Annotated in this window: 51 protein-coding genes (2 of these 51 cut by a window edge); 16 read left to right on the top strand and 35 right to left on the bottom strand. The window is 61.0% G+C overall.

Annotated features, from left to right (window positions below; genetic code table 11):
• The 5 genes from C4K39_RS09680 to cobA all read left to right on the top strand — a co-directional run.
• Positions 1–831, top strand: partial view of a bifunctional protein-serine/threonine kinase/phosphatase gene (locus tag C4K39_RS09680; protein WP_124346229.1) — the 3' portion only. Its footprint begins 840 nt before the window's first position; 831 of the gene's 1671 nt are visible here — the last part of the coding sequence; its start codon lies off the left edge, out of view; the stop codon is at positions 829–831.
• Between the two features lie 382 nt (positions 832–1213).
• The gene (gene nirB / locus C4K39_RS09675) at positions 1214–3667 is read left to right on the top strand and encodes a nitrite reductase large subunit NirB (protein WP_068577263.1); all 2454 of its coding nucleotides are present in this window, start codon (positions 1214–1216) and stop codon (positions 3665–3667) included.
• A complete protein-coding gene (gene nirD / locus C4K39_RS09670) occupies positions 3664–3981 on the top strand; it encodes a nitrite reductase small subunit NirD (protein WP_068577265.1) in 318 nt (105 codons plus the stop codon). The genes nirB and nirD overlap by 4 nt, the downstream gene beginning before the upstream one ends.
• Entirely contained in the window at positions 3981–6698 is a 2718-nt protein-coding gene (locus C4K39_RS09665; protein ID WP_124346228.1) for a nitrate reductase, read from the top strand. The genes nirD and C4K39_RS09665 overlap by 1 nt, the downstream gene beginning before the upstream one ends.
• Positions 6699–6709: 11 nt before the next feature.
• Positions 6710–7450, top strand: a complete 741-nt coding sequence (gene cobA / locus C4K39_RS09660) for a uroporphyrinogen-III C-methyltransferase (RefSeq protein ID WP_124346227.1) — start codon at positions 6710–6712, stop codon at positions 7448–7450.
• Positions 7451–7521: 71 nt separating this feature from the next.
• Here cobA and C4K39_RS09655 read toward each other — a convergent pair whose 3' ends face one another.
• From C4K39_RS09655 to ppsA, 8 genes are all read right to left on the bottom strand, one after another.
• The gene (locus C4K39_RS09655; protein WP_068577270.1) at positions 7522–8499 is read right to left on the bottom strand and encodes an OmpA family protein; all 978 of its coding nucleotides are present in this window, start codon (positions 8497–8499) and stop codon (positions 7522–7524) included.
• A gap of 107 nt (positions 8500–8606) precedes the next feature.
• Positions 8607–9197 carry an RNA polymerase sigma factor SigX gene (sigX, locus tag C4K39_RS09650; protein WP_068577272.1) on the bottom strand — a complete coding sequence of 197 codons (591 nt, stop codon included), beginning with the start codon at positions 9195–9197 and terminating at the stop codon, positions 8607–8609.
• Positions 9198–9284: 87 nt separating this feature from the next.
• Positions 9285–10109, bottom strand: coding sequence for a mechanosensitive ion channel family protein (locus C4K39_RS09645; RefSeq protein WP_068577274.1), 825 nt, complete (start codon positions 10107–10109; stop codon positions 9285–9287).
• 2 nt (positions 10110–10111) lie between these two features.
• Positions 10112–10357, bottom strand: a complete 246-nt coding sequence (locus C4K39_RS09640) for a CrfX protein (RefSeq protein WP_068577275.1) — start codon at positions 10355–10357, stop codon at positions 10112–10114.
• 63 nt (positions 10358–10420) lie between these two features.
• On the bottom strand, positions 10421–11416 hold the full coding sequence (gene cmaX, locus C4K39_RS09635) for a divalent cation transporter CmaX (protein ID WP_068577277.1): 996 nt from the start codon (positions 11414–11416) through the stop codon (positions 10421–10423).
• A gap of 25 nt (positions 11417–11441) precedes the next feature.
• Complete coding sequence (rraA, locus tag C4K39_RS09630) at positions 11442–11933, bottom strand: ribonuclease E activity regulator RraA (protein ID WP_068577280.1); 492 nt, start codon at positions 11931–11933, stop codon at positions 11442–11444.
• 255 nt (positions 11934–12188) lie between these two features.
• Positions 12189–13178 (bottom strand): alpha/beta fold hydrolase, encoded by a 990-nt coding sequence (locus tag C4K39_RS09625; RefSeq protein WP_124346226.1) that lies wholly within the window; start codon positions 13176–13178, stop codon positions 12189–12191.
• Between the two features lie 101 nt (positions 13179–13279).
• The gene (gene ppsA, locus C4K39_RS09620; RefSeq protein ID WP_068577286.1) at positions 13280–15655 is read right to left on the bottom strand and encodes a phosphoenolpyruvate synthase; all 2376 of its coding nucleotides are present in this window, start codon (positions 15653–15655) and stop codon (positions 13280–13282) included.
• Between the two features lie 174 nt (positions 15656–15829).
• On the opposite strand from ppsA, the gene ppsR reads away from it, so the two are divergent.
• Positions 15830–16648, top strand: coding sequence for a posphoenolpyruvate synthetase regulatory kinase/phosphorylase PpsR (gene ppsR, locus C4K39_RS09615; RefSeq protein ID WP_068577288.1), 819 nt, complete (start codon positions 15830–15832; stop codon positions 16646–16648).
• Positions 16649–16746: 98 nt separating this feature from the next.
• Here the strand turns inward: ppsR and prpD are convergent, their stop codons facing one another.
• From prpD to C4K39_RS09585, 6 genes are all read right to left on the bottom strand, one after another.
• Positions 16747–18231, bottom strand: coding sequence for a 2-methylcitrate dehydratase (gene prpD / locus C4K39_RS09610; protein WP_124346225.1), 1485 nt, complete (start codon positions 18229–18231; stop codon positions 16747–16749).
• Between the two features lie 151 nt (positions 18232–18382).
• On the bottom strand, positions 18383–19573 hold the full coding sequence (gene prpF, locus C4K39_RS09605; protein WP_124346224.1) for a 2-methylaconitate cis-trans isomerase PrpF: 1191 nt from the start codon (positions 19571–19573) through the stop codon (positions 18383–18385).
• Positions 19574–19634: 61 nt separating this feature from the next.
• Positions 19635–22247, bottom strand: a complete 2613-nt coding sequence (acnD, locus tag C4K39_RS09600; RefSeq protein ID WP_124346223.1) for a Fe/S-dependent 2-methylisocitrate dehydratase AcnD — start codon at positions 22245–22247, stop codon at positions 19635–19637.
• Between the two features lie 2 nt (positions 22248–22249).
• The gene (prpC, locus tag C4K39_RS09595; RefSeq protein ID WP_068577296.1) at positions 22250–23407 is read right to left on the bottom strand and encodes a bifunctional 2-methylcitrate synthase/citrate synthase; all 1158 of its coding nucleotides are present in this window, start codon (positions 23405–23407) and stop codon (positions 22250–22252) included.
• An 82-nt stretch (positions 23408–23489) separates the two neighbouring features.
• Positions 23490–24374, bottom strand: coding sequence for a methylisocitrate lyase (gene prpB / locus C4K39_RS09590; protein ID WP_124346222.1), 885 nt, complete (start codon positions 24372–24374; stop codon positions 23490–23492).
• Positions 24371–25093 (bottom strand): GntR family transcriptional regulator, encoded by a 723-nt coding sequence (locus C4K39_RS09585; RefSeq protein WP_068577300.1) that lies wholly within the window; start codon positions 25091–25093, stop codon positions 24371–24373. The genes prpB and C4K39_RS09585 overlap by 4 nt, the downstream gene beginning before the upstream one ends.
• A 267-nt stretch (positions 25094–25360) precedes the next feature.
• Here C4K39_RS09585 and rloA point away from each other — a divergent pair, with 267 nt between their 5' ends.
• The 4 genes from rloA to pabB all read left to right on the top strand — a co-directional run bounded on the left by rloA (position 25361) and on the right by pabB (position 29920).
• Positions 25361–25897, top strand: a complete 537-nt coding sequence (gene rloA, locus C4K39_RS09580) for a retropepsin-like aspartic peptidase RloA (RefSeq protein WP_124346221.1) — start codon at positions 25361–25363, stop codon at positions 25895–25897.
• A gap of 5 nt (positions 25898–25902) precedes the next feature.
• The gene (gene rloB / locus C4K39_RS09575; protein ID WP_068577304.1) at positions 25903–27435 is read left to right on the top strand and encodes an osmotic stress tolerance membrane protein RloB; all 1533 of its coding nucleotides are present in this window, start codon (positions 25903–25905) and stop codon (positions 27433–27435) included.
• Complete coding sequence (locus C4K39_RS09570) at positions 27435–28421, top strand: alpha-L-glutamate ligase-like protein (protein ID WP_022643231.1); 987 nt, start codon at positions 27435–27437, stop codon at positions 28419–28421. Before rloB ends, C4K39_RS09570 begins: the two co-directional genes overlap by 1 nt.
• A 155-nt stretch (positions 28422–28576) precedes the next feature.
• Positions 28577–29920: an aminodeoxychorismate synthase component I gene (pabB, locus tag C4K39_RS09565; RefSeq protein ID WP_124346220.1), complete on the top strand. Its 1344-nt coding sequence runs from the start codon at positions 28577–28579 to the stop codon at positions 29918–29920.
• A 133-nt stretch (positions 29921–30053) separates the two neighbouring features.
• Here the strand turns inward: pabB and thrH are convergent, their stop codons facing one another.
• The gene (thrH, locus tag C4K39_RS09560) at positions 30054–30671 is read right to left on the bottom strand and encodes a bifunctional phosphoserine phosphatase/homoserine phosphotransferase ThrH (protein WP_022643230.1); all 618 of its coding nucleotides are present in this window, start codon (positions 30669–30671) and stop codon (positions 30054–30056) included.
• Between the two features lie 441 nt (positions 30672–31112).
• On the opposite strand from thrH, the gene C4K39_RS09550 reads away from it, so the two are divergent.
• The 3 genes from C4K39_RS09550 to C4K39_RS09540 all read left to right on the top strand — a co-directional run bounded on the left by C4K39_RS09550 (position 31113) and on the right by C4K39_RS09540 (position 34633).
• Positions 31113–31847, top strand: coding sequence for a phosphoadenylyl-sulfate reductase (locus C4K39_RS09550; RefSeq protein ID WP_068577308.1), 735 nt, complete (start codon positions 31113–31115; stop codon positions 31845–31847).
• Between the two features lie 451 nt (positions 31848–32298).
• A complete protein-coding gene (locus C4K39_RS09545) occupies positions 32299–33846 on the top strand; it encodes an NCS1 family nucleobase:cation symporter-1 (protein WP_124346218.1) in 1548 nt (515 codons plus the stop codon).
• A gap of 58 nt (positions 33847–33904) precedes the next feature.
• Positions 33905–34633 (top strand): aspartate/glutamate racemase family protein, encoded by a 729-nt coding sequence (locus C4K39_RS09540; RefSeq protein ID WP_124346217.1) that lies wholly within the window; start codon positions 33905–33907, stop codon positions 34631–34633.
• A 12-nt stretch (positions 34634–34645) separates the two neighbouring features.
• Here C4K39_RS09540 and C4K39_RS09535 read toward each other — a convergent pair whose 3' ends face one another.
• Entirely contained in the window at positions 34646–35569 is a 924-nt protein-coding gene (locus C4K39_RS09535) for a LysR family transcriptional regulator (protein WP_053135872.1), read from the bottom strand.
• A gap of 122 nt (positions 35570–35691) precedes the next feature.
• On the opposite strand from C4K39_RS09535, the gene C4K39_RS09530 reads away from it, so the two are divergent.
• Positions 35692–36438 carry a 3-oxoacyl-ACP reductase family protein gene (locus C4K39_RS09530; protein ID WP_124346216.1) on the top strand — a complete coding sequence of 249 codons (747 nt, stop codon included), beginning with the start codon at positions 35692–35694 and terminating at the stop codon, positions 36436–36438.
• Positions 36439–36510: 72 nt separating this feature from the next.
• Here C4K39_RS09530 and leuS read toward each other — a convergent pair whose 3' ends face one another.
• The 13 genes from leuS to C4K39_RS09465 all read right to left on the bottom strand — a co-directional run bounded on the left by leuS (position 36511) and on the right by C4K39_RS09465 (position 52617).
• A complete protein-coding gene (gene leuS / locus C4K39_RS09525; RefSeq protein WP_124346215.1) occupies positions 36511–39300 on the bottom strand; it encodes a leucine--tRNA ligase in 2790 nt (929 codons plus the stop codon).
• Between the two features lie 91 nt (positions 39301–39391).
• Positions 39392–40756, bottom strand: coding sequence for a glutamate-cysteine ligase family protein (locus tag C4K39_RS09520; protein ID WP_124346214.1), 1365 nt, complete (start codon positions 40754–40756; stop codon positions 39392–39394).
• Positions 40757–40771: 15 nt separating this feature from the next.
• Positions 40772–41983, bottom strand: coding sequence for an aminotransferase class V-fold PLP-dependent enzyme (locus C4K39_RS09515; RefSeq protein WP_124346213.1), 1212 nt, complete (start codon positions 41981–41983; stop codon positions 40772–40774).
• Positions 41984–42028: 45 nt separating this feature from the next.
• Positions 42029–43237 (bottom strand): phenylacetate--CoA ligase family protein, encoded by a 1209-nt coding sequence (locus C4K39_RS09510; RefSeq protein ID WP_124346212.1) that lies wholly within the window; start codon positions 43235–43237, stop codon positions 42029–42031.
• Positions 43227–44015 (bottom strand): gamma-glutamyl-gamma-aminobutyrate hydrolase family protein, encoded by a 789-nt coding sequence (locus C4K39_RS09505; protein WP_164487273.1) that lies wholly within the window; start codon positions 44013–44015, stop codon positions 43227–43229. Before C4K39_RS09505 ends, C4K39_RS09510 begins: the two co-directional genes overlap by 11 nt.
• A 54-nt stretch (positions 44016–44069) precedes the next feature.
• Positions 44070–45041 (bottom strand): ATP-grasp domain-containing protein, encoded by a 972-nt coding sequence (locus C4K39_RS09500; protein WP_124346210.1) that lies wholly within the window; start codon positions 45039–45041, stop codon positions 44070–44072.
• 70 nt (positions 45042–45111) lie between these two features.
• Positions 45112–45756, bottom strand: a complete 645-nt coding sequence (locus tag C4K39_RS09495) for a glutathione S-transferase family protein (protein WP_124346209.1) — start codon at positions 45754–45756, stop codon at positions 45112–45114.
• On the bottom strand, positions 45753–46631 hold the full coding sequence (locus tag C4K39_RS09490; RefSeq protein ID WP_124346208.1) for a nuclear transport factor 2 family protein: 879 nt from the start codon (positions 46629–46631) through the stop codon (positions 45753–45755). Before C4K39_RS09490 ends, C4K39_RS09495 begins: the two co-directional genes overlap by 4 nt.
• A gap of 5 nt (positions 46632–46636) precedes the next feature.
• Entirely contained in the window at positions 46637–47005 is a 369-nt protein-coding gene (locus C4K39_RS09485) for a DUF6176 family protein (protein WP_124346207.1), read from the bottom strand.
• Positions 47006–47013: 8 nt separating this feature from the next.
• Positions 47014–48285, bottom strand: coding sequence for a cytochrome P450 (locus C4K39_RS09480; RefSeq protein WP_164487272.1), 1272 nt, complete (start codon positions 48283–48285; stop codon positions 47014–47016).
• A gap of 128 nt (positions 48286–48413) precedes the next feature.
• Positions 48414–49604 carry a cupin-like domain-containing protein gene (locus tag C4K39_RS09475; protein ID WP_124346205.1) on the bottom strand — a complete coding sequence of 397 codons (1191 nt, stop codon included), beginning with the start codon at positions 49602–49604 and terminating at the stop codon, positions 48414–48416.
• On the bottom strand, positions 49594–51549 hold the full coding sequence (locus tag C4K39_RS09470) for a radical SAM protein (protein WP_124346204.1): 1956 nt from the start codon (positions 51547–51549) through the stop codon (positions 49594–49596). The genes C4K39_RS09475 and C4K39_RS09470 overlap by 11 nt, the downstream gene beginning before the upstream one ends.
• Positions 51550–51585: 36 nt before the next feature.
• Positions 51586–52617, bottom strand: coding sequence for a radical SAM protein (locus C4K39_RS09465; protein WP_124346203.1), 1032 nt, complete (start codon positions 52615–52617; stop codon positions 51586–51588).
• Between the two features lie 241 nt (positions 52618–52858).
• On the opposite strand from C4K39_RS09465, the gene C4K39_RS09460 reads away from it, so the two are divergent.
• Positions 52859–53566, top strand: coding sequence for an autoinducer binding domain-containing protein (locus C4K39_RS09460; protein ID WP_124346202.1), 708 nt, complete (start codon positions 52859–52861; stop codon positions 53564–53566).
• A 266-nt stretch (positions 53567–53832) separates the two neighbouring features.
• Entirely contained in the window at positions 53833–54399 is a 567-nt protein-coding gene (locus C4K39_RS09455) for an acyl-homoserine-lactone synthase (protein ID WP_124346201.1), read from the top strand.
• A 61-nt stretch (positions 54400–54460) separates the two neighbouring features.
• Here C4K39_RS09455 and C4K39_RS09450 read toward each other — a convergent pair whose 3' ends face one another.
• The 6 genes from C4K39_RS09450 to C4K39_RS09430 form a co-directional block, all read right to left on the bottom strand.
• Positions 54461–55159 (bottom strand): HAD-IA family hydrolase, encoded by a 699-nt coding sequence (locus C4K39_RS09450; RefSeq protein WP_124346200.1) that lies wholly within the window; start codon positions 55157–55159, stop codon positions 54461–54463.
• Between the two features lie 150 nt (positions 55160–55309).
• The gene (locus C4K39_RS31495; RefSeq protein WP_164485015.1) at positions 55310–55471 is read right to left on the bottom strand and encodes a hypothetical protein; all 162 of its coding nucleotides are present in this window, start codon (positions 55469–55471) and stop codon (positions 55310–55312) included.
• Positions 55472–55579: 108 nt separating this feature from the next.
• Positions 55580–55945: a glycine zipper domain-containing protein gene (locus tag C4K39_RS09445; RefSeq protein ID WP_031321282.1), complete on the bottom strand. Its 366-nt coding sequence runs from the start codon at positions 55943–55945 to the stop codon at positions 55580–55582.
• 380 nt (positions 55946–56325) lie between these two features.
• The gene (locus tag C4K39_RS09440) at positions 56326–56520 is read right to left on the bottom strand and encodes a hypothetical protein (RefSeq protein WP_124346199.1); all 195 of its coding nucleotides are present in this window, start codon (positions 56518–56520) and stop codon (positions 56326–56328) included.
• A gap of 184 nt (positions 56521–56704) precedes the next feature.
• Entirely contained in the window at positions 56705–57037 is a 333-nt protein-coding gene (locus C4K39_RS09435; RefSeq protein ID WP_124346198.1) for a DUF2388 domain-containing protein, read from the bottom strand.
• A 66-nt stretch (positions 57038–57103) separates the two neighbouring features.
• On the bottom strand, positions 57104–57671 hold the 3' portion of the coding sequence (locus C4K39_RS09430; RefSeq protein WP_164487271.1) for a TetR/AcrR family transcriptional regulator. Its footprint extends 71 nt past the window's final position; 568 of the gene's 639 nt are visible here — the last part of the coding sequence; the start codon falls outside the window, past its right edge — the gene reads right to left on this strand; its stop codon occupies positions 57104–57106.

The raw sequence follows: 57671 nt of genomic DNA, 5'->3' as shown, positions 1-57671 counted from the left end.
GAGCAAGATCAGGCCTGGCTGCTAAAGACCCTGCCCGGCGCCCTGCACGATGACCTGCCGGCCTGCCAGGCACTGCTGGCCGAGGAATGGTTGCTGCGCCGGGTCGCCGGCCGGCACTTTCCCCAAGTGCATGGCGGCAGCTCGCGCCAGCACCTGTACTACCTGATGCGCGAATACCCGGGACGGACCCTGGCGCAGTTGTTCCAACAGCACGGCCCCCTGCCCCTGGACCAGTGGCAGGCCCTGGCCGAACGCCTGCTGCGGGCGGTGGGCCTGCTGCATCGGCGGCAGATCGTGCACCGCGACCTCAAGCCAGAGAACCTGCTGCTGGGCGAGGATGGCGAACTGCGCATCCTGGATTTCGGCCTGGCCTACTGCCCCGGATTGACGGTGGACCCGCAACACCTGCTGCCCGGCACCCCGAGTTTCATCGCCCCGGAAGCCTTCGCTGGCGAACCTCCCGGCCCCGGGCAGGACCTGTACGCCGTCGGCGTGTGCCTGTACTTCCTGCTGACCGGGCACTATCCCCACGGCGAGGTCGAAGCCTTCCAGCGTCCGCGCTTCGGCCTGCCGACCAGCCCCGGACGCTACCGCCCGGACCTGCCGCAATGGCTGGAGGAGAGCCTGGAGCGCGGAGTCTGCGCCCAACCGCAGCAGCGCTACGAAACCGCCGAGCAGTGGTTGCTGGTGCTGGAACAGGGCGAACGCCGCAGCCTGCACAGCCGGCCCCGACCGCTGCTGGAGCGCGAGCCGCTGAAGGTCTGGCGCGGACTCGCCCTGGCCGCCCTGCTGCTCAACCTGGTGCTGCTGTGGCGGGTGCTGCGCGGCTAGGCCTTGGCTGCGCATGACCGGGCGATGAAGGCCCTGCGGGCCTTGTCGCAGCCTCACAGGCTCGGCAGCGGCCACGTGGGAGTGGAAATGGCCGGTATCGAAACGGGGCAGGACGCGTCAATTCGGTGCAGAAACTGTCTCCACCATGCGTGGAACATTGCCTGGGCGCCGTGCAAGTACGCGGCCTTGGTAACTTGGCACAGGCGCTGCATTGCTCCTGGCAACAGACATAAAGCCCGGCCTTCAACGACGAAGGCAGGCTTCCCGAGAGAACGGGATCGGACAAAGGCGTCCTCGTCAGGCCACTGACGGGACGCCTTTTTTGTTTGCGCGCATTTTGTCGAGCCAGGCCCAAGCCCTGCCTGCGCTCCCGGAGGAGCCCATGAAAAAACTCAAGCTGGTGATGATCGGCAATGGCATGGCCGGGGTCCGCACCCTGGAGGAACTGCTCAAGCTGAGCGAGGAGCTGTACGACATCACCGTCTTCGGTGCCGAGCCCCACGCCAACTACAACCGTATCTTGCTGTCGCCGGTGCTGGCCGGCGAGCAGCAGTTCGAGGACATCATCCTCAACGACCTTGGCTGGTACCAGGAGCACGGCATCAAGCTGCTGCTCAACCGCAAGGTGGTGCAGATCGACCGTATCCGGCGCCGGGTGATCGCCGACGACGGCACCGAGGCCGAATACGACCGCCTGCTGATCGCCACCGGCTCCACGCCCTTCATCCTGCCGATTCCCGGCAACGACCTGCAGGGCGTGATCGGCTACCGGGACATCGCCGACACCCAGGTGATGATCGACACCGCCAGGACCCACCGCCACGCCGTGGTGATCGGTGGCGGCCTGCTGGGCCTGGAGGCCGCCAACGGCCTGAAGCTGCGCGGCATGGAAGTCACCGTGGTGCACCTGGGGGAATGGCTGCTGGAGCGCCAGCTGGACCAGACCAGCGCCCAACTGCTGCAAGGCGCCCTGGAAGGCCGCGGATTGAAGTTCCGCCTGAGCGAGCAAACCCAGGCGCTGCTCGATGCCGGCAACGGCCGGGTCGGCTCGGTACGGTTCAAGAACGGCGACATCCTGCCCGCCGACCTCGTAGTCATGGCGGCCGGCATCCGGCCCAATACCGAACTGGCGGAACAGGCCGGCCTGCCCTGCAATCGCGGGATCCTGGTCAACGACACCCTGCAGACCTACGACCCACGCATCTATGCCATCGGCGAATGCGCCAGCCATCGCGGCATCGCCTATGGCCTGGTGGCGCCGCTGTTCGAGCAGGCCAAGGTCTGCGCCAATCACCTGGCCCAGCTGGGTTTCGCCCGCTACCAGGGCTCGGTCACATCGACCAAGCTCAAGGTCACCGGGATCGATTTGTTCTCCGCCGGCGACTTCATGGGCGGCGAAGGCACCGAGACCATCACCCTCGCCGACCCCATCGGCGGGGTCTACAAGAAGCTGGTGATCAAGGACGACGTGCTGGTGGGCGCCTGCCTGTATGGCGACACCGCCGACGGCGGCTGGTACTTCCGGCAGATCCGCGAGAACCACAACGTCGGCGAGATCCGCGACCACCTGATGTTCGGCGAGAACAGCGTGGGCGATGTCGGCCACCAGGGCCAGAACAGTGCGGCGAACATGCCCGACAGCGCCGAAGTCTGCGGCTGCAATGGCGTATGCAAGGGCACCATCGTCAAGGCCATCCAGGAGAACGGCCTGTTCAGCGTCGACGAGGTGAAAAAGCACACCAAGGCCGCCAGCTCCTGCGGCTCCTGCGCCGGGCTGGTGGAGCAGATCCTGATCAGCACCGTGGGCGGCGCGGCGGACGTCAAGCCCAAGAGCGAGAAGGCCATCTGCGGCTGCAGCGACCTCACCCATGGCCAGGTGCGCCAGGCGATCCGCGAGCACCACCTGATCACCCTGGGCAGCGCCATGCGCTTCATGGACTGGCGCACCCCGGACGGCTGCGCCACCTGCCGCCCGGCCCTGAACTACTACCTGATCTCCACTTGGCCGGGCGAAGCCAAGGACGACCCGCAGTCGCGCCTGATCAACGAGCGGGCCCACGCCAACATCCAGAAGGACGGCACCTACTCGGTGGTGCCGAGGATGTGGGGCGGCGTGACCAACCCGTCCGAGCTGCGGCGCATCGCCGACGTGGCGGACAAGTACCAGGTGCCCATGGTCAAGGTCACCGGCGGCCAGCGCATCGATCTGCTGGGCATCCGCAAGGAGGACTTGCCGGGAGTGTGGAAGGACCTGGACATGCCGTCCGGCCATGCCTACGGCAAGTCCATCCGTACCGTGAAGACCTGCGTCGGCAGCGAATTCTGCCGCTTCGGCACCCAGGACTCGACCCGGCTGGGCATCGACCTGGAGCACGACCTGTTCAATATGTGGGCGCCGCACAAGGTCAAGCTGGCCGTCTCCGGCTGCCCGCGCAACTGCTCGGAAGCCGGGATCAAGGACGTGGGCATCATCGGCGTCGACTCCGGCTGGGAGATGTATATCGGCGGCAACGGCGGGATCAAGACCGAGGTGGCGCAGTTCTTCGTCAAGCTCAAGACCGCCGATGAGGTGCGCGAATACAACGGCGCCTTCCTCCAGCTCTACCGCGAGGAAGCCTTCTACCTGGAGCGCACCGTGCACTACCTGGAGCGGGTCGGCCTGGAGCACGTGAAACGCGCCGTGCTGGAAGATCCGCAGCGGCGCCAGGCGCTGAACGAACGCCTGCAGTTTTCCCTGTCCTTCGAGCAGGACCCCTGGCAGCAACGCCTGGCCGAGCCGCAGCTGAAAAAAGAGTACGAGACCATCCCCCTCAAGCAACTGGAGGTGCCGGCATGAACTGGCTGGATATCTGCGCCCTGGAAGACATCAACATCCTGGGCTCGCGCATCATCAAGGGGCCCCGGGGCGATATCGCGATTTTCCGCACCAGCGACGACCAGGTGTTCGCCCTCGACGATCGCTGCCCGCACAAGGGCGGGCCACTGTCCCAGGGCCTGATCCACGGCAAGCGGGTGGCCTGTCCGCTGCACAACTGGCAGATCGACCTGCAATCGGGCCTGGCCCAGGCGCCGGATGTCGGTTGCGCCCACCAGCACGCGGCCCGGGTCGCCAGCGGCCGGGTGCAACTGGCCCTGCGGGATGCCGGGTGATGGAACGCCAGAGCACCGCCTCGACCTGTTGCTATTGCGGGGTCGGCTGCGGCGTGCTGATCGAGCACGATGGCCGGCAGATCCTCGGGGTCAGCGGCGACCCGGCGCACCCGGCGAACTTCGGCCGGCTGTGCAGCAAGGGCGCCAGCCTGCACCTGACCGGCGACCCGACAGCCCGCGCGCTGTACCCGCAGTTGCGCCTGGGCAAGACCCTGGCCCGCAGCCGCTGCGACTGGGACAGCGCCCTGGACCACGCCGCCGAAGTCTTTGCCCGGACCATCGCCGAGCACGGCCCGGACAGCGTGGCGTTCTACCTTTCCGGGCAATTGCTGACCGAGGACTACTACGCCTTCAACAAGCTGGCCCGGGCCCTGGTCGGCACCCACAACATCGACAGCAACTCGCGGCTGTGCATGTCTTCGGCGGTGGTGGGCTACAAGCGCAGCCTGGGTGCCGATGCGCCACCGTGCAACTACGAGGACCTGGAGCAGAGCGATTGCGTGATGATCGTCGGCAGCAACATGGCCTATGCCCACCCGGTGCTGTTTCGCCGCCTGGAACAAGCCAAGAGCCAGCGCCCGGCGATGAAGGTCATCGTCATCGACCCCAGGCGCACCGACACCTGCGACCTGGCCGACCTGCACCTGGCGATCCTGCCCGGCACCGATGTCGCGCTGTTCCACGGCATCCTGCATCTGCTGTTGTGGGAGGACTGGATCGACCGGGACTTCATCCAGGCCCATACCGAAGGCCTGGCTGAACTCAAGGCCCTGGTGCGCGACTACACCCCGGCCCTGGTGGCGCAGCTGTGCGGCATCGGTATCGAGCAACTGCAACAGTGCGCCCAATGGATCGGCACCGCGCCGAGCTTCCTGTCGCTGTGGTGCATGGGCCTGAACCAGTCCAGCGCCGGCAGCGCCAAGAACAGCGCGCTGATCAACCTGCACCTGGCCACCGGGCAGATTGGTCGGCCCGGCGCCGGGCCCTTCTCCCTCACCGGCCAGCCCAATGCCATGGGTGGCCGGGAAACCGGCAGCCTGAGCAACCTGCTGCCAGGCCACCGGGAAGCCGCCAATCCCGGAGACCGCGCCGAGGTTGCCAGCTACTGGGGCGTGGAGCGCCTGCCGGAGACACCCGGGCTGAGCGCCATCGAACTGTTCGAACAATTGCACAGCGGGCGAATCAAGGCGCTGTGGATCGCCTGCACCAACCCGGCCCAATCGCTGCCCGACCAGAATCGCGTGCGCGCGGCTTTGCTCAAGTGTCCCTTCGTGGTCCTGCAAGAGGCCTTCGCCACCACGGAAACCGCAGCCTTCGCCGATCTCTTGCTGCCAGCGGCCAGCTGGGGCGAAAAGGAAGGCTCGGTGACCAACTCCGAGCGCCGGGTTTCCCATGTGCGCCAAGCGGTGCCGCCGCCTGGAGAAGCTCGTGCGGATTGGGCGATCACCCTGGATTTCGCCCAGCGCCTGGAGCGCCGCCTGCGCCCCGGACTGCCCAGCCTGTTCGCCTTCGAGAATGCCCACCAGCTGTTCGATGAATACAAGGGCCTGACCCGGGGGCGCGACCTGGATCTGTCCGGCCTTAGCTTCGAACTGCTCGACCGGCTTGGCCCGCAGCAGTGGCCATTTCCAGAAGGCGCCGACCACGGCACGCCACGTCTGTATGGCGACGGCGTATTCCCCACGCCCACGGGGCGCGCACGCTTTGTCGGCGACCCCTACGTGGCGGCCCGGGAACAACGCGAGGCGCGCTTTCCCCTGACCCTGATCACCGGCCGGCTGCGGGACCAATGGCACGGCATGAGCCGTACCGGCACCGCAGCGCAGGCGTTCGGCCATGTCGGCGAGGCGCTGCTGAGCCTGCATCCGGATGACCTGCGCCGCCAGCACCTGCAAGACGGCGACCTGGTGAGCCTCAAGAGCCGACGCGGCAGCGTGATAGTGCCCGTGACCGGCGATGACAGCGTGCGCCCGGGCCAGGCTTTCTTGCCGATGCATTGGGGCGATCGCTTCCTCAAGGGTGGGGTCAATGCCGTCACCCAACCGGCCTTCGACCCGCTGTCCAAGCAACCGGAGCTCAAGCACAGCGGCGTGCGCCTGGAGCCGGTGCACTTGCCGTGGCAACTGTTCGCGCTGGTCGAAGGCGATGTCCAGGCCCGCTTCCAGGCCCTGCGCCCGCTGTGTGAGTCCCTGGCCTATGTCAGCCTCGCCCTGACCGGTCGCGAGCGCCCGGCCTTGGTGATTCGCGCCGCCCACCTGCAGGCACCGGAATCCCAGCTGCTTGCAGCCATCGACCAGCACCTGGGGCTGGATGCCGGCCCAGTGCTGGCCTATGACGACCCACGCCGGGCCATCGGCAAGCGGGTGCGCATCGAGCAAGAGCGGATCACGGCCATCCGCCTGGCCGGGGAAACCCTTGCCCGGCATTGGTTGCAGCAGCTCTGGCTCGAAGGCCGTGCCGACGAACAACTGCGCCGCTGGCTGCTGGCCCCCCTGAGTACTCCACCGCAAGCCAGCGGCCTGGGCGAGCCTGCAGACCGCACCTTGTGCAACTGCAAGAACGTCGGCTATCGCGCCGTGCAAGCCGGCATCGCCGCCGGCCTGGATCTGGGGCAACTGCGACAACAACTGGGTTGCGGCAGCCAATGTGGCTCCTGCGTGCCGGAGATCAAGCGTCTCCTGGCCACTACAGCGCAACCTTTGGCCATCCCTGTGTGAGAGGAATTCCCATGAGTGCAAAAGTCTGGCTGGTCGGCGCAGGCCCTGGCGATCCGGAGCTGCTGACGCTCAAGGCGGTACGCGCCTTGGGCGAGGCCGATGTGGTACTGATCGATGACCTGGTCAACAGTGCCGTATTGCAGCACTGTCCCGGAGCGCGAGTGATTGCGGTGGGCAAGCGTGGCGGCTGTCGCTCCACGCCCCAGGCCTTCATCCATCGCCTGATGCTGCGCTACGCCCGACAGGGGCGTTGCGTGGTTCGCCTCAAGGGTGGCGACCCATGCATCTTCGGACGCGGTGGCGAAGAGGCCCAGTGGCTCCGGGAGCACGGTATCGAGGTGGAACTGGTGAACGGCATCACCGCCGGCCTGGCCGGTGCCACCAGTTGCGATATCTCCCTGACCTTGCGCGGCGTGGCCCGCGGCGTGACGTTACTCACCGCCCATACCCAGGATGACAGCCCACTGGACTGGCAGGCACTGGCCCAGGGCGGAACGACCCTGGTGATCTATATGGGAGTGGCGAAACTGACAGAGATCGGCGAACAGTTGCGCGCCGCTGGCATGCCGGACCGGACACCGGTGGCGATGATCGAGAATGCCTCGTTGCCGGAGCAGCGGGAATGCCGCAGCGTACTGGGGAACATGCAACAGGATGCCCTGCAATTCAGGCTCAAGAGCCCGGCGATCCTGGTAATCGGCGCAGTAGCGGCAACTGCTGGCGCCAGCGCCGCCTGCCTGCTCCAGGCCTGAACCCCTGGGGTAAAAAATCCAGGCAAAGAAAAACCCGGCCTAGGCCGGGTTTTTCCAAGCTACAGGGCTAATTACTTAGCTTGAGCTTCTACCGAGGCTTCTACGCGACGGTTTACAGCGCGGCCAGCTTCAGTTGCGTTGTCGGCAACTGGGCGGGACTCACCGTAACCAACGGATTGAACGCGGTTAGCGCCAACGCCGTACTGGTTAACCAGAACTTGCTTAACGGCGTTTGCACGACGCTCGGACAGTTTCTGGTTGTAAGCGTCAGGACCGACGGAGTCAGTGTGACCTTCAACAACGGTGGTGGTTTGTGGGTACTGCTTCATGAAGTCAGCGAGGTTCTTGATGTCAGCGTAGCTGTTAGGCTTAACAACAGACTTGTCGAAGTCGAACTTCACGTCCAGCTCAACACGAACAACTTCAGCAACCGGAGCTTCTGGAGCTGGTTCTGGAGCAGGAGCCGGAGCTACTGGAGCTGGAGCAACCTTGCCACCGCTACCGCCGAAGTTCACACCCAGGCCGATGGTCGGAGCGTAGTCCCACTTGCCGTTATCCAGCTTGTAGTCAGCTTCAACGCCAGCACGGGCGAACAGGTTGTCGGTGAAGTAGTACTTAACGCCAGCACCTGCGGTCAGGAAGGTCGACTTGTCGCGGCCGCTGTGACCGTCGGCGATCACGTTGGTCATGCTCTTGTGAGCAACACCGCCGGAAACGTATGGACGCAGAGCGTCACCCACAGTACCAAAGTGGTACTGAGCGTTCAGGCCGAAGTTGTCGCCTTCGATTTTTTGCTTACCAGTGCCGTCGTTGGAACGGGTGTGGTTAGTCTTGTCGTAGGTCAGGTTCAACGACAGGTCGTCGGTCAGAAAGTAACCGATCGATGCGCCTGGGTTGTAACCATCTTCGACGTGCTTGACGCTGTCGTTGTACTTCTTCTGGTAGAAGAGTTCACCTTCGACCGCGCCTTGGCCTTGCGCCAGAACGCCGAACGAAGTCACGGCAACAATAGAACCAATGGCAATGCCCAAGGTGTTTTTCAGTTTCATCCGTTAAATCCCCATCTGGTGATTGTAAAGCAGTCCCACATACCGGGGGACAACTCGGCGGTAAGTCTATCAGAACTCACCTAGACGTAAGAGATATTTGCGCCGAACTAAGTTTCAGCAATGCCTGCAAATTTCTCACGCAATTTATCAAGAGCACGTTTGTAACGCATTTTTGTAGCACTCAACCCCATGTGCATGATGTCCGCGATCTCCTGAAATTCCAGCTCTGCGACAAAACGTAGCACCAGAATTTCCCGATCAATCGGGTTCACATGCACCAACCAGCGGTCAAGCCCGCCCTTTTCCTCAGGTTTCGGGGCCTTCTCTTCAGAGGCCTCCTCGAGGGGGTCAAGACTTAAAGCGTCCATCAACCGACGCTTGCGCCGCTCCTTGCGATACTGCGTGATGCACTCGTTATACGTGATGCTGTACAGCCACGTTTTGAACTTCGATTTACCCTCAAAGTTCTTAAGGCCATACAGCACCTTCAACATCACTTCCTGACAGACATCATCTGCGTCCCGATCGTTCCCCAGATAACGCGCACAAACATTAAATAGGGTTCGCTGATAGCGTCGCATCAACTCTTCATAGGCGCGTGTTACGTGGAACAGCTCCGTATGTGAACGCGCAACCAACTCCTCATCAGAGAGCTCACGGGGGTCATAGCGCGTGGATAGCGGTTGGGTTTTATTCAAAACGAGTCGTGCCGACAGTCAGGTCAATGTCCGCCACAGCCCGGTGATGGGCATTTTTGCGGCGGCATACATTAGCAGGGTGCCGGGTTAGCGGCTACTTACATGCTGCTCCAGCAGGATCCGATTGGAGAGAGAGACTAGCTCACCCTCCTCGGTCAGCAATGTAGTTTTCACCGTGCCAATCTCTTCGATCTGCCCTTCGACCTCTCCAACTCGCACTTGTTGCCCAACCTGGTACAACTCACGCACATAGATTCCCGCAAGAATCTGTCCTGCAATTTCCCGACTTCCCAACCCCATCGCCAGCGCAACGGCCAGACCAACGGTAATCAAAACGATCACGATCACGTGGTTGAGCAGGTCTGTCTTGACCTCCAGCTGGCTGATCGCCACGGAAATACTGATGATGATCACCAGCCCCTGAGCGATCCGCCCCACGCCAGCGGCGTACTCCAAACCCACGCCTTCAGCCGCTCCGCGCACCAGCCCGTTGGCCAACTGCGCCAACAAGACTCCCACCAACAGCACCAGCGCAGCACCGAAAACCTTTGGCAAATACAAAGCAAGCATGTCGAGCGTAGCCGAAACTCGCTCAAGGCCAAGGGATTCAGCAGCAGAAACCAGAAAAATCAGCAAGACGAACCAATAGACGATCTTGCCGATCAGGGTCGAAATAGGTACTTGCAGGCCCGCGCGAGACAGCAACTTGGTCAAGCCGGTACCGCCCATCAAGCGATCCAGGCCCAGCTTGGCCAGCAATTTGGACAACAGGGTATCGAGCAGCTTGGCCACCACGAAACCCAGCAACAACACTACCAACGCACCGAACAGGTTCGGAATGAAGTTCGCCACCTTGGTCCACAAGGCGGTCATCGCTGTGACGAGGCTCTGCGTCCAGAGATCAAGTTCCATATTCAATCAGCCTTATCAGCAGTGCGAGCAGTAGGTTTAAGACGGGAAACCGGCGCGACATGGGCCGATCCGTTATTCAAGGCGATCATCAGCGCCGGCAGCCAACGGCCCAGCAAGCTGAACAGATCCCCTGCCCCAACCTGGCGGTTGGCGGTTTTCAATACGCGGCCCAGGCAGGCATCGTCATCGCGGCTTGATGGCGAGGCTTTGAGCATGTCACGCAACGACTGTTCAAACGGATCGTGCATACGCACCTCTGGTGATGTCTGAAAAAGACGCGATCAGATTTATTCGGGTCACATGGCGCATCGTTATACCCAGCGCAAACGTCGGAATAACCACCATTGTCCCAGCGCTACCGCTACCAACAACAGGCAGGCGATGATGAAGCCATAGGGGCTTGCGGAAAATGGAATACCGCCGACGTTGATTCCCAGAAGGCCAGTAAGAAAGCTCATGGGAAGGAAGATCCCCGTGATGATTCCGAAGCGATACATGGTGCGATTCATGCGCACGCTCAGACGCCGGTCTTCGGCCTCCAGCACAAGCCCCACGCGCTCTCTGGCCAGTTCCAGTTCTTCCAGGTAGCGGGTCAGGCTGTTGTGCAACTCGTTCCAGTAGTCCCCATCATCGGCGGCGAACCAGAGCAACTTGATGCGGCTCAGTTGAGCGAAAATATCCCGCTGCGGAGCCAGGAAGCGCTTGAGCCCGGCAGCCCGCCGACGGATCTGCAAAATGCTGCCGTGCTCGGGGGTATACCGTTCGTCGGCATCCAGTTTTTCTTCTTCATCATCGACCACTTCAGAGAGGTCGCTGACCAGATTCTGCACTTTGTCCGTCAGGTACTCGGCCATGTAGAGCAGCAGTTCAGCGGCATTTTTCGGCCCCTTGCCTTCGGCCAGCTGCACCAATAGCTCATCGGTCGCGCGCAAGGGTCGCAAACGCAAGGAGATCACCCGCTGGGCACTGGCGAAGATCCGCACCGAGACCATGTCCTCAGGCTCGGCCCCGGGATTGAGGTTGATGCCCCGTAGAAACAGCAACAGCTCCGAATCAGGCAGGGCCAAGAGGCGTGGACGGGTATTTTCCTCCAGCAGCAGGTCACAGCTGAACTCGCTCAAGCCACTGGAGCGGCGCAGCCAGGTCTGGGTCTGCGGATGACTGCGATCCCAATGCAGCCACAGGCTTTCATGGGCCTGCAGCTGCAATTCGTCGAGCTCTGTCCGGGCAATCGAGCGCGCACCGCCTTCACCATCCAGCACCAGGGCATGCACTAGCCCCCATTGCGCGTTTTCTTCCTCGAACATCCTCATCCCTTGTCAGGCCATTGGCTCATTCAGGCATTTTCAGCGGGCTGGGCGAAACGATCACGCCGTTGTTATCGGCATAGACATACTCGCCCGGGCGGAAAGTGACTCCGGCAAAAGTCACCGCGACATTGAGGTCGCCAATGCCACGCTTGTCGGTTTTCATCGGATGGCTGGCCAGGGCCTGCACCCCCAGGTCAGTCTGGGCAATGGCATCTACATCACGGATGCAGCCATAGATCACCAGGCCTTCCCAGCCGTTCTTCGCAGCCTTTTCGGCCAGCATGTCGCCCAGCAGGGCACGCCGTAGCGAACCGCCCCCATCGACCACCAGTACCTTGCCATGCCCCTTGAGATCCACCTGCTCCTTGACCAGAGAGTTGTCCTCAAAGCACTTGATGGTGACGATTTCACCACCAAAGGAGTCGCGACCACCAAAGTTGCTGAACATGGGCTCGACGACTTGCACCAGGTCCGGGTAGGCATCGCACAGGTCGGGAGTAAGGTAATGATTCATCGAGAAGCTCCTGTAACAGTAAGAACACGATCGACGGTGTCACTGATTCCTGGGACAGCCTAGGAGATACGGGCCCAGACACTACATGTCCAGCCTGCATGCCTGACCTGCCCCATCGACGCGGCCAGTATTTTCTCAGTTCTGTCGACAGAACGGAAAGTCGAGCCCATCACCGAATGTGACCAAAATAGCGCAGCGCGTCATATCTTAGCCGCAAGCAACATGCAACGAAATGCCCTTGTCAGAGCCCTGGCTTCAAACCGTAGCCAGTTGCTCGGTGACACAAGCCAGTAACGGCGACTGCTGGTCCTTGAGCCAGCGTGCGACCAATGGCCAGACTTCGGCCTGGGCCGGCTTGCTCACCAGCATCTCGACATGCCCGAAATTGCCACTGAAACCCTGCTCTCGCCCCAGGCACACAAACTGTTTGTGCTGGCTTGCCAATTGTTCGAACAACTTGCGGCACGCCCAGGTCGGGTCCTGGTGGTCTCCCGCCGCACTGACCGCCAGAGCCGGCACCGCAACCTCAGTGAGGCCGGCCCACCAATCCTTGTCGGCATCGCCAAAGCGACCAAACAATCCGTGCCAGCGCATGCTTTCCAGCGCCAGGCCAATAGGCTCGTCTTCTGGACCACGCTTGAGCCGTGAACCGGACAACTGGGCGAAACGCTTGATAAGTAGGCGTCCGCCCCACTCCACGAGAGGAATCTTCAAAGGCCAATAGATTCGGCTGACCTGGGTACCGAAAAACGCCGCGGAGGCCACGCCCGCCTCCCCCAGGTATTGTCCACCCAGCGCCGCCGCCAAAGTGGTGCCCCCCAGAGAGTGGCCGATCCAATGAGGGATCTGCCCGCTTTGCTCGCGAACGAAGGCGGCAATCGCCGGCAGATCGTAGCGCGCGTAGTCGGCCACGCGGTTCTGGCGGTACCCGGCATTACGCCGGGACAGGCCGTGGCCACGCATTTCCGGAATCCACACGTCAAAGCCGGCTCGTGCCAGATAGGCCCCCAAGCCAATACCCTTGGGTGAATACCAGAAGCGCCGGTTGGAAAAGCTGCCATGTAGCAGGATCACGGGCACGCCCCGGACTTGAGGCTCGTCGGCCATCCCCAAGCGGGTGACAGCCAACTCCACCGAAGGATCGGGGCTGTTGCCAGGTTTCAAGCGATAGACATCTTCGCTGAGATCGCCTCGACGTTCGGCACTGGTCAAGGCGACAGGAAATAGGTTGCTGCTGCTTTGCATATTCTTCTTGCACAAAAAAGGGCGGCATTCGGAAGAAGCGCGCCCTGTTTGAATCTACGAGGGTCGGCCGCCTCGCGACGGACCGACCCTGCACTCACCGATTACGCGGCGCCCTGGCCCTCGGCCAGGAAGAACCAGGTCTCCAGTACCGAGTCCGGGTTCAGCGAGACGCTCTCGATCCCCTGCTCCATCAGCCACTTGGCCAGGTCAGGATGGTCGGAAGGCCCCTGCCCGCAGATACCGATGTACTTGCCAGCCTTGTTGCAAGCGGCAATGGCATTGGCCAGCAGCTTCTTGACCGCAGGATTACGCTCGTCGAACAGGTGGGCAATGATGCCGGAGTCACGGTCCAGGCCCAGGGTCAGCTGGGTCAGGTCGTTGGAGCCGATGGAGAAACCATCGAAGTACTCCAGGAACTCCTCGGCCAGGATCGCGTTGGATGGCAGCTCGCACATCATGATCACGCGCAGGCCGTTCTCGCCGCGCTTCAGACCATTTTCTGCAAGCAGATCGACCACCTGGCTAGCTTCGCCAAGGGTACGCACGAACGGCACCATGATCTCGACGTTGGTCAGCCCCATCTCGTTGCGCACGCGCTTGAGGGCACGGCACTCGAGTTCGAAGCAATCGCGGAAGGATTCGCTGATGTAGCGCGAAGCCCCGCGAAAGCCCAGCATCGGGTTTTCTTCTTCCGGCTCGTAGAGCTTGCCGCCGATCAGGTTGGCGTACTCGTTGGACTTGAAGTCCGACAGGCGCACGATGACCTTCTTCGGGGTGAATGCCGCTGCCAGGGTGCTGATGCCCTCGACCAGCTTGTCGACGTAGAAGTCCACCGGATCGTGGTAGCCGGCGACACGCTTGTCGACGCTGTCCTTGATCTCTTGTGGCAGGCCCGCGTAGTTCAGCAGCGCCTTGGGGTGCACGCCGATCATGCGGTTGATGATGAACTCCAGGCGGGCCAGGCCCACACCGGCGTTCGGCAGCTGGGCGAAATCGAAGGCGCGGTCCGGGTTGCCGACGTTCATCATGATCTTGAACGGCAGGTCCGGCATGGCGTCCACGGAGTTCTGCTTGACGTCAAAGCCCAGCTCGCCCTCGAAGATGAAGCCGGTGTCGCCCTCGGCGCAGGACACGGTCACGCCCTGGCCATCCTTGAGCAGCTCGGTGGCGTTGCCGCACCCGACGACTGCGGGAATGCCCAGTTCACGGGCGATGATCGCCGCGTGGCAGGTACGACCACCACGGTTGGTGACGATGGCGCTGGCGCGCTTCATCACCGGTTCCCAATCCGGGTCGGTCATGTCGGAGACCAGCACGTCGCCGGCCTGGACCTTGTCCATCTCCGACACGTCCTTGATGATCCGCACCTTGCCGGCGCCGATGCGCTGGCCGATGGCACGGCCTTCCACCAGGACGGTGCCCTTTTCCTTGAGCAGGTAACGTTCCATCACGTTGGCCTGGGTGCGGCTCTTCACGGTTTCCGGACGGGCCTGCACGATGTACAGCTTGCCGTCGTCACCGTCCTTGGCCCACTCGATGTCCATCGGGCACTGGTAGTGCTTCTCGATGATCATCGCCTGCTTGGCCAGCTCGCTGACCTCGGCGTCGGTCAGGCAGAAACGTGCGCGATCGGCCTTGTCCACGTCCACGGTCTTCACCGAGCGCCCAGCCTTGGCTTCGTCGCCGTAGATCATCTTGATCGCCTTGCTGCCCAGGTTGCGACGCAGGATCGCAGGGCGGCCAGCGGCCAGGGTGTTCTTGTGGACGTAGAACTCGTCGGGGTTGACGGCGCCCTGGACCACGGTTTCGCCCAGGCCGTAGGCACCAGTGATGAACACCACGTCACGGAAACCCGATTCGGTATCGAGGGTGAACATCACCCCAGCGGTACCGGTTTCGGAGCGGACCATGCGCTGTACGCCAGCGGACAGGGCCACCAGCTTGTGGTCGAAGCCCTGGTGAACACGATAGGAAATGGCGCGGTCGTTGAACAACGAGGCGAACACTTCCTTGGCGGCACGGATCACGTTGTCCACGCCACGGATATTGAGGAAGGTTTCCTGCTGGCCGGCGAAGGAGGCATCCGGCAGGTCTTCGGCGGTAGCCGAGGAGCGCACGGCCACGGCCATGTCCGGGTTGCCGGCCGATAGCGCGGCAAAAGCCGTACGGATCTCGGTATTGAGGCGCTCGGGGAACTCGGCTTCCATGATCCACTGGCGGATCTGGGCACCGGTCTTGGCCAGGGCATTCACGTCATCGACATCCAGCGCGTCGAGCGCGGCATGGATCTGGTCGTTCAGACCGCTCAGTTCCAGGAAATCCCGATAGGCCTGGGCGGTCGTGGCGAAGCCACCCGGGACCGAGACGCCGGCACCCGCGAGGTTACTGATCATCTCGCCCAGGGATGCGTTCTTGCCCCCCACATGCTCAACATCGTGTTTGCCGAGCTTATCGAGGGAAACTACGTACTCTACCAAGGTGATCTCTCCACTAACTGTGTTGGAAAAGCTCAGAAGCCGGCTGCTCCAGGGAGCGTTTGCCCGCTATATGGCCTGGACTTGGAAAATAAGTGAGAATGCGGGCCATTCCCGGCCGACAAATCGCGCCTATCATATCCAAGAATCGTCACTAGCTTAAGGCCCAAGCCGCAAATGAAACGATCTGCTTTCTTCATCTCTGACGGTACCGGTATCACAGCGGAAACCCTCGGCCAGAGCCTTTTGGCGCAGTTCGAGAACATTACGTTCAGCAAATTCACGCGGCCGTACATCGACAGCATGGAAAAAGCGCGGGCCATGGTACAGCAAATCAATATAGCCGCCGAAAAAGACGGCTATCGACCGATCATTTTCGACACCATCGTCAACCAGGATATTCGTGAGATCCTCGCGACCTCCAACGGTTTCATGATCGACATTTTCTCCACCTTCCTCTCTCCCCTGGAGCAGGAGCTGAGCGAGCACTCGTCGTACTCCGTGGGTAAGTCCCACTCCATCGGCCACAACTCCAATTACATGGAGCGGATCGAGGCGGTGAACTTCGCCCTGGACAACGACGACGGCGCACGGACCCACTACTACGACAAGGCCGACCTGATCCTGGTAGGCGTGTCACGCTGCGGCAAGACCCCGACCTGCCTGTACATGGCCATGCAATTCGGCATCCGCGCGGCCAACTACCCGCTCACCGAAGAAGACATGGAGCGCCTGCAACTGCCCAACGCCCTGCGCGCCCACAAGCACAAGCTGTTCGGCCTGACCATCGACCCCGACCGCCTTACCGCGATCCGCAACGAGCGCAAGCCCAACAGCCGCTACTCCAGCTTCGCCCAGTGCGAATTCGAAGTGCGGGAAGTAGAAAACTTATTGCGCCGCGAGAACATCCCCCATATCAACTCCACGCATTTCTCTGTCGAGGAAATCTCGGCCAAGATCCTGGTGGAAAAAGGCGTTGAGCGCCGCTTCAAGTAAGCCTCGCTCCTACAATCTGACATTCCCTCCTGTTACCAGGGGCCTTTACGGCCCTGCGATCCCGGACAGGCAACGCTCCAGGCGCTGCCTCCCCCGCCTCAGATCACCAACCAATCGACGAAGCGATGCACCGGCATGGCCGACAACCGTACCGGGTCCCTGCACAGATCGAAGATCTGCGCCGAGCGCTGGGCGCTGAAGCGCGTGGCCAGGTTGGCCTTGAACTTGTCCTCCAGCAGCGGGATGCCCTCGGCCCGGCGGCGACGGTGACCGATGGGGTACTCCACCGCCACCTGCTCGGTGCAACTGCCATCGGCGAAGAACACCTGCACCGCGTTGGCGATCGAGCGCTTGTCGGCCTCCAGGTACTCCCGGGTATAGCGTGGGTCCTCGACGATCTGCATCTTGTCGCGCAACTGGTCGATGATCGGATGGGCCGCGTGGAAATCATCCTCGTAGTGCTCGGCCACCAGGGTGCCGAACGCCAGGGGCACGGCGGTCATGTACTGCAGGCAATGGTCGCGATCGGCGGCATTGGCCAACGGCCCGACCTTGGAAATGATGCGGATTGCCGATTCATGGGTGGTGATGACGATTCGCTCGATCTCCTGTAGCCGATCGCGCACCTGGGGATGCAGGGCCACCGCCGCCTCGCAGGCGGTTTGCGCGTGGAACTCGGCCGGAAAGCTGATCTTGAACAGGATGTTTTCCATCACATAGCTGGCGTACCCCTGGGGCAGGCTGAAGCGCCGCTGGCCCTCGGGCTTGAGCGCCAGGTCCTTGTTGGTATGGCTGAACAGCACATCGTAGAAGCCCCACTGCGGTGCGCTGAGCACCCCGGGAATGCCCATTTCGCCGCGCAGGGCCATATCCGCCAGGCGCACCCCGCGACTCGAGGCATCCCCCGCCGCCCAGGACTTGCGCGACCCGGCATTGGGCGCGTGGCGATAGGTACGCAGCGCCTGGCCATCGACGAAGGCATGGGACAGCGCGGCCAACAGCTGCTCGCGATTGGCCCCCATCAAGCGGGCGCAAACGGCCGTGGAGGCCACCTTTACCAGCAGCACATGATCGAGCCCGACGCGGTTAAAGGAGTTGTCCAGGGCCAGCACTCCCTGGATCTCATGGGCCATGACCATCGCCTGCAGCACATCGCCCATGCTCAGCGGCGCCTCGCCGTTGGCGACGCGTTTCTGCGAAAGATGATCGGCCACGGCCAGGATGCCGCCGAGGTTGTCCGACGGGTGCCCCCACTCCGCCGCCAGCCAGGTGTCGTTGTAATCGAGCCAGCGCACGATGCAGCCGATATCCCAGGCGGCCTTCACCGGGTCCAGCCGATAGCTGGTACCCGGCACGCGGGCGCCATGGGGCACCACGGTGCCTTCGACGAGCGGCCCCAGGTGCTTGGTGCATTCAGGAAAACGCAATGCCAGCAGGCCGCAGCCCAGGGTATCCATCAGGCAATGGCGGGCGGTATCGAGGGCTAGGGGGGAGTCGACGCGATACTCCAGGACATAATCGGCGATGTCCTGCAAAACCGGGTCGTAATCGGGACGGTTGTTCAGATCAACGTTGGCGCTCATGGATCGTGCACTCCAATGACGGGGTTATGGGTAGGTCGATTCCTCAGGCTGCAGGTTCAGGTCAATAACGGCATCGCAGGTCTGCGTCTGCTCAATGATTCGATAACGGCATCGGTGGCGAGGGAGCCGGCTCCCTCGCCACCGCCGCTCCTTAGAAGGTGTCGCCAGGCACTCTCACCCAGCCTTCCATCAGCACCCGCGCGCTGCGGCTCATGATCGCCTTGACCACGCTCCACTCGCCGCCCTCGAGGGTCGCCTCGGCGCCTACGCGCAAGGTGCCCGAAGGATGGCCGAAACGCACGGCGCTACGCTCGCCGCCACCGGCCGCGAGGTTGACCAGGGTCCCGGGGATCGCCGCTGCCGTGCCGATGGCCACCGCCGCGGTGCCCATCATCGCGTGGTGCAGCTTGCCCATGGACATGGCGCGCACCAGCAGGTCGACATCCGCCGCCCTGACCGCCTTGCCGCTGGAGGCCTGGTAGTCCGCCGGCGGAGCGACGAAAGCCACCTTCGGCGTGTGCTGGCGCTGCGCGGCCTCGTCCAGGTGCTTGATCAGGCCCATGCGCAAGGCGCCATGGGCACGGATGGTCTCGAACATCGCCAGGGCCTTGGGGTCGCCATTGATCACGCCCTGCAGTTCGGTACCGCGATAACCGATGTCCGCCGCATTGACGAAGATGGTGGGGATCCCGGCATTGATCAGGGTCGCCTTGAGGGTGCCGATACCCGGCACTTCCAGGTCGTCCACCAGGTTGCCGGTGGGGAACATCGAACCACCGCCGCCCTCCTCCTCGGCCGCCGGGTCGAGGAACTCCAACTGCACTTCCGCCGCCGGGAAGGTCACGCCGTCCAGTTCGAAGTCGCCGGTCTCCTGGACCGCACCGTCGGTGATCGGCACATGGGCGATGATGGTCTTGCCGATGTTGGCCTGCCAGATGCGCACCACCGCCACCCCGTTGTGGGGAATGCGCGCCGGGTCCACCAGGCCGCTGCTGATGGCGAAGGAGCCCACCGCCGCCGACAGGTTGCCGCAGTTGCCGCTCCAGTCGACGAAGGGCTTGTCGATGGCGACCTGGCCGAACAAGTAGTCGACGTCATGGTCGGGCTTGATGCTCTTGGACAGGATCACCGTCTTGCTGGTGCTGGAGGTGGCGCCGCCCATGCCGTCGATCTGCTTGTCGTAGGGATCGGGACTGCCGATCACCCGCAGCAGCAAGGCATCGCGGGCCGCGCCGGGCAGCTGCGCCGCCTCGGGCAAGTCCTGCAGGTTGAAGAACACCCCCTTGCTGGTGCCGCCACGCATGTAGGTGGCTGGAATCTTGATTTGCGCTACAAATGCCATGGATTTCAGGTCCTGATAAAGACCGGGGGCGGTGCCTTGCGGCCCGCCCCCGGTACGTCGCTTAACTGGCTGTGGCCGATTCCAGGAAGTCCTGGGCAAAACGCTGCAGCACACCGCCGGCCTCGTAGATCGACACCTCCTCGGCGGTGTCGAGGCGGCAAGTCACCGGCACCTCGAGCCGCTCGCCATTGTGGCGGTGGATCACCAGGGTCAACTGCGCCCGGGGAGTGCGTTGGCCGAGCACGTCGTAGGTCTCGGTGCCGTCGATGCCCAGGGTCTTGCGGTCGGTGCCCGGCAGGAACTGCAGCGGCAGCACGCCCATGCCCACCAGGTTGGTGCGATGGATACGCTCGAAGCCCTCGGCGACGATCGCCTCGACACCCGCCAGGCGCACGCCCTTGGCCGCCCAGTCGCGGGACGAACCCTGGCCGTAGTCGGCACCGGCGATGATGATCAGCGGCTGCTTGCGCTCCATGTAGGTCTCGATGGCTTCCCACATCCGCGTGACCTTGCCTTCAGGCTCGACACGGGCCAGGGACCCCTTCTTCACCTCGCCATCGACCACCGCCATCTCGTTCACCAACTGCGGGTTGGCGAAGGTCGCGCGCTGGGCGGTCAGGTGATCGCCACGGTGGGTGGCGTAGGAGTTGAAGTCCTCCTCCGGCAGGCCCATCTTCGCCAGGTACTCACCGGCCGCGGAGTCCGCCAGGATGGCGTTGGACGGCGACAGGTGGTCGGTGGTGATGTTGTCCGGCAGCACCGCCAGCGGACGCATGCCCTTGAGCGTGCGCTCCCCGGCCAGCGCGCCTTCCCAGTACGGCGGACGACGGATGTAGGTACTCATCGGGCGCCAGTCGTACAGCGGGCTCTCGGCTTCCTTGACAGTGCCCAGGTCGAACATCGGGATGTAGATCTGGCGGAACTGCTCGGGCTTCACCGAGGCGGCGACGATGGCGTCGATCTCCTCGTCGCTCGGCCACAGGTCCTTCAGGGTCACCGGGTTGCCGGCCTGGTCATGGCCCAGCACGTCCTGCTCGATGTCGAAGCGCACGGTGCCGGCGATCGCATAGGCCACCACCAGCGGCGGCGAGGCGAGGAACGCCTGCTTGGCGTAGGGGTGGATACGGCCGTCGAAGTTGCGGTTGCCCGACAGCACTGCGGTGGCATACAGGTCGCGGTCGATGATTTCCTGCTGGATGACCGGGTCCAGGGCGCCGGACATGCCGTTGCAGGTGGTGCAGGCGTAGGCGACGATGCCGAAGCCGAGCTTCTCCAGCTCCGGCAGCAGGCCGGCCTCTTCCAGGTACAGCTTGGCGACCTTCGAACCCGGCGCGAAGGACGTCTTGACCCAAGGCTGGCGCACCAGGCCCAGGGCGTTGGCCTTCTTCGCCACCAGGCCTGCAGCCACCACGTTACGCGGGTTGGAGGTGTTGGTGCAGCTGGTGATCGCCGCGATGATCACCGCGCCATCGGGCATCAGGCCCTCGGCTTGTTCGACCTTGCCGGCGGCCAGCTTGGTTTCGTCGGCGATCCCCCGCTCGGCCAGGGCCGAGGTCGGCAAGCGCCGGTGCGGGTTGGACGGACCGGCCATGTTGCGCACCACGGTGGACAGATCGAATGTCAGCACCCGCTCGTACTCGGCGGTGACCAGGGCATCGGCCCACAGGCCGGTGGTCTTGGCATAGTTCTCCACCAGGGCCACCTGCTCCGGCTCGCGACCGGTGAGCTTGAGGTAGTCGATGGTCTGCTGGTCGATGTAGAACATCGACGCGGTGGCACCGTATTCCGGGCACATGTTGGAGATGGTCGCGCGGTCGCCAACGGACAGGCTGTCGGCCCCTTCGCCGAAGAACTCGACGTAGGCACCCACCACCTTTTCCTTGCGCAGGAACTCGGTCAGGGCCAGGACGATGTCGGTGGCGGTGATGCCGGGCTGGCGCTTGCCGGTGAGCTTGACGCCGACGATGTCGGGCAGGCGCATCATCGACGCGCGACCGAGCATCACGGTCTCCGCCTCCAGGCCACCGACGCCGATGGCGATCACGCCCAGCGCATCGACGTGGGGGGTATGGCTGTCGGTGCCGACGCAGGTGTCGGGGAAGGCCACGCCGCCGCGCGCCTGGATCACCGGGCTCATTTTCTCCAGGTTGATCTGGTGCATGATGCCGTTGCCGGCGGGGATCACATCGACGTTCTTGAACGCGGTCTTGGTCCACTCGATGAAGTGGAAGCGGTCCTCGTTGCGACGCTCCTCGACGGCGCGGTTCTTCTCGAAGGCATCCGGGTCGAAACCGCCGAATTCCACGGCCAGGGAGTGGTCGACGATCAGCTGGGTCGGCACCACCGGGTTGACCAGGGCCGGGTCGCCACCCTGGTCGGCGATCGCATCGCGCAGGCCGGCCAGGTCCACCAGCGCGGTCTGGCCGAGAATGTCGTGGCAGACCACGCGGGCCGGGTACCAGGGGAAGTCGAGGTCGCGCTTGCGCTCGATCAGTTGCTTCAGCGAGTCGGTGAGCTGCGCCGGGTCGCACCGGCGCACCAGTTGTTCGGCCAGCACCCGGGAGGTGTACGGCAGGCCGGAGTAGGCACCCGGGGCGATGGCATCCACCGCCTCGCGGGTGTCGAAGTAGTCCAGCGCCGTACCAGGCAGGTTCTTGCGGTATTGGCTGTTCATGATTACTTGCGGTCCTTCAGGGGCACGAACTTCAGGTCTTCCGGGCCAACGTAGTTGGCGCTCGGGCGGATGATCTTGCCGTCGATGCGTTGCTCGATGACGTGGGAAGACCAGCCGGAAGTACGGGCGATCACGAACAGCGGGGTGAACATGGCGGTGGGCACGCCCATCATGTGGTAGCTGACGGCACTGAACCAATCGAGGTTGGGGAACATCTTCTTGATTTCCCACATGGTCGATTCCAGGCGCTCGGCGATGTCGAACATCTTGCTGTTGCTCTGCTCGACGGACAGCTCGCGGGCCACTTCCTTGATCACCTTGTTGCGCGGGTCGGACACGGTGTAGACCGGATGGCCGAAGCCGATCACCACTTCCTTCTTCTCGACGCGGGCGCGGATGTCGGCTTCCGCTTCGTCCGGGTTGTCGTAGCGCTTCTGGATCTCGAAGGCCACCTCGTTGGCGCCACCGTGCTTGGGACCGCGCAGTGCGCCGATGGCCCCGGCGATGCAGGAGAACATGTCGGAACCGGTACCGGCGATCACCCGTGAGGTGAAGGTGGAGGCGTTGAATTCGTGCTCAGCATAGAGGATCAGCGAGGTGTGCATGGCGCGCACCCACGACTCACGCGGCTTCTCGCCGTGCAGCAGGTGCAGGAAATGGCCGCCGATGGAATCGTCGTCGGTCTCCACGTCGATGCGCTTGCCGTTGTGGCTGAAGTGGTACCAGTAGAGCAACGCAGAACCGAGGCACGCCATCAGCTTGTCGGCGATGTCACGGGCGCCCGGATGGTTGTGGTCGTCCTTCTCCGGCGACAGGCAACCCAGCACGGAAACGGCGGTGCGCATCACGTCCATCGGGTGGGCGGACGGCGGCAGTTGCTCCAGCGCCACCTTGACCCCGGCCGGCAGGCCGCGCAGGGCCTTGAGCTTGGCCTTGTAGCCCGTCAGCTCGGCGACGTTCGGCAGCTTGCCATGGACCAGCAGGTGGGCAATTTCCTCGAATTCGCAGGAGGTGGCGAAGTCGAGGATGTCATAACCGCGGTAGTGCAGGTCGTTGCCGGTACGGCCGACGGTGCACAGGGCCGTGTTGCCGGCGGCGGTGCCGCTCAGGGCCACGGATTTCTTCGGCTTGAAGGCGGTGGTGGTTTCGCTGGGGCTCATCGCGTGAATCTCCTCATTTTTATCCGGTTGCTTGCGTCTTGTTATATCCGCAGGCCGCTCCCGGGGAGCGGCCCGGGTCCGGTCATTTCTTGGCAGCGAACAGGGCGTCGAGCTTCTGCTCGAAAGCGTGGTAGCCGATGCGGTCGTACAGTTCGGCACGAGTCTGCATCAGATCGATGACCTCTTTTTGATGGCCATCGCGGCGAATAGCGGTGTAGACCGCCTCGGCCGCCTTGTTGGCGGCACGGAAGGCCGACAGCGGGTAGAGCTGGATGGCGACGCCCACCGACGCCAGCTCATCGCGGGAGAACAGCGGGGTGGCGCCGAACTCGGTGATGTTGGCCAGCACGGGCACATCGAGGGCATCGACGAAGCGCTTGTAGGTCGGCAGGTCGTAGGCGGCCTCGGCGAAGATGCCGTCGGCGCCCGCCTCCACATAACGCTGGCAGCGCTCGATGGCGGCGTCCACGCCCTCGGCCTGGATGGCGTCGGTTCGAGCGATCAGGAAGAAATTCGGGTCGGTCTTGGCATCGGCGGCGGCGCGTACGCGATCGACCATCTCCTCGGTGGAAACGATTTCCTTGCCCGGACGGTGGCCGCACCGCTTGGCACCCACCTGATCCTCGATATGGGCGGCGGCGGCGCCGGCCTTGATCAGGTTCTTGACGGTGCGCTCGATGTTGAAGGCGCTGGGGCCGAAACCGGTGTCGATGTCCACCAGCAACGGCAGGTCGCAGACGTCGGTGATGCGGCGCACGTCGGTGAGCACGTCGTCCAGGGTGTTGATGCCCAGGTCCGGCAGGCCCAGGGAGCCGGCGGCGACACCGCCACCGGAGAGGTAGATGGCCTTGAAGCCGGCACGCTTGGCCAGCAGCGCGTGGTTGGCGTTGATGGCGCCGATGACCTGCAGCGGATGTTCCTCGGCAATGGCGTCGCGCAAGCGCTGGCCGGCGGTTTTCTGACTCATGACTCACCTCGTGTCTTGGACGGGTTGACGAGCGCTTCCTGGTAATGGCGCTCGATATTGCGCTTGGAGGCACCGATATGACGGCGCATCAGCAACTCGGCCAGTTCGCCGTCTCGGTCGGCGATGGCATCGAGAATTCGGTGGTGTTCGGCGAAAGCCTGGCGCGGCCGGTTCGGCACGCTGGAGAACTGCAGGCGGTACATGCGCACCAGTTGGTAGAGCTCGCCGCAAAGCATCTTGGTCAGGGTCTGGTTGGCAGCGCCCTGGATGATCCGGTAATGGAAGTCGAAATCCCCTTCCTGCTGGTAATAGCCAACACCAGCCTGGAACGCCGCATCGCGCTCATGGGTCTCCAGCACGCGGCGCAGTTCGTCGATCTCGGCCACGCTCATGCGTTCGGCCGCCAGGCGACAAGCCATGCCTTCCAGGGATTCGCGGATTTCGTAGAGTTCGATCAGCTCGGCATGGCTCAGGGAAACCACCCGGGCCCCGACATGGGGCACGCGCACCAGCAGGCGCTGGCCCTCCAGGCGGTGGATGGCCTCGCGCAGCGGACCACGGCTGATGCCGTAGGTGCGGGCCAACTCCGGCTCGGAGATCTTGCTGCCCGGGGCGATCTCGCCCTTGACGATGGCGGCCTGGATACGCCGGAAGACGTTTTCGGAAAGGGTCTCGGAGTCGTCTTGGGCCGGCGTCGAGGGTTCCAGTTGATCCAGCATATTGTCGACACCTTTAAAATCAATGAGGCGAAAATTAGCCAATAGCCCCATCGCAGTCAAAGGAAAAATAGAGATTGTCGACAATCGTCTAATAACTGATTGCATCAAAACGAGACAAAAGGCCCACCCCCGGCGCTGGCGCCATAAAACCAGCATGCTAGAATGCCGCCCGCATCGGCCTGTCATCTTTTTATGGCAAGCACACGAGGGAGCTTGCGCAGCAATGCCGGTCGCCTTGAACTGAAGAACCCATGACCACCAGGATCTATGACTCTCAAGGCCCTTCTCCCACTGCTCTGCCTATTCATCCTTCCTGGCACCGGCTTCGCCGCCGGCAAGACCGTCTACGGCTTGAATGAATACGCCCAACTTGCAGGCATCGACCTGGAGGTCGCCGCCAAGCTCGACACCGGGGCCAAGACCGCCTCCCTGAGTGCCCGCGACATCAAGCGCTTCAAGCGCGATGGCGAATCCTGGGTGCGTTTCTACCTGGCCATCGACACGGCTCATTCCCACCCCATCGAACGCCCCCTGGCACGGGTCAGCAAGATCAAGCGCCGCGCCGGCGACTATGATCCCGATGAGGACAAGAACTACACCGCACGCCCGGTGATCGCCCTGCAGGTCTGCATGGGCAACGCTTTACGCAGCATCGAAGTGAACTTGACCGACCGTAGCGCATTCCAATACCCGCTTTTGATCGGCTCCGAAGCCCTCAAGCGCTTCGATGCGCTGGTCGACCCCAGTCTTAAATACGCTGCTGGCAAACCTGCCTGCGCCACTGACGCTCATACCGCAGAGTAATTCCAATGCGCTCTCTTACCCTCCATCTGAAAGTCCTGATCGCCGTATTGGTGGTGCTGGGCATTTCGATCACGGCTTATCAGATCTTCGTGCTTGGCATTCCGGTGACCGAGGACGCCACTGACGATCTGTGGAACATCGATGCCAAGGTCGAGTTCGTCGCCAACGGCAAGGACCCGATCAAGATCCAGATGTTCGTGCCGCCCCTGAGCCGCGACTATGTGAGCCTCAACGAGAGTTTCATTTCCAACAACTATGGCGTGGCGGTGAACCGCGTCGATGGCAATCGCAAGGTCACCTGGTCGGCACGCCGGGCCAAGGGCAACCAGACCCTGTACTACCGCCTGGTCCTGACCAAGCGCTACAGCGCCGAGAAAGCCAAGGTCAAGGGCCCGACCTTCCGCGACAGCATGGCCATCGAAGGGCCGGAGAAGATTGCCGCCGACGCCCTGCTGGCGCCGATCCGCCAGCATTCGGCGGACGTCGAGACCTTCATCAGCGAAGCCATCAAGCGGGTCAACAACGCCAGCGACGACAATGCCAAGCTGCTGCTGGCCGGCGACTCCTCCAGCGCCAACAAGGCCAAGATCGTCGAGTTGCTGCTGTCCATCGCCCATGTGCCGGCCGAGAAGGTCCACACCATCCGCCTGGTGGCCGACCAGCCGCAGACCCCGGAGCTGTGGCTGCGCAGCTTCAACGGCACCGACTGGCTGTACTTCAACCCCGAGACCGGCGAGCAGGGCCTGCCCAGCGATCGCCTGCTGTGGTGGACCGGCGATGACAACCTGATCACCGTCGATGGCGGCAAGAAAGCCAACGTCACCTTCAGCATGAACAACAGCGAGATGAACGCCATCCGCCTGGCCAAGCTGACCGACGAGAACACCGACGCCAACTTCCTCGAATACTCGCTCTACGGCCTGCCGCTGCAAACCCAGCAGACCTTCATGATCATGGTGATGATCCCCATCGGCGTGCTGGTGATCCTGGTGCTGCGCAACCTGATCGGCCTGCAGACCCTGGGCACCTTCACCCCGGTGCTGATCGCCCTGGCCTTTCGCGAGACCCAGCTGGGCTTCGGCATCGCGCTGTTCACCGTGATCACTGCCCTGGGCCTGTCGCTGCGCTCCTACCTGGAACACCTGAAGCTGCAGATGCTGCCGCGCCTGTCGGTGGTGCTGACCTTCGTGGTGGTGCTGATCGCCGCCATCAGCCTGTTCAGCCACAAGCTGGGCCTGGAGCGCGGCTTGTCGGTGGCGCTGTTCCCGATGGTGATCCTGACCATGACCATCGAGCGCCTGTCCATCACCTGGGAAGAACGTGGCGGCGGCCATGCGATGAAAGTCGCGATCGGCACGCTGTTCGCCGCCTCCCTGGCGCACCTGATCATGAGCGTGCCGGAGCTGACGTACTTCGTCTTCACCTTCCCGGCGATGCTGCTGATCCTGGTGGGCTTCATGCTGGCCATGGGTCGCTACCGCGGCTACCGGCTGACGGAGCTGGTGCGTTTCAAAGCCTTCGTCAAGGCTGACTCCTGATGTTCGGCCTGTGGAAGACCTGGAAGGCCCTGGAAGCGCGCGGGATCATGGGCATCAACCGGCGTAACGCCGACTACGTGCTCAAGTACAACAAGCGCAGCCTGTACCCCATCGTCGATGACAAGATCATCACCAAGGAACGGGCGCTCAAGGCCGGCATCCATGTGCCGGAACTGTACGGGGTGATCTCCACCGAGAAGGAAATCGACAAGCTCGACGAGATCATCGGTGGGCGCAACGACTTCGTCATCAAGCCGGCCCAGGGCGCCGGCGGCGATGGCATCCTGGTGATCGCCGACCGCTTCGAGGGCCGCTATCGCACGGTCTCCGGGAAGATCATCAGCCATGAGGAAATCGAGCATCAGATCTCCAGCATTCTCACCGGCCTGTACTCCCTGGGCGGCCACCGCGACCGCGCGCTGATCGAGTACCGGGTAACCCCGGACCAGATCTTCAAGAGCATCAGCTACGAAGGCGTGCCGGACATCCGCATCATCGTGCTCATGGGCTACCCGGTGATGGCCATGCTACGCCTGCCGACCCGCCAGTCCGGCGGCAAGGCCAACCTGCACCAGGGCGCCATCGGCGTCGGGGTCGACCTGGCCACCGGCCTGACCCTGCGCGGCACCTGGCTGAACAACATCATTACCAAGCACCCGGACACCACCAACGCGGTAGACGGCGTGCAGCTGCCCTACTGGGACGGCTTCATGAAGCTGGCGGCCGGTTGCTACGAGCTGTGCGGCCTGGGCTACATCGGCGTGGACATGGTGCTGGACCAGGACAAGGGGCCGTTGATCCTCGAGCTCAACGCCCGCCCGGGCCTGAACATCCAGATCGCCAACGACTGCGGCCTGACCCAGCGCACCCACGCCATCGAGGCCCACCTGGAACAGCTCAAGGCCCAGGGCATCGAGGAAAGCGTCGAGGAACGAGTACGTTTCGCCCAGCAACTGTTCGGCCATATCCCCGCCGTTGAAGGCTGATCGCAACGGCTGCCAGAAGGTCCTGGCGCAGCCGCTGGCAGTGGCCAATGCAAGCGGTACGTCGTAAACCGCACCATTGCCGACCTCCCCCCTAGGAGCAAATCCCCGGGGGGACTACAATCGCCAGCCGCGCCCCGATGGCTGATCTGCCCCGCATGTTGACCTGTTCCGTACACCCGCTCCCCTATCGCGACAATCCCGCCGACTACTTCGCGGCAATCGAACACGCCCCCGGCGCCGTGCTGCTCGATAGTGGCCGCCCCAGCGCCGAGCGCGGCCGCTACGACCTGCTCAGTGCCTGGCCCCTGGCGCAACTGACGGTGGCCGCCGAGGAAAGTGGCGGCGCATTCCTCCAACGCCTGCGGGACAACCTGGCGCAACTGGGCCCGGCACAGATTCCCGCCCCCTACGACCTGCCGTTCGCCGGCGGCCTGATCGGCTACCTGAGCTATGACTTCGGCCGGCACCTGGAGCGCATGCCCAGCCAGGCCCGGGACGACCTGCACCTGCCCGATGCGCGCCTGGGCCTGTATGCCTGGGCACTGGTCAACGATCACCAGGCGGGCACCAGCCAACTGGTGTTCCATCCCAGCCTGGCACCGAGCGAGCGCCAGCGCCTGCTCCAGCTATTCAGTCAGCCGCTGCCGGCACCCAGCACCTCGTTCCAGCTGACCAGCCCCATGCAGGCCGACCTTGGCGCCGATGACTATCGCCAGGCTTTCGAACGCATCCAGCACTACATCCGGTCCGGCGATTGCTACCAGGTGAATTTCGCCCAGCGCTTTCGCGGCCGGTACCAGGGCGATCCATGGGTGGCCTACCGTGCGCTGCGCGCGGCCTGCCCCACGCCGTTCTCCGGCTTCCAGCGCTTGCCCGACGGTGGCGCGGTGCTGAGCCTGTCACCGGAACGCTTCGTTCATGTCAGCCAGGGCCGGGTGGAAACCCGGCCGATCAAGGGTACCCGCCCCCGCGGCCGGGATGCGGCCGAGGACGCGGCCAGCGCCGCCGAACTGCTGGCCAGCGCCAAGGACCGGGCGGAAAACCTGATGATCGTCGACCTGCTGCGCAATGATCTGGGCCGCAGCTGCCGCATCGGCTCGGTGCGGGTGCCGGAGCTGTTCAGCCTGGAGAGCTACCCCAACGTCCACCACCTGGTGAGCAGCGTCACCGGCGAGCTGGCGAACGACAAGGATGCCCTGGACCTGATCGCCGGCAGCTTCCCTGGCGGCTCGATCACCGGCGCGCCGAAGATCCGCTCGATGCAGATCATCGATGAGCTCGAACCCACGCGCCGGGCGCTGTATTGCGGCTCGCTGCTGTACCTGGACGTGCGCGGGGAAATGGACAGCTCCATCGCCATCCGCAGCCTGCTGGCCAAGGACGGGCAGATCAGTTGCTGGGGCGGCGGCGGAATCGTGGCCGACTCGGACTGGCAGGCCGAATACCAGGAGTCGATCACCAAGGTGCAAGTCCTGCTGGACACCCTGCAGCAGCTCTGACGACAGCTGCCCGCAGGAGCTGATGGTAGCGGCTACCCGATCTCGCGGCCGCTACGCGCCCGTACACAACCTGCGGCAGCGGCTACGCGAAGCCTGATCCCCCGCGCGATTGCCGCCGCACGCGGCCTGGTCGTTACAGGCTCAGGCTACGGTTGGAGGCCTTGAGGAACTCCTGCTTGAGCTCGGCGAAGCTGTGCACCGCCGGGAACTGCGGGAACTCGCGGATCACGTTGTCCGGCGCGTGGAACAGGATGCCGGCATCCGCCTCGCCGAGCATGGTGGTGTCGTTGTAGGAGTCGCCGGCGGCGATCACCCGGTAGTACAGGCTCTTGAAGGCCAGCACCGACTGGCGCTTGGGGTCCTTCTGGCGCAACTGATAGCCGGTGACGCGACCACTGTCATCGGTGACCAGGCGGTGGCACAACAAGGTCGGGAAACCCAACTGGCGCATCAGCGGCTGGGAGAACTCATAGAAGGTGTCGGAGAGGATCACCACCTGGAAGCGCTCGCGCAGCCAGTTGACGAACTCCACCGCGCCGTCCAGCGGCTTGAGGGTGGCGATCACTTCCTGGATGTCCGAGAGCTTCAGGCCGTGCTCGTCGAGAATGCGCAGGCGCTGCTTCATCAGTACGTCGTAGTCGGGAATATCCCGGGTGGTGGCCTTGAGGGATTCAATCCCGGTTTTTTCAGCAAAGGCGATCCAGATTTCCGGGACCAGTACACCTTCCAGATCGAGACAGGCGATTTCCACAAGACACTCCCATTGGTTCTGATTATTGATATTGAGCGAGCAAAAGGACGGCCGAACTATAGGGTCTGTTGCCGTTTCGGCGCAAACCGCGTTGCCGCGTCAAATGGCGCCAGGCTAGGCGTAGGACGCAGGCAACGGTCGCTCCCTTGCCAAGTCCTGCAACGACGCATGGCGCCATTTGCCGCGCAACCCGAAGGGACGGGCCGGTTTTAGCGCGGCGCGTCGTTACTCGACGGCTCATTTGGAATGCCAAACCTCGCGTCTCGTGCCTAGCTCCGCGCTAAAACTGGCTCCGGCGCGGTCGCGGCGAAATGGCAACAGACCCTAGCGACTCGCCCCCATGGGCGCAACGCAGACGAACGCGCCAGGGCCGGGTGGATTTTGCTAAGATCGCCCCCCTATAGAGCGCACAGCGCCACCGACCTGTAGGAAACCGCCCTGATGACCCCATCGTTCGATGTCGCTGAACTCGCCGCGACCTATGCCAACAAATCCGCCCAGGACATTCTCAAGCTGGCTTTCTCCCAGTTCGGCGATGACCTGTGGATCTCCTTCAGCGGTGCCGAGGATGTGGTGCTGGTGGACATGGCCTGGAAGCTGAACAAGAACGTCAGGGTCTTCAGCCTCGACACCGGGCGCCTGCATCCGGAGACCTACCGCTTCATCGACCAGGTGCGCGAACACTACAAGATCGACATCGAGCTGATCTCGCCGGATCACAGCAAGCTCGAACCCTTCGTCAAGGAAAAGGGCCTGTTCAGTTTCTACAAGGATGGCCATGGCGAATGCTGCGGTATCCGCAAGATCGAACCCCTGCGGCGCAAGCTGTCCACCGTCAGTGCCTGGGCCACCGGCCAGCGCCGCGACCAGAGCCCGGGCACCCGCAGCCAGGTAGCGGTCCTGGAGATCGACAGCGCTTTCTCCACCCCGGAGCGCACGCTGTACAAGTTCAACCCGCTGGCGCAGATGAGCAGCGAGGAGATCTGGGGCTATATCCGCATGCTCGAACTGCCGTACAACAGCCTGCACGAACGCGGTTTCATCAGCATCGGCTGCGAGCCCTGCACCCGCCCGGTCCTGCCCAACCAGCACGAACGCGAAGGTCGCTGGTGGTGGGAAGAAGCCACCCAGAAGGAATGCGGCCTGCACGCCGGCAACCTCATCGGCAAGGCCTGAACCCGCCCGGCGCTCGTTCGATCGCCTGACAGAGCAAACGTGTACACATAAATGTCACCCAGAGTGCCATTTTTGTGTGCACTTCAAGCACCATCCGCCCTGAAAAGTTACACCGCGATCTCCTCGCGGATTCCACGGCTGGCACCTGAAAAATAAATACCTGTTCAAATGGTCAATTTTTATTCACACCATTTCAACGAGTTATGCCTTCTAAATAACGAAACGAAATCAGCAGTAAAAAGCATAGTGCTGGAACTGGCATAGAAGTGGCTTGAGTCGAAGCATGTTTTGTATACAAAAATAATCAAAACATACATACACTCACTGTCCGCACGCTTGCCCCGACTCAAGCTGCAGACGTCCCGAACCCAGTGATTCCCCACCTGCGACGAAGATTGTCCGGCCCAGGCTCGGCAGTGTCATCCAGGGATGGAATCAGGAGTACGCCGGCATGCACACCCGCCCTTCCAATGACATCGCACTGGACCCGCCCTCCTCCCTGCACTCCCACAACCTCCAGCACCCGGTGGTCGACACGTCTTGGGAACCCGTCACCCTCAGCCCACGCCTGCATAACAACGACTTGGCCCCCACCAAGATCGAAGGCCGGCGCTGGGGCGGCTACAGCATCTTCGCCCTGTGGACCAACGATGTGCACAACATCGCCAACTACTCCTTCGCCATCGGCCTCTACGCCCTGGGCCTGGGGGGCTGGCAGATCCTCCTGGCGCTGGGCATCGGCGCGGCGCTGGTGTACTTCTTCATGAACCTGTCGGGCTATATGGGGCAGAAGACCGGGGTGCCCTTCCCGGTGATCAGCCGCATCGCCTTCGGCATCCATGGCGCGCAGATCCCGGCATTGATCCGCGCCGTGATCGCCATCGCCTGGTTCGGCATCCAGACCTACCTGGCCTCGGTGGTGTTTCGCGTGTTGCTCACCGCCATCCATCCAGGCTTCGCGGCCTACGACCATGATGCGATCCTCGGCCTGTCGAGCCTGGGCTGGGCCTGTTTCGTGACCATCTGGCTGGTGCAGCTGGCGATCCTGGCCTACGGCATGGAAATGATCCGCCGCTACGAAGCCTTCGCCGGCCCGATCATCCTGCTGACTGTGGCCTGCCTCGCCGGATGGATGTACACCCAGGCCGACGGGCACATTGCCTGGTCGATCCGCGAGCCCCTGAGCGGTGGTGAAATGTGGCGGCAGATCTTCGCCGGCGGCACGCTGTGGCTGGCGATCTACGGCACGATGGTGCTCAACTTCTGCGACTTCGCCCGCTCCGCGCCATGCCGCAAGACCATCACCGTGGGCAACTTCTGGGGCCTGCCGGTGAACATCCTGGTGTTCGCCAGCATCACGGTGCTGCTGTGCGGCGCACAACTGCAGATCAACGGCAAGATCATCGAAAGCCCCACCGACATCATCGCCTCGATCCCCAGCACCCCGTTCCTGGCCCTGGGCTGCCTGGCATTCCTGATCGTCACCGTGGCGGTGAACATCATGGCCAACTTCGTCGCCCCGGCCTTCGTCCTCAGCAACCTGGCGCCCCGGCATCTGACCTTCCGCCGGGCCGGACTGATCAGCGCCACCATCGCGGTGCTGATCCTGCCGTGGAATCTCTACAACAGCCCGCTGGTGATCCAGTACTTCCTGGCCGGCCTCGGCGCGCTGCTGGGCCCGCTGTACGGGGTGATCATGGTGGACTACTGGATGCTGCGTAAAGGCCGGGTCGACGTGCCGCAGTTGTACAGCGAAGACCCTCAAGGACCGTACTTCTACAGCCACGGCGTCAACCTGCGAGCAGTGGCGGCATTCGTTCCCGCGGCGCTGATCGCCATTACCCTGGCCCTGGTGCCCGGGTTTGCCAGCGTCTCGCCATTCTCCTGGCTGATCGGCGCCGGTATCGCCGGCCTGCTGTACCTGATCATCGCCAAGCGCCAACCCTACTATGCGGACATCGACGGCGAATCGATCGCCGTGGACAACGCCAGCCATTGATCGATGTAAATGGCCCGGCATGCCGGGCCTGGATTCAGCCAACCACCAAGGAACCCCAATGCGAATTCTCGTGGTCAACGTCAACACCAGCGACAGCATCACCCAGGCCATTGCCCGCCAGGCCCAAGCCATAGCCGCCCCCGGCACCGAGATTGTCGGCCTCACCCCCTACTTCGGCGCCGAATCGGTAGAGGGCAACTTCGAAAGCTACCTGGCCGCCATCGCCGTGATGGACCGGGTTCTGGCCTACGACCAGCCCTATGACGCGGTCATCCAGGCCGGTTATGGCGAGCACGGCCGCGAAGGCTTGCAGGAGCTGCTGAATGTACCGGTGGTGGATATCACCGATGCCGCCGCCAGCACCGCCATGTTCCTCGGCCACGCCTACTCGGTGGTGACCACCCTGGACCGCACCGTGCCGCTGATCGAGGACCGCCTCAGACTGTCGGGCCTGTACGAACGCTGTGCCTCGGTGCGAGCCAGTGGCCTGGCGGTGCTGGAGCTGGAGGAAGATCCGGCGCGGGCAGTGCAAGCCATCGTCCACCAGGCCGAGCTGGCCGTGACCCAGGACAAGGCCGAAGTCATTTGCCTGGGCTGTGGCGGCATGGCCGGGCTCGACGAACAGATCCGCCAGCGCACTGGAGTGCCGGTGGTGGATGGGGTGACCGCCGCCGTGACCATCGCCGAGTCCCTGGTACGCCAGGGGCTGTCGACCTCCAAGGTACGCACCTATGCCACGCCACGCCCCAAGCGCGTGATCGGCTGGCCGATGCGCCAGGGACGCTGAACCAGCCAACCGCTATACGGCGCTGAAGGCTTGGGCCAGGCCCTGTTCGGCGAACTGCTGGATCACGAAATCGACGAAGGCCCGGGTCTTGCCCGGCAACATCTTGTGCTCGGCGTAGTAGATCGAGGTGAAGCCATCATCCACGTACCAATCCGGCAGCACTCGCCGCAGGGCGCCGGAGCGCAAGTGATTGACCGCGAACGGCATGCTCACCAGGGCCACGCCCAGCCCCTGGGCGGCGGCGATACAGGCCGCCTCGGAATCGCTCATGGTCATGGCCGCCTTGAGCTCCAGGGGTTGCTGCCCCCCTGCTCGCCCAGTCAGCTGCCAGGTGCGGATACGCCCGGTCTGCGGGGAGCGGATCAGGATGCCGCGGCAATCGCGCAGGTCCGCAGGCTCGCTGATCGGCCCTCGCCCATGCAGGTAGGCTGCGCTGGCCACCAGCACCCGATGGGCCGGGGTCAGGCGCCGGGCCACCACGCCGGGCGGCAGCTCGAAGCCACCGCCGATGGCGGCATCGAAGCCCTGGCCGATCAGGTCTACCTGGCGGTTATCGAAATGCCAGTCCGGCTGGATATCCGGATAACGGGCCAGGAACGCCCCCAGCAGAGGCACGATGTACAGGCAACCGAACACTGTGCCCACGCTGACCTTGAGGGTACCGGCGGGCCGCCCCTGGGCGTTGGCCAGGCTGCTCACGGCATGCTGGATGGTGTGCAGGCTGTCGCTGACTTCCGCCAGGAACAGGCGGCCGGCCTCGGTCAGGGTCAGGCGCCGGGTACTGCGCTGGAACAGCCTGACCCCCACCCGCGCCTCCAGCTTGGCCACGCTCTTGCCCACCGCCGCCGGGGTCAGCCCCAGGCGCCGTGCCGCTTCGGCAAAACTGCCGACTTCGGCGCTGCGCACGAAACACTCAATGCTGCTGAAGCCTTCCATACACCAGGATTCCAAACTTTTGGTTTACACAGAGTATAGGGATTACCCGCTACCCAGGACTCAATCAGCGCTCGATACTGGGCTCCACCCAAGGCATTCGCCTTTCAATCCAGGAGACCTACATGAGCAAGTTCGACCTCAACGGCAAAGTGGCCTTGATCCAGGGCGGTTCCCGCGGCATTGGCGCCGCCATCGTCGAGCGCCTGGCGGCCGAAGGCGCTGCCGTGGCCTTCACCTATGTCAGCTCGGCGGATAAAGCCCGGGCCCTGCAAGAACACATCATCGCCCAGGGCGGCCAGGCCCTGGCGATCCAGGCCGACAGCGCCGACGCCGAAGCCATCCGCCGCGCGGTGAACGCCAGCGTCCAGGCCTTCGGCCGCCTGGATATACTGGTCAACAATGCCGGGGTGCTGGCGGTGGCACCGCTGGATGAGTTCCAGCTGGAAGACTTCGACCGGACCCTGGCGATCAACGTCCGCAGCGTCTTCATCGCCACCCAGGAAGCCGCTCGGCACATGGGCGAAGGCGGCCGCATCATCAACATCGGCAGTACCAACGCCGACCGCATGCCTTTCGCCGGTGGCGGCCCTTATGCCATGAGCAAGGCCGCGCTGGTGGGCCTGACCAAGGGCCTGGCCCGGGACCTGGGCCCGCGCGGTATCACCATCAACAACGTGCAACCCGGCCCGGTGGACACCGACATGAACCCGGCCGACAGCGATTTCGCTGACAGCCTGATGGACCTGATGGCCGTACGGCGTTATGGCCGCGCCGAGGAAATCGCCGCCTTCGTGGCCTACCTGGCCGGCCCGGAAGCGGGCTACATCACCGGCGCCAGCCTGAGCATCGACGGTGGGTTCGGCGCCTGAGCCGCCCCCAAATGAAAAAGCCGGACCGGGTTGTCGACCCTGGTCCGGCTGCTTTGCAACAAATGCTCGGGATCAATCAGCGTTCGCGGCGCACACGATGTTGATGATCCGATCAGGAACGAAGATGAACTTCAGCAAGCGCCCGCCAGACAACCAGCGTTGCACCGTGGCGTCTTCCAGCACCTGGGCCTTGACCGCCTCGTCAGTCAACCCGCGCGGCAGCATGATGCGGGTACGCAACTTGCCGTTGATGGAGACCGGGCATTCGAACTGCGCCTCATACAGCACACCTTCATCGGCCATGGGATAACCGCAATCGAGGATCGACTGCGAGTGCCCCAGGGCCTCGGCCCACAGTTCTTCGGTAATGAACGGCGCATAGGGGTGCAACAGCTTGAGCAACAGCTCCAGCACGCCTCGCTTGTGGCAGTGCAGGACACTGAGCTGGTTCACGCAGATCATCAAGGCGGCAATCGCGGTGTTGTAGGACATCTCCTCGGTTGCGCGCCCCACCTTGGCAATCGCCGTGTGCACCGCCTTGAGCTCCTCGTCGCTGGGGGCGAGGTCATCCACTATCACCCCGCCCTGCTCGTCGAGAAACAGGCGCCAGACCTTCTGCAGGAACTTGTGCGGCCCGTCGATCGATTGCGTCGACCAGATGGCGGTCTGATCTATCGGCCCGAGGAACATCTCATGCAGGCGGAAGGTATCGGCCCCGTAGACATCGATCAGGTCATCGGGGTTGACCACGTTGTACTTGGACTTGGACATCTTTTCCGACAGTCGATCACACAGGAACACGCCCTTGGAGCAGACGAAGCTTCCTTCGCTGTAAGCCTGGCGCCAGGTACGCAGCGCCTCGATATCCACCTGGTTCTTGTCATTGACCATGCTGATGTCGACATACAGCGGCTGGACGTCCCGCCCGTCCTTGAGATCGGCGGATACGAACTCGTGGGTCGCCTTGTCGCGGTAGATGATCGCCGAGACGCCAAGGATCATGCCCTGGCACAGGACCCGCTTGAAGGGCTCGGAAAAACTCAGCAAGCCGCGATCCTTGAGGAAATGCGTCCAGAAACGCGAGTACAGCAGGTGGCCGGTGGCATGCTCGGAACCGCCGACATACAGATCCACGGCCTGCCAGTAGGCCAGGGCTTGCTTCGACACCGGCTCACGGCTGTTGCTGGGGTCCATGTACCTGAGGAAGTACCAGCTCGACCCGGCCCAGCCGGGCATGGTGGTGGTTTCGTACTTGTAACCGCCATAGCGCCAGCTGCGGGCCCGCTCCAACGGCGGCTCGCCTTCGCTGGTCGGCAGGAAGGCCTCGACATCGGGCAGGGTCACCGGCAGGTCCTGCTCGGGCACCACATGCGCAATGCCCTGCTCGTCGTAATACACCGGGATCGGCTCACCCCAATAGCGCTGACGACCAAAAATCGCATCACGGATACGGTAATTGAAGGTGCGCTTGGCGCTCCCGGTCGCCACCAGGCGCTGAAGAATCCATTCAGTGGCCTCGGCACGCAGCATGCCGCTGGCTTGTGCGGAATTGACCAGGCGCCCGTCATTGATCAGGAACGGCTTGGCGGCCTGCTCGGCCCCTTCGTAGATATGCACCACAGGCAGATCGAAGGCCTGGGCAAAGTTGAAATCCCGTTGATCCCCGGAGGGGACCGCCATGATGGCGCCCGTGCCGTAGTCGGCCAGGACGTAATCGGCAATCCAGATCGGCAGGTTTTCGCCGGTCAGGGGATGAACCGCATAGGCGCCGGTGAACTGGCCGGTGATCCGCTCGGCCTTGGCCATGCGCTCGCGCTCGGAGCGCAAGGCCACTTGCTCGCAATAATTTGCCACCGCGGGCTTGCACGCCGACGAGGTAATGGCCTCGACCGCATCATGTTCCGGCGCCAGCACCAGGAAGGTCGCACCATAGAGCGTATCGGGGCGCGTGGTGAAGACCTTGATCGTGGTCTGCGAATCCGCCACCTGGAAGTCGATTTCCGCGCCCTGGGATTTGCCGATCCAGTTGCGCTGCATGTCCTTCAAGGCTTCCGGCCAATCCAGGCTATCAAGCCCCTCCAGCAGACGATCGGCATAGGCGGAGATGCGCAGCATCCACTGCTTCATCATCTTTTTCTGAACGGGGTGGCCGCCACGCTCGGAGAAACCGTCCTTGATTTCATCGTTGGCCAGCACCGTGCCCAGCGCCGGGCACCAGTTCACATAAGACTCGGCGCGATAAGCCAATCGGTAGTTCATCAAGAACTCCGACTGCTGCAACGGCGAGAAAGCGGCCCACTGTTGTGCACTGATGCTGGTGGTCCGCGAGTCAGACCAGGCATTCACCCCGGCATTGCCGGACTGTTCCAGGCGCTGGATCAGGGCAGAGACAGGCAGGGCTTTCGCCGTATCGAGGCAGTACCAGCTATCGAACAGTTGGGAGAATATCCATTGTGTCCAGTGATAGTACTGGGCATCGGAGGTTTTGATCTCACGGTCCGGGTCATAACAAAAACCCAGCTTTCTCAACTGCGACTTGAACGTGGCAATGTTCTTGTCAGTGGTGACCCTGGGGTGTTGTCCGGTTTCGATTGCATACTGCTCGGCCGGCAACCCGAAAGAGTCGAACCCCATGGGATGCAAGACATTGAAACCGGCCATTCGCTTGAAACGACTATATACGTCTGTCGCAATATATCCGCGCGGGTGTCCAACATGCAGACCGGCCCCCGAAGGATAAGGAAACATGTCCAGGCAATAGTATTTAGGCAGAGAAGTATCTAGTTTAACGGAGTAATGCTTTTCATTTTCCCAGCGAGCGAGCCATTTATCTTCTATCTTCCTGATACTTTCTGTCTTCATGAACAACTCCTGAAAAAATGCCGCACGCACTCATTACCGAGGGCGGAATATATTACAGTCGACTACCATTCGCAACGCGCGGCAGATTGCTTTAGGAGACGCATTTAATGTTCGAATAAGGTGTTTCCGGGATGACTCCCAAGCATATAGGCACGCCCTTGTTTAGCATTAGATCAGCTGCAGATTGCCCGGCCGCAATCATCTCGTTCAACGCTTGCAGATAACCACTCTCAACCGTGGATGCGCCCTGATACAGCAATCCCTGAATGGCCAGTGCAACCAGGCGGCCGATCCCTTCGGCCAGCGAGTTTCCTGCCGCATCGACTCCGGCCATGCCGAACTCTGCGGCCTGTGCATACTTGCGGCTCAACTCGCTGGGAGTCTGCCGCCCCAGCATCGCCAATGCAGCATCAAGAGCATCTTCGCTGTAGGCCAGGCCCTTCCAGAATGCCGCGAGGGAAGCGGCGAAGGGCGGAGCGCAGGTGTCGGCGGAGCGAAACTCGACGATGTTCTTCAGCCGCGCCTCGGGATAGAGGGTGCCCAGGTGCATGATCCAGTCCTGCAGCGTGGCAGCCCCCGATGCCGAGCCCAGGCGCATATAGTCGCGAAAGCTCAGGTCGTTCATGTGAATCAGCTGCCCTTGACGCTGAATGAACAGCAGCGGTTTCTCCAGGGCCCAGTCAACATAGTGCTCAAAGGTGCTGGCGCAGAACTGCGGGCGCAACATGAACTCGGGAATCCCCGAGCGTTGCTGATCGAACTGGGTCCAGGCATGCATCCGATGGCTTTTATAGCGACTGGTAGCAGCCGAAAAGTACGGGGAGTTGGCAAACAGCGCGACAATGTAAGGCTGGCAGGCAACTCCCAGCTGCAACAACTTGCCCGCATGCTGCTCGGAGAAGTAATCGACGGAGACCTGCATCGACGCGGTCATCTTCTGCCCGGCCGAAGCCCCCGAGACCTTTTCCAGGAGGGGCATCATGTGCAGGTAGCGGGTCCGCGGCACGGTCGCCACCGACGCCACGCCGCCATATGGCCGGTAACCGATCGGCAGCAACGAAATGGCCAGCCCCTGGCAAACCTGATCCAGCTCCCGCAGAAACACTTCGAGCTCGATCACCACATCGGACACCAGACGCAGCGCCGACGAGGAAAACTCCACCTGGCCACCGGGCTCCAGGCTGATGACCGTGCCGCCGCGTTTCAAGCCGATGATCAGGCCATCGTCATAAACCGGCGTGTAGCCATATCCCAGCAGGCCCTTGAAGATGCTCGACAGGCTGCGCAGGCCAAAGAATGGCACGCTCAGGGAAGTCGCCTTGTCGATCAGGATCAATTCATATTCAAGTCCGATCAATGCCGAAGTCCGGCGTTTTATATGCCGATGAAAATAGGCAATACAATCTTCCTTGGTTATGGCTCTTGCCCCCAACACTTCCAGTAATTCACCGGCCATATTGATTCCCTCCTACTAAGCCAGCAGATCCTGGAGATCCGTGAGTGCCATCATCAGCGTGTCGATATCTTTGCGGCTATTGTAAAGATGCATCGAGACACGCAAGGCGCCATTAATTCCACTGTTGCGGTAAAGCGGCTGGTTACACTGGTATCCGGAACTCAGGGCAATATCGTAACGATCGGAAAGAATCCTCGAGACAAAACCGATATCCACCTTGCCAACGGCAACCAGAGGGAAAATGGGCAGGTGCTGCGGCGCGATGGGGAAGGCCACCTCGATATTGCGCACCGCTTGAATCTGCGACCTGAAGTAGCGCTCAAGATCCTGGTCGTGCTCCTGCACCCATTGCCCGCCCAGGCTGTTGAGATAGTCGATCGCCGCGCCCAGCCCGATGGCGCCTTCAATGTTCGGTGTGCCGGCCTCGAAGCGACCGGGCCCGGATTGATAGCTGACGTCGCCCTGCTGGACCTTGTTGACCATGCCACCGCCATAGCGATAGTTCTGCATCGACGCTTGCAGGTCACGCCGCAGGTACAGCGCGCCAATCCCCGACGGGCCGAACATCTTGTGCCCGGAAAGCGCGAGAAAATCACAGCCGATCTGCTCGACATTGACGCTTACATGGCCAACGGTCTGCGCCGCATCCAGCAAGCTCAGCGCCCCTCGCGCCCTGGCGATCTGACAGATCTGCCCGACCGGCTGGACGTTGCCGGTGACATTCGAGGCATGGCAGACCGCGACCAGCCTGGCGGGATCGGCGGCCAGCAACGAATCCAGGTAGTCCAGGTCGATGCAACCGTTGTCATCCAGCCGGGCAACGGTGACTCGACACCTGGACAACCAGGGCAGCAGATTGGAGTGGTGCTCCAGCGGTGAAACCACCACATGATCGCCCTCCCCCAAGGCCAGCCCATGAGCGATCAGGTTGATCGAATCCGTGCAGTTGGCGGTAAAGATCACTTCGTCGGCACTGCACCCCAGGAAACAGGCCAGCTTGTTGCGCGACGACTCGAAGAGCTGGGTGGACAACTGGGCATACTGATGATTCGAACGCCCGACATTGCTACCGGCATGCAGGTAAAAATCGGTGATGGCATTCATCACCGATGCCGGTTTCAACGCAGTGGATGAACTGTCCAGGTAGATTCGCTGATTATCCCGAAAGAACGGAAAGTCGTTGCGCACATCCGGCAATACCATGCATTTCACATCCAAGGCTTGCATAACATTCTCTCTTTTTATATTGAGGGACGACTCTTCACGGACCCACTATCTGACTATTGCAAACTTCCCTGATGCTTCAGGCGCAATGCTTGGAACCGCCATGGCCTGGACCGTGCGCGAGCGGCCAAACCAGCCCCGCAGAGTGCGCTCAACCGTCGACATATCGGCATCGCGCTGCTGTGCATCCGTGACGTAGAACAGGGTGACCTTGTGCTCGGCAATCTGCAGTTGATACTGCCGGGCCCAAGGTGCGGAAACGGCAAACAGTTCATCCAGGTCCGCCAGGGTCCTGATCTCTCCTGCATCGGTCACCATGCAGTCCCTGATCCGGCCATGCAGCTTCAGCAACGGAACCTCGTCCATGGCGCCGAAGACCCTGTTCGACCAGTCGCCTGGTGCGACCTCGACAAGGTCCCCGGTGGCATAGCGCAACAGAGGCATCAGCGGGTTCTTCCAGGACGTGACAATCAACTCGAACAGATTGCGCCCGGCCTGATACGGCCTGAGCTCTAGCAAGGTGTCATGGCCGCAGCGGACAAAGCTTGCGCTGCTGTCCTGCATGAACAGCACGCCCAGTTCCGTCGAGCCATACATGCTCAGCACCGGCAAGCCGTAGGCGCTCTCGATCAGGCGGCGAACATTGAGCGTCATGTACTCGTAGGACGCGGCTATGAAGTCCGGGATGTACAGAGGCTCGGCAATCCGGTACTCCGCGCGCTTGGCCAGGAACAGTGCGAGGTAGGTCGGATCTATCTCCAGGAGCTTGGGGGCAAACATCCGCAGTTCGGCGTCGATGCGCTGGATGTCGGTTCGCGTCCAGCGCGTAGGGTCGGGATGGGTATTGAGACTCAGCACCCCATTGTGTATGCGCTGCTGGTAATCCGGGTCGTCCAGAAAACAGGACGTAGCGGAACAGGCCGCCGTTGTCAGCACCGCTTTCCGGTCGTGCTCCATCGAGTACCCGACCATGTCCGCCACACGCTGATAGGCGCGCTGGAACTCACGCCCCCACCAGCCCTTGTAGCGAATGATCTGGAGGATCTGGGAACTGCTCCCGGAGGTATTGGCAAACTCCACGTCACCGCCCTCGATGCCGATGCGCATCGCCTGGGTCATGAAGTTTCCGGGAAACCCGGAAATGATTTCCTTTTTGTTCAGCAGCGGAATCGCGGTGCAGTCGCCGGCCTCGAAAAACGACTCGAGGCTCTTCATCAAGGGCTGATAAAGAGGCACCTGGAAGTGTTCAATTGACATGTTGCCGACTCCTTGTGGCAGCCTCACTGGCGAACTTTTTCCATATCTGCAAGTTTTCCGGATGATTGTTCAGGGTCTTTTCAATGTGCCCCTGCAGCCCCATGACGAAATGCTCGTGACTGTCCAGCTCCACCGCCTCGATCAGCCCATCAGCCGCCATCGCACTGGCTTTCAAGCTCGGGGCCAGATGCTTGATCGCCTGATGGTGCACGGACGAAACGTTGAAACTGCGCTTGTCGACAAGCCGATAGAGCTGGCTCTGCGGATCGACGGCCACAGGGTGATAGTTGATCCAGCCATCCGCGTCGATGCAGTGATCGACGCCCCGCTCGGGGATCTCCTGATACAGCGTGCCTCCTTCGGCCACGTTGATCAGTTGCATGCCCCGACAGACACCAAGAATCGGCAGGCGCAAGGACCTGGCCTGTCGATACAGGGCCAGCTCCAGTGCATCCCGATCCTGATCGGGCCTGAGCATCAGTGGCCGCTTGTAAGGCTCTCCGATTCCCGACACTTGCGCCGAATAGCTGACCTCGGGGGCCTCACCATAAGTGCTCGGACAAAGGTCCTGCCCGGACCCCAGCAGCACCCCATCGGCAATGCTGAACAGGTGCTGCAGAGCCTCGATGGACGTCCCCGGCACAACGATCAGCGGCACACAGCCCAGGCTGATCAAAAGCTCGGTGAAACTGCAGTTGACGACGTTCATCGCCAAGGCAGCGGAGTGATTGATAGCCAGCCGCTGGCGTGCGGCGCTGATCAGAATAACGGGCTGCATCATTCAATTCCCTGAATAGGTACCGGCACTGCGCCTATGCACAGTGCGCAGGTTTCATGGCGTCGGTAGCCGTGACTGGCGCGCAGGCAGCGCGTCGATGTAGCTGGCAATCGAGTCCAGCTTCAAGCGGTCGTAGGAGTAACGCTCGTCCGGCTCGGTGTCGGGCATCTTGGTGCCGGCACGCATGGCCGACTCGACGAAGATGCCCAGAAGAGGATTGACCTCCAGCACATAGAACTGGCCGTCGGCAGTCGACTGCACCATGTCGACGATAGTCCCGTTGATACCCAGTACCTGGGCAGCCTTGAGGGCCACTTCGACTTCTCCACCCAGAATTCGCGGAGTCATTTCACCGCCGGCGGATATGTTGGTTTTAAAGCTGTGTTTCTTCTTGCGGCTATAGCCGCCCATCAACTCGCCATTGAAGATCTCGACCCGGCAGTCGTATTCGCCGAACTCGATGAATTGCTCAACGTAGTAATCACCGAGGAAGTGTGCAGTGGCCTGGATAAAGTCGATGAACTGTTCAGCTGCCACGAAGCGCATGACACCGACCGCCCCATGACCCGAGCGTGGTTTGTAAACCAGGCTGCCCCAACGCGCGAAGAGTTGGTGAATGACCGCAGCGTCGATCTGGCTGCCGAGCAATGCGGAGTCGGGGACGTTCACGCCATGCAGACGTAACAGTTGGTTGGCCTTGAACTTGTCGCGGCAATTGAAGAATGAAACACACTCGTTCACCACCGCTACACCGCTGTCCTGCAACGCCCGAAGAATATCGGCCTGATAAGGCGACTGCTCATCGGCGTTCATATGAAACAGCGCATCAAAATCACTGAGGCAGCGCCCACAGGCGGTATAGACTTTCCCGGAAATAACATGGCATTGGCGCATGTCAAAGTCGGAAAAAACCACAAAGCCTTTTTCCTCAAGTAACTCACAGAGTTTTTGCCTGGGGATATGACCATTGTCGTTTTCATACATCCACAGTACTACCGAACGACGACTTCTGGCTGAAGTGCTCATCGCAGAATCTCCGCGTTTTTATCTGCTACCGATGGTGGGCATGACGTGCCAGAGGCACGCCATGGATGATTCAGAGAATGACTGAGAGCGGATCCTTGTAGGACTCGCGTTGAGTCAGCCCGTACCACCAGCGGCGAACGTTCTCGTAGTTGAATACGATGCTTTCGCTCTGCGCCTTGAGGATGTAATCGGTGTACTGGACAAACGCCAGGTCAGCCAGGGACAGCGAGTCGCCAACCAGGAACCGCCCTTCTTCGCCAATGGCACTGTCCATGGCCGCATAGATGGCACTCAGCTTCTCCTGTGCCTCCTTGACCACTGCCTGGTCGGTTTGTCCGCCATACATCGGCAAGAACAGCTTTTGCCAGACCAGGGCATAGGCCTGAGGCGTGAAGTAGCTGGAGTCCACGCTCAACCACTGATCCATCCGCGCAACGTCTTGCGGATTCTGCGGGATCAGCGAAGGGCCGAGCAGGATTGCCTCCAGATAACGGTTGATGGCCTGGGACTCGTAAAGGGTCAGGTCACCGTGGATCAGAACCGGCACCTTGCCAAACGGATTGAGGCGCAGGTGCTCGTCCGACTTGTGTGCCCCCGTTGCCAGATCGATGCTGACAAACTCCACCGGCGTGTTCTTTTCCCGCAGAACCATCAGCACGCTACGGGTGCAGGCGCTGTTTTCGTTGCCGATCAACTTCATGCTGAGCGCGGTCATTTACCCATCCCCATTTGCGAACCCATATCCAGGGTATTGCCGAAGGTCCAGCCCTTGCGGATCACATCACCGTCAAAGTAGGCAATATCCATGTTGTCCACGTTGACCACCCGGTTGGACGCCGGAATGCCTTTCAGAGGCCCCTTGTGCGTTGCGGTGAAGATGCCCTGATGAATCACGAAGTCGCCTACCGACCACATGTTGGTCATGTTGATGGACGCATCGGGGAAGGCTTCGGCCAGCATCACGAAGTCGTCTCGCGAGTGTTCCTTGCCCACCGCCAGCCCGGGGACCATCTGATCATCCCACTCGATGTCGTCGCTCATGCAATCGAGCCAAGGCTGCAGTTGCTTGCTCAACAGCAACTCGTTGTAGCGGCGCATCTTGGCCAGGTTCTCGAAACGCGGCTTCAGGGTCTTGCAGTCATAGATCTCGCAGGGTTCGGTCAGCGAGGGAACAGCGCGCCCCTGATCATCGATCACCCCGAGCTGGATCAGCAGGGTGTAAGGGTCCTCGTAGGTGTGTTCCTTGGTGACGCGAAAATCGCTGTCGAACCAGAACAGGCTGGCGGCGATCAGGCCGACCTCCTTGTTGCTCGGTTCAACGCCCATGTAGCTCTGGGCGTGTCGCCCCTTCCAGCCCCACACGGCGATCAGCACGTTGTCCTTGAGAAACAGGATGCGGTCGGCCAGTTGCATGTCGGCAAAAGTGCCCTGCCACTCCTGGTAATGCTCGAGGATCTGCGTCACACCGATGCGATCAGGCTGCCCGGGAGACTTGCGAATGGCATCTGCCGCGTACAAAGATGCCAAAGACTTGTAGTCTTTAGTACGGACCGCAGCCAGATAGCTTTCACGAAATAGGGTTAGGCTCATCTTTATTACCAACTGTGTGAATGAATGGGTTCAACTTTGCACTGCAGTAACACTTCGGGCATCGGATCATCGCTGGGGGACTCGAAGTCCATGCCGAAGATTTCCTTGTTTTCCTGCTTTATCCACTTGTCGAAGGGATGCTGGGAGCTCGCCAACTTGCCGAATGCGGCTTGCAAATCTGGCGCAGCCAAGTAACAGATAAAGAGTTCCATCTCGCCAAAAGGCTGCAGGAACCAGTTCTCCTCAACGGTATCCAGACGCTCCAGGAACCGGCGAAAATCGGCATTGCGCTCATTGCGCAGCAACTGGGCGAACTTGAGGAATCGTTCTTTCTTGTCAGCGGGTAAAGGCACGGCAAAAGCAATCGTCTGCATAAAACACCTTAGTTGCGCTTGATAAACTCCAGGCACACGCCCGGCTCGGAAGTCATGAACAATCGGGCTTTCAATGTCGGCTCATTGCCATCCACTGCGCGCAACTCATAGCGTTGCGCAATACGCAGCAGAATCGTCTTGCCTTCGGCCTCGGCCAAATGGATGCCGATGCACTTGCGCGCGCCTGCACCGAAAGGCAGATAGGCGTATTTGTGCACTTGCTTGATGCGCTCCGGCGCAAAGCGTTCCGGGTCGAACTTCAAAGGCTCTTGCCAGTACTGCGGACTCCGATGCAGCCCCCACTGGGCCACGATGAAGTCCGCGCCCTTGGGAAACAGGTAGTTCTTGTACTGATAGTCTTCCAGCACTACCCGGCTCATGCCCCAGGACGACGGGTAGAGCCGGAGCGACTCCTTGAATACCCAATCGGTGTAATCAAGGCGCTTCAAGTCTTCCAGGGTGCAGATTGCATCGCCGAGTTCAGCCTCGACTTGGGCATGCAACTTTTGTTGTTCCCGGGGGTTTTTCGCCAACAGGTAAAGGGCGAACGCCACGCCATTGGCGGTTGTTTCATGGCCGGCCAGAAACAGGTTCATGACCTCATGCCGAAGTTGGATATCGGTCATCCCTTCCCCGGTATCCTCGTACACCGCAGACATGTACATCGATAACAGGTCGTTATGCTGCAGTTCCTGGTTCTGACGACGATCGTGGATGATCCTGTAGATGATGGTGTCGATCTTCTTCTTGGCGTTCTCGTACGCCTGCTGATCGTCAGCACTGATGCTCGCCGGCGACCACAACTTCAGCAGCGAGTACTCCTGCAAGACCTCGAGGGCCGCCGTGACATCGCTGGTAAAGCGCTGGATATCCGTGGAAAACAAACACTTGATGACAATCCGCAGGGTGAGTTTCTTCATCTCCTGGGTTGCATCGAGAACGCCCTCGGAACGTGCATCCCACTCTTCGAACATCTCGTTGATGCATTCGTGGAATACATTGCCGAAAGCGTCGACGCTGCGCTTGCTGAAAGACGGATTGGCGATCTTGCGCTGACGCTTCCACTCATCACCGATCAGCGTCGACAGCCCATTGCCAATGGCCGGGCTGATCTTTTCCATGGTTTCGGCACTCTTGGAAAAAAACCGCTCGTCACCAATCAGCATACTTTCGATAAAGTCGGCATCGGCAATGAGATAGCCGTCGATACCCGGCAGGTAAACAATGTTGCCGTACTTCTCCAGGGCCCGTGTGGTCAGGCCCAGAGGGTCCTTCAACATATAGGAAGGATCATTGAACTCGGGAGAGCTATCATCGCTGCCCGGTACCGGATCAAAGCCGGTGCGAACCTGGAGTGCCGCTTCCGTTGCCTGGGGCAAATCGCCCTTCCTCAAGTCTTTCAAATTACTCATAGCTGGACACTCTCATAGTTATCACGATTGACAGATAAGACTCTTGGCTCACCATTTACAGCGAAAAAGTTAAGCGACCAGGACACTTCCAGATTCAGGACGTGATGCCACCAACCGGCCGGCAAATACAACATGTCGCCAGCCTGCAACTCGCAAACAGTGGATACCGAGTGCTGATAGTCTGGAAACTTGTCTGCCTGATAGTTTTCCGGATCCACGCGACTAGGCTCATACATCAGGTTTCCGCCAACACTTGCCGGGTACAGGAATCTTGTTTCACTGGGAGCATACAGGCGTATTTTCTTGCGCCCTTTCAATTGCACCAGAAAGTTATCAACCATATCCCTGTGCAATCTCAGTCCGGTGCCGGCCGGACCTATCCACCACCTTGGCGTGTTGAAGACTTCCCGTGCAAAAACACTCGGAAAGCGATAACTATCCTCCAGTGCCGGTGGCACGGTATTGGCCGCCATATAACCGTGGACAGGTGCGTCCGGGACATACAAGGACTCTACATAGTCGGCAAACGAAGTCTTCTGATACTTGGGCGGGCGAGCATTTTCCAGATCGTATTCTTCGAGAAGAAGACTGACATCCAAACTACCCAGGTGACTTACGATCTGGCCGACAGACATACAGAAAATCGGCCATGCAGTAGCAGCATTTCTTACAATTACCGGCTCGCCACGCTTCAGATACGGCTCGATATCTCGCTGGTCGGCAATAACCTGGCACAGCGGAAAATCCTTTCCTTGAGTACTTCTGGTCGCCAATTGAACAATGCGCTGAGTGTCCACCAGGGCACTGTTGAAAATAAAATTCAACAACTTCATCACATCGACGGCAATTTCGGTGTGATCGCTGTCCGCGCTGATCAGCAATTTTCCGGTATTGAACAACGTCAGCGGGTCATCGACCTTGTTCGCCAACACCTCAAGCGTCGTATCGCTGAGAGTAATGCTGGCGCGTGGTGGACACTGCGGTGCGGTAAATGACCAACTCAATGTCTCGGAAACATCCATGCAGCCCAGGTGAGTTCCGGATTCAAGTTGCCAGTGATAACGCCCCTGTAGACCACGAAGTGCCCAAACAGGAACTTTCTCGCTCAATGTCTCGATCAATCGAAGGTTGGAAACTGCATTTGCCAACATCGCATAGGCTCCCTGCCAGGCCAGATCAAAGCTCAAATAACAGATCCTTATATTCGCGCCTGAATACAAGGCCTATTGCATACTCGATGTAACGCATGAACAGCGCGGCATAGCCGCCGCTGGCGGGCGCTACTTTCGTAGCCAGTTCCAACCATTCTCCAGCGCTGGAAAAATTCGTATAAAACAACCGGGTAAACACATAATCACTGGAGGCAAGCCTTACATCGGAAAAATGCTGCTCACCAAAGAAAGAAATGATCGGCTGTATGCGCTTTGAATTCCGCAGGAACAACTCAAGCAGCCAGCTGTGACAAACATCTTCCTGCAACTTTCTGTCGTCAGGTGCCACCTCGTTCAGCAATGCCTTGATATCGCCAGGCAAGAGTCGAGGATCACCGCTGCTGTCGAGCAGATTTGCCAAATCCGCCCAAATTTCCGAGCAGTCATCGAGGCATTGCTCCAGATGCAGTGCAATAAACTGACTGAAAGACTTGTTCTTCCGATGCGCCTGACACATCAAGGTATTGGCGACGTAGTTGAAAAAACTGTATATCCGCTCTCGATCCCCCAGAGCACTCACGAGAAACTCCGGAAAATGAAAGGTCGGCCATTTGGAGTCCGTGGCGATGACACCATCGCGGCCAAAGGAATAAGTGCTATCCCTGGCAACAAAATCCTGGGTCCTGCCGATGCCAAACACGCGGGTGCTGGGAATTACGTAGCCGGCCTCATACTTATTGGTCAGCCCACTTTCTTCCAGAAACGCCAAAGTACGAGCGATGGTGTGTCTATCTGCATGCGCGTTCCCCAGGAAGAACGAAATGAGGTTCGAGTACTCGATCGGCGCACTGGCGGTGAACTTTGCCTGATCCTCCAGCTTGCGGTTTTTTTCCTCATGAATTTCCGCGCGTATCGAAGACAGGCTTTTGAGAAAGGTAACGGCTTGTTCGCGCTTGTACGGCACCCTTGCCCGCTTCAGGTTCTCTTCGTCCAACGACAGAATATCGTTCATCGCCCCGGTATAACCGGCACGCATCATGGTCTTCAGCTCATCGTGCCCCAGTGAAGGCAACGAATACCCCGACCATTTAATCGGGCGCTTCTTATAACGTTCATTGAGCCGGATGACCCGCTCGGCCAACTCCAACGCAAAACCGGCTCCACCGATATTCAGTTCAGAGCAGATGAACCAGAAATCATAAAGGTCGTTTTTTAACAGAAACTCCAGATCGGCTTCGACCACGTCCAGGTTGCGCTTGTCGATACGCTTGCCCTTGACATCAGGCTCGACACAGAAATAGCACTGGAACGGGCATCCGCGGGACACTTCCACGGCAATGGTCGGTGGTGTTCTCGATTGTAATGCCGGGCCGTAAAAGGCCTTGATCTCATTAACGATATCAAGACGATACTCCGTCGCTTCGGCTGGCTTGTAGAAACCTACATCGTTATAGATGTACTCCGAGCCGTTCTTGTGAATCAGCCCCGGCACCGCCCCCAGATTGCGACCGCAAAGCGTGTCGTTAAAGGCTCGAAAGAAGCCGTCAGGGCAGCCTTGCAAACCAAGATCAATCTCCAGATAGTTGGCCAGCTTTCTGGCATGAGTGGTGAAGCCAAACCCGCCCATGATGATAGGCGCATCCGTCAACTCCCTGACCAGGCGAATCAAGCGCTTGCTGTCTTCAACAGGGTAATAGGTTCTAAAATAGCTACCTGGTTCACCATCCACCGCATCATAGTTGGACAGATCAAGGGAATCGCCTTGCCGTAGATGTATACCAATCATCTTCGGGCGCTGGGTCTTTATCACGTTCTTCAGGTGCTCGTACCAATGCTGAACGTATAGCAAATCAATACGTGTCACCCTGATATCGAAGCGCCGGGCAATTTCACTGATCTGAACGAAGGCATACGGATATATCGGACGCCAAGGCAAGTTGCAGCAATTCAGCAATAAAAAATCAGTTTCCTGCGTATTCACGGCGTATCATCCCTGTACAACGATGCAGAAAGCTATTTAGCTGGTCAAAAACATTGGTAACTTGAACACTGCCTTGCGCGAATTGCAGCCCTGGCAAATTTCCATATTGCCCAACTGTTTCACTCGGCTTTTAACAATCCTCTTCAGATTGTCATTATCAATATGACCAATATTTGATACGTGCCCGAAATCCTGGAAGCAGCCGAGTATCTCGCCGGTATAGCTGATACTGACGCTACCATCGCCGATTGCACAAAAGTTGCGATTCTCAAGAGTGCCCAACAGGGCATTCAGCATGAACTTGACCTTGCCCATGCCTGTTTTGTATTCACTCTCGGACAGGTTCAAGCTCAACTCACGAACGAGCTTCTGACGATATTCGCTTTCGAGCTTTGCGTTGATATCCCCACCGCGGTTCCACAGCGGGAATAGATAGATGCGCTTGAAACCCAAGCTGCGCAAATGTGCGACGGTTTCCGGCAGCGTGCTATAAATCACCGGACCGCCCGTCAAGTGGACAATCACCTTGTCCGCTGCAGCTTCGGCCAATGCAGCAATGTTGCGCCAGATTTTCTCGTGATTCAGGCCAATATGGACCTTGTCGAAAATCTCTTTCCGAATAGAACTGACAGACAGCCTGATAACATCAACGTTCTGCACACAGGCATCTATATTGCGCTGGTTGAAGGTGACCGCAGTTGTTGTCACATCGGTCAATACGCCCGAGCGGCGCATCATGCGCAAAAGCTCATGGAACTCTGGATGAATGGTCGGTTCGCCCCTGCCCGCCAAGTCAAGTTCCCAGACATAGGAAGGGTCTATTTGCGAAACTATCTTATCCATGGTCTCCAGCGAAATGAAACCATAGTCCTTAATCACTGAGCGGGGGCACATACTGCATGCTGCTGGGCACGATGGCGTCGCCTCAACATTGACAAGTACCTTCTTAAGCACGGGCAGTTCTCTCCATTGATTTTTATATTCCCTGTGGAGCTCATCTAGACTGCCGGCGCGTTCAAACAGCTCAGCCCGTCCGTCCTTCAACAATCTAGAGACATTATCGCTCATCTGTAACTACCACTATTGGTAGGTACTCAGCGAGACGAATTCTCTACTCTTTCTATTCGCCGATACGCTATTGAGCAAGTTGCTGGAGAGCGCCCGTCGCCACATCTTTTTTCTGACGCCAAGCTTACATCTACGTATATTTGATACTTATAAACTTGATTTCCAACGTAGAACTGGTCAGATTCGCGGCGCAACTCGATGTCACCGCCGTATGAAAGGTGACAATACAAGGAGGGTACTTATGAAAAACTGGCAAGATGACTTACTGATGATAACGGACCTGAAACTTTCCGAATCTCAGATAGTCAAGAGAATTCAAGAAGCCGCTACGATGCTTGAGTTCGAATACTGTGCCTATGGGCTACAAGTGATTTTTCCCGAGGAGAAGGTGGTGATGTTCAACAACTACCCTCGTCAATGGCAGAGGCGCTACGACACTGAAAACTACCTGGCCATTGACCCGATAGTGGCACAAGGGAGGCAATCCCAGACACCGATCATCTGGGCAGACTCGGTATCTCGCGAAGCACCGATATTTTGGGAGGAAGCACGTGCAGCAGGACTTAAAGTTGGGTGGTCGCAATCAAGTATCAACGCCGCTGGGGCAGCCAGCATGTTATCCCTCAGTCGATCTTCACAACCCATCACCCGCCAGGAACTGGATGCCAACGAAATAAAAATGCGCTGGCTGGTAAATGTAGCCCACCTGGCACTTTCAAACCGCATCAGCACCCGCCTTGCCAACCCCTACGAAGTTAAGCTGACATCCCGCGAAAAAGAGGTTCTAAAGTGGACTGGCAGCGGAAAGACCTCATTTGAAATATCCTGCCTGCTGGCCATATCAGAAAATACGGTGAACTTTCACATCAAGAACTCCATCCTGAAACTCAGCGCAGCCAATAAGACCGCTGCAGTTATCCAAGCCTTCCTGACAGGACAACTGATTTAAATAACAACAATAGAAAACAATAAGACAAACCCAAGCCGAAAACCTTCTCTGCCTTAACATTCCCCTTTTGCACCTCAGGCTCAGGAACACCTTTGCTCCCAAGCCATGCTGGCGCCGGCTGCCCATCCCCCTGTCCGGCGACCAGCACCAACCGCGCCAAGGCTTTTCCCTGGCAAAAAAAGGCCTGCCACCTACCAATAATGGTAGGTACCCGGCTTTACTGGCTAATTTACGATCGCCCTCGACTTGAACGCCGAGGATGTATGATGCGTATTTTTTCCGGAAATGGTAAAGCATTAGGCTCGCAGCTTAAGCAGGATATTGCTTCTTATCGTTATAAGGTATTTGTGGAAAAGCTCGGCTGGCCATTGGATTGCCCCGACCAATTGGAACTCGACGAGTTTGACCGGGATGACACTCTCTATCTCGCGGCCAAAGATGAAACAGGTGCTATTGTTGGCACCGCACGCCTGCTACCGACAACCCGCCCTTATCTATTATCGGAAGTCTTTCCCGACCTGCTGGGTTCAGATCAGCCGCCGTCCCAGACGCATGTCTGGGAGCTGTCCAGATTCGCCGCTGTATCGCTCGATAAAGACACCGACGCGATGAATGCCTACTCCTCAGCCAGTGCGATGTCGCTGCTGCTTGAAGCCTTCGAGTACGCCAGGTCCCTGGGGGCGCGCAAGCTACTGACGGTTTCACCCAGTGCAATTGCACGGCTGCTGATCAAGAGAAAGTTCAATATCCGGCAGCTTGGCCCCTCCAGAATCAGCGAGGGACTGAGCATCATGGCCCTGGAAATCGACCTGTGCGCGGCGCGCACGCATTAAACAGCTGCATCTTCTCGCACCACCCAGACGCAGCCATTGCCGCGCCTGGGCAGGCGGCTATCTAGGCCGGCCAGTCCAGCCTGGGCAAGCCACACGCAGCAGGCTGAAAGGCCTGCAACGACCGCAGGATCGCATCGGCATGGGCAAACTTGCTGTCGGCCATGGCCGCATCAGGGACTGCGATCACGCTCATGCCGGCGGCCCTGGCTGCGGTCACGCCGAACGGTGAATCCTCGAACACCAGGCACTGCTGCGGCTCGACTCCCAGGCGCCGGGCGGCGGTCAGGAAGATGTCCGGCGCCGGCTTGGCGGCGGTCACTTCCGGGTCGTCGGCGGTGACGATGGTGTCGAACAGGGCGAACCAGTCGCCATGGCGGGTGGTTTTCTCGACGAAGGACATCTGCGAAGAGCTGGTACCCACGGCGATCGGAATCCGGTGCTCCTTGAGATGGCGCACCAGCTGCTGTGCCCCGGGCATCGCCTCGGCCCGGGGAAAGCGCTCGCGCATCAGCGGCTCGCGCATCACCAGGAACTCCTCGGCAGTGATCGGCAGGTCCAGGGCCTGCACCACATAACGCGCGAGGTCGGCGGCGCCACGGCCGATGATGTTCTGCTTGATGGTCCAGTCGTAGGTACGGCCATAACGCTCGGCGATCAACTGGGTGATCTCGGTGTAGATGCCCTCGGTATCCAGCAGCAGACCGTCCATGTCGAAAATGACCGCCTTGATCGGCCCAAAATCATTCAACTGTGCATTCATCGCATCTGATCCGTTAGCAAAAGTACATTCCAGGGAGCGGCTCAGGTACGGCCCGTTCGTTAGCCAGCCTTTCGATGAAAGGGTTCAGCAGCATAGCGGCGGGCCTGTGCCAGGGGCAACCCGGCACAGGTGCGACGGGGCACGCAGGCTTCAATCGCGCGGGTCGGGCCCGCTGGCGTCCGGATCGAGGGCTTCTTGCAGAGGGACGCGGGCATCGTCCAGCAAGGAACCTGGGTCCTCGTTGCCCGGGTCGTTGATCACCTCGGGCTCCCCGGAGATGGGTTGGGTGTTGCCTGGAGCTTCACGGGCCATGATCGCCTCCTCGATCGCCAGGACCATCCTGGCAAGTATGGCGAAACCTGGGCGAGGCGCACAAAAAACCCGGCGCATGGCCGGGTTCTCGGGTTGCTTGCGCCTGGATCAGTGACGCTTCTTGTGCCCCATGCTGCTGCCCAGGGCACCGCCCGCCGCACCACCGATGCCAGCACCGACAGTGGCGCCGGTGCTGCCGCCCAGGCGATTGCCGATCAACGAGCCACCAGCCGAACCCAGGCCGCCACCGATCGCCGCCTTGGCCCGGCTGCCCTTGCGCGCACCAGCCGCGCTGCCGGCTGCCCCGGCGACACCCGCGCCGATGGCCGCTCCGGTGCTGCCGCCAAGCTTCTGCCCCACCACATTGCCCAGCGCGCCGCCGAGGCCACCGCCAATGGCTGCTGTACCGTCACCGGCCATCGCGCCTTGGGCCAGCAAAAGTCCCACAACCAGGGCAGGGAGAGTTAAACGCATGACTTGAACCTCGAAAAAAGACTGTCGAACTGACATGTAAGAACCCGGCGCCGCATGACTCGACGCAGGTCACCGCGAAACCACCCGGGATTTGGCGCCGGATTGGACAACCAATTCCAGAAGAGTTTTATCACCACGCAAAAAAAAGCCCGCTGGGGAACGGGCTAGGGTGTTGCGTTTAACGGATGGTTTGAGCCTACGCAGGCAGATGTGAAGAAAGCGTGAAAAATTTCACCGCCAGGCCCGACGTCCCTCCAACACGACCTCTGTCGCCCCCGGCCTGCGGGCGTGGCGGCGCGGGTGAAAAATTTTCTGCCGCCGGTCACCCGCGCCTCTTCGCCCACATACAAAAAGCCCCGCAAGTGCGGGGCAGTCGTTACTCAAGATCGCTTGTTCTTGGGCAGGGCCCGAGGAAAAAACATCGTATTGCTGGCGACCGATGTCACCGCGGATTTTTTCCTGACGACATTCACAGAAAGCTCAGCCTTCGCCTCGAATGCCGCCTGCCCGCAACGCACCAAGTTGTTGATTGGGAACTCATCCCCGTTGTCTTCGATATAAGCAAGACTCCTCATCTCCCAGCTCCCTCCAACAACCGACCAGCACCGGCAAGCTCCTGATTGCCTGGAAAGTACTGATCGTCACGGCGCTTGAGACTAGACAGTCATTTGCCGACCTGCCGGCCAAAGCACCGCAGACGCCGACGAGCGGCCAGCCAGTGGAAGAAAAACTGATCCAGGGCAAATTTTCCCTCGGCGTTCAGCTGTCGTACGCCGCCAGGGCCCGGGCCAGGCGCATGTCGTCGGCATCACTGGCAGGATGCAGTGTTCGGTAGCAACGCAGCGCCTGCTCCAGCTGGGCGCCGCGAATCTGGCCCCCGGAACCGACGAAGGCCAGGGCATCGCCTTTGGCCGAATGAAAGATCTCGCCAGGATTGGATGTGGTGCCCAATGTGCCGAACGTGGTCAGGCCGGTTACCCCGGTGACCATCATCGAGGCGCGGTCCACGGGGTTCCTCTCCTCTCCCGCCACCACCACGAACGGGGCGACGCACAACGCACAGATCAATAACGCCTGATTGCAACTCTTCATCAATGGATCGCCATCCTGGGCCAAGGCAAGCGCGCAACTTAGCATCCGGCGTGTCCGAACGCAGCCTCAAGCCGCTGGTGATTGCCAACGGGACAGGTAGGCGATCGCCGCCTGCTCCGCCTCGACGCAAATGGTTTCACTGATGCGGCCTTCGGCCAGGTAGCCGTACTTCATGCAGGCAAATGCGATTTCCACCGCCAGGGTGGTCACGTCCGGCTGCCGGGGCAGGCTGTCGAAGCCACCCCGGGCCAGCAGGTAGTCGCGCAGCAAGCTACCGATCATGGCGTCCTTGCGCTCGTGGGCCTGGCTGTCCAGCGGGGTGAAGTTGCCGCGCAGGAGCAGCAGGCTGGCGGCCGGGTGAGCGTTGTAGTAACCGGCAACGCCGCGGATGACCCGACCGATGGCCTGCTTCCAGTCGCCTTCGGGGCCGGGCCGGGAGTTATCGATCAGCGCGGCGATACGCTCCATCTGCAGGCTCGCCAGGTGGGCGAGCAACGCGTATTTGTCCGGAAAGAACTGATAGATGCTCGCCCTCGGAACCCCGGAGCGCTTGGATATCTCGGGTATCGATGCAGCATCGGGACCCACCTCCTGCAGCAGTTGCTCGGCAGCCGCCAGCACCTTGGCCATGCGG

Origin of the sequence: Pseudomonas sessilinigenes (assembly GCF_003850565.1) — a bacterium.
In the GTDB taxonomy this organism is placed as follows: domain Bacteria; phylum Pseudomonadota; class Gammaproteobacteria; order Pseudomonadales; family Pseudomonadaceae; genus Aquipseudomonas; species Aquipseudomonas sessilinigenes.
Note: the sequence above shows the minus strand (reverse complement) of the source record. Positions and strands in the feature narration are given on the sequence as shown.

Bases quoted from the DNA above. Each gene is read 5' to 3' on its own strand.
- nirD (WP_068577265.1), top strand. From the start codon at position 3,664: ATGAACTGGCTGGATATCTGCGCCCTGGAAGACATCAACATCCTGGGC.
- nirB (WP_068577263.1), top strand. From the start codon at position 1,214: ATGAAAAAACTCAAGCTGGTGATGATCGGCAATGGCATGGCCGGGGTC.
- C4K39_RS09545 (WP_124346218.1), top strand. From the start codon at position 32,299: ATGCACACCCGCCCTTCCAATGACATCGCACTGGACCCGCCCTCCTCC.
- C4K39_RS09625 (WP_124346226.1), bottom strand. From the start codon at position 13,178: ATGCAAAGCAGCAGCAACCTATTTCCTGTCGCCTTGACCAGTGCCGAA.
- cmaX (WP_068577277.1), bottom strand. From the start codon at position 11,416: ATGTTCGAGGAAGAAAACGCGCAATGGGGGCTAGTGCATGCCCTGGTG.
- C4K39_RS09645 (WP_068577274.1), bottom strand. From the start codon at position 10,109: ATGGAACTTGATCTCTGGACGCAGAGCCTCGTCACAGCGATGACCGCC.
- C4K39_RS09510 (WP_124346212.1), bottom strand. From the start codon at position 43,237: ATGTCAATTGAACACTTCCAGGTGCCTCTTTATCAGCCCTTGATGAAG.
- prpD (WP_124346225.1), bottom strand. From the start codon at position 18,231: ATGAGCGCCAACGTTGATCTGAACAACCGTCCCGATTACGACCCGGTT.
- C4K39_RS09480 (WP_164487272.1), bottom strand. From the start codon at position 48,285: ATGTTGAAGGACCCTCTGGGCCTGACCACACGGGCCCTGGAGAAGTAC.
- C4K39_RS09535 (WP_053135872.1), bottom strand. From the start codon at position 35,569: ATGGAAGGCTTCAGCAGCATTGAGTGTTTCGTGCGCAGCGCCGAAGTC.
- rraA (WP_068577280.1), bottom strand. From the start codon at position 11,933: ATGAATCATTACCTTACTCCCGACCTGTGCGATGCCTACCCGGACCTG.
- C4K39_RS09570 (WP_022643231.1), top strand. From the start codon at position 27,435: ATGTTCGGCCTGTGGAAGACCTGGAAGGCCCTGGAAGCGCGCGGGATC.
- C4K39_RS09530 (WP_124346216.1), top strand. From the start codon at position 35,692: ATGAGCAAGTTCGACCTCAACGGCAAAGTGGCCTTGATCCAGGGCGGT.
- ppsR (WP_068577288.1), top strand. From the start codon at position 15,830: ATGAAACGATCTGCTTTCTTCATCTCTGACGGTACCGGTATCACAGCG.
- C4K39_RS09550 (WP_068577308.1), top strand. From the start codon at position 31,113: ATGACCCCATCGTTCGATGTCGCTGAACTCGCCGCGACCTATGCCAAC.
- C4K39_RS09500 (WP_124346210.1), bottom strand. From the start codon at position 45,041: ATGAGCACTTCAGCCAGAAGTCGTCGTTCGGTAGTACTGTGGATGTAT.
- C4K39_RS09540 (WP_124346217.1), top strand. From the start codon at position 33,905: ATGCGAATTCTCGTGGTCAACGTCAACACCAGCGACAGCATCACCCAG.
- prpB (WP_124346222.1), bottom strand. From the start codon at position 24,374: ATGAGTCAGAAAACCGCCGGCCAGCGCTTGCGCGACGCCATTGCCGAG.
- rloB (WP_068577304.1), top strand. From the start codon at position 25,903: ATGCGCTCTCTTACCCTCCATCTGAAAGTCCTGATCGCCGTATTGGTG.
- C4K39_RS09640 (WP_068577275.1), bottom strand. From the start codon at position 10,357: ATGCACGATCCGTTTGAACAGTCGTTGCGTGACATGCTCAAAGCCTCG.
- C4K39_RS09505 (WP_164487273.1), bottom strand. From the start codon at position 44,015: ATGCAGCCCGTTATTCTGATCAGCGCCGCACGCCAGCGGCTGGCTATC.
- C4K39_RS09665 (WP_124346228.1), top strand. From the start codon at position 3,981: ATGGAACGCCAGAGCACCGCCTCGACCTGTTGCTATTGCGGGGTCGGC.
- C4K39_RS09435 (WP_124346198.1), bottom strand. From the start codon at position 57,037: ATGAAGAGTTGCAATCAGGCGTTATTGATCTGTGCGTTGTGCGTCGCC.
- C4K39_RS31495 (WP_164485015.1), bottom strand. From the start codon at position 55,471: ATGGCCCGTGAAGCTCCAGGCAACACCCAACCCATCTCCGGGGAGCCC.
- C4K39_RS09440 (WP_124346199.1), bottom strand. From the start codon at position 56,520: ATGAGGAGTCTTGCTTATATCGAAGACAACGGGGATGAGTTCCCAATC.
- C4K39_RS09520 (WP_124346214.1), bottom strand. From the start codon at position 40,756: ATGGCCGGTGAATTACTGGAAGTGTTGGGGGCAAGAGCCATAACCAAG.
- leuS (WP_124346215.1), bottom strand. From the start codon at position 39,300: ATGAAGACAGAAAGTATCAGGAAGATAGAAGATAAATGGCTCGCTCGC.
- C4K39_RS09655 (WP_068577270.1), bottom strand. From the start codon at position 8,499: ATGAAACTGAAAAACACCTTGGGCATTGCCATTGGTTCTATTGTTGCC.
- prpF (WP_124346224.1), bottom strand. From the start codon at position 19,573: ATGGCATTTGTAGCGCAAATCAAGATTCCAGCCACCTACATGCGTGGC.
- C4K39_RS09445 (WP_031321282.1), bottom strand. From the start codon at position 55,945: ATGCGTTTAACTCTCCCTGCCCTGGTTGTGGGACTTTTGCTGGCCCAA.
- pabB (WP_124346220.1), top strand. From the start codon at position 28,577: ATGTTGACCTGTTCCGTACACCCGCTCCCCTATCGCGACAATCCCGCC.
- C4K39_RS09450 (WP_124346200.1), bottom strand. From the start codon at position 55,159: ATGAATGCACAGTTGAATGATTTTGGGCCGATCAAGGCGGTCATTTTC.
- C4K39_RS09485 (WP_124346207.1), bottom strand. From the start codon at position 47,005: ATGCAGACGATTGCTTTTGCCGTGCCTTTACCCGCTGACAAGAAAGAA.
- C4K39_RS09495 (WP_124346209.1), bottom strand. From the start codon at position 45,756: ATGACCGCGCTCAGCATGAAGTTGATCGGCAACGAAAACAGCGCCTGC.
- C4K39_RS09455 (WP_124346201.1), top strand. From the start codon at position 53,833: ATGCGTATTTTTTCCGGAAATGGTAAAGCATTAGGCTCGCAGCTTAAG.
- acnD (WP_124346223.1), bottom strand. From the start codon at position 22,247: ATGAACAGCCAATACCGCAAGAACCTGCCTGGTACGGCGCTGGACTAC.
- cobA (WP_124346227.1), top strand. From the start codon at position 6,710: ATGAGTGCAAAAGTCTGGCTGGTCGGCGCAGGCCCTGGCGATCCGGAG.
- C4K39_RS09490 (WP_124346208.1), bottom strand. From the start codon at position 46,631: ATGAGCCTAACCCTATTTCGTGAAAGCTATCTGGCTGCGGTCCGTACT.
- rloA (WP_124346221.1), top strand. From the start codon at position 25,361: ATGACTCTCAAGGCCCTTCTCCCACTGCTCTGCCTATTCATCCTTCCT.
- C4K39_RS09465 (WP_124346203.1), bottom strand. From the start codon at position 52,617: ATGAGCGATAATGTCTCTAGATTGTTGAAGGACGGACGGGCTGAGCTG.
- prpC (WP_068577296.1), bottom strand. From the start codon at position 23,407: ATGAGCCCCAGCGAAACCACCACCGCCTTCAAGCCGAAGAAATCCGTG.
- C4K39_RS09515 (WP_124346213.1), bottom strand. From the start codon at position 41,983: ATGCAAGCCTTGGATGTGAAATGCATGGTATTGCCGGATGTGCGCAAC.
- C4K39_RS09585 (WP_068577300.1), bottom strand. From the start codon at position 25,093: ATGCTGGATCAACTGGAACCCTCGACGCCGGCCCAAGACGACTCCGAG.
- C4K39_RS09460 (WP_124346202.1), top strand. From the start codon at position 52,859: ATGAAAAACTGGCAAGATGACTTACTGATGATAACGGACCTGAAACTT.